45 protein-coding genes and 5 pseudogenes (1 of these 50 only partly in view) are annotated in these 57,671 nt (G+C 66.9%); 22 read left to right on the plus strand and 28 right to left on the minus strand.

What is annotated here, in order from left to right; all coding sequences use genetic code 11:
* Nucleotides 1-228, minus strand: a 228-nt coding sequence (locus tag AB0412_RS32050; RefSeq protein ID WP_366406109.1) for a hypothetical protein, incomplete at its 3' end; no start/stop codon positions are given.
* Nucleotides 229-938: 710 nt separating this feature from the next.
* Between AB0412_RS32050 and AB0412_RS32055 the strand changes: the two are divergent.
* Nucleotides 939-1,540, plus strand: a pseudogene (locus tag AB0412_RS32055) (IS21 family transposase); the annotation flags it as partial.
* Nucleotides 1,540-1,866 (plus strand): annotated as a pseudogene (locus tag AB0412_RS32060) (ATP-binding protein); the annotation flags it as partial. The pseudogenes AB0412_RS32055 and AB0412_RS32060, both read left to right, overlap by 1 nt.
* 10 nt (nt 1,867-1,876) lie before the next feature.
* Here the strand turns inward: AB0412_RS32060 and AB0412_RS32065 are convergent.
* The 8 genes from AB0412_RS32065 to AB0412_RS32100 all read right to left on the minus strand — a co-directional run bounded on the left by AB0412_RS32065 (nt 1,877) and on the right by AB0412_RS32100 (nt 9,764).
* Nucleotides 1,877-2,050, minus strand: coding sequence for a hypothetical protein (locus AB0412_RS32065; RefSeq protein WP_366406110.1), 174 nt, complete (start codon nt 2,048-2,050; stop codon nt 1,877-1,879).
* A 66-nt stretch (nt 2,051-2,116) separates the two neighbouring features.
* A complete protein-coding gene (locus AB0412_RS32070) occupies nt 2,117-2,278 on the minus strand; it encodes a hypothetical protein (RefSeq protein ID WP_366406111.1) in 162 nt (53 codons plus the stop codon).
* A gap of 391 nt (nt 2,279-2,669) precedes the next feature.
* Entirely contained in the window at nt 2,670-3,812 is a 1,143-nt protein-coding gene (locus AB0412_RS32075; protein ID WP_366406112.1) for a TniQ family protein, read from the minus strand.
* Nucleotides 3,813-4,014: 202 nt separating this feature from the next.
* Nucleotides 4,015-5,040: an ATP-binding protein gene (locus tag AB0412_RS32080; protein WP_366406113.1), complete on the minus strand. Its 1,026-nt coding sequence runs from the start codon at nt 5,038-5,040 to the stop codon at nt 4,015-4,017.
* Nucleotides 5,028-7,211, minus strand: coding sequence for a transposase (locus AB0412_RS32085; RefSeq protein WP_366406114.1), 2,184 nt, complete (start codon nt 7,209-7,211; stop codon nt 5,028-5,030). Before AB0412_RS32085 ends, AB0412_RS32080 begins: the two co-directional genes overlap by 13 nt.
* A complete protein-coding gene (locus AB0412_RS32090; RefSeq protein WP_366406115.1) occupies nt 7,208-7,927 on the minus strand; it encodes a TnsA-like heteromeric transposase endonuclease subunit in 720 nt (239 codons plus the stop codon). The genes AB0412_RS32085 and AB0412_RS32090 overlap by 4 nt, the downstream gene beginning before the upstream one ends.
* A 433-nt stretch (nt 7,928-8,360) precedes the next feature.
* Complete coding sequence (locus tag AB0412_RS32095; protein ID WP_366406116.1) at nt 8,361-8,918, minus strand: hypothetical protein; 558 nt, start codon at nt 8,916-8,918, stop codon at nt 8,361-8,363.
* A gap of 345 nt (nt 8,919-9,263) precedes the next feature.
* Complete coding sequence (locus AB0412_RS32100; RefSeq protein ID WP_366406117.1) at nt 9,264-9,764, minus strand: hypothetical protein; 501 nt, start codon at nt 9,762-9,764, stop codon at nt 9,264-9,266.
* A 671-nt stretch (nt 9,765-10,435) separates the two neighbouring features.
* Between AB0412_RS32100 and AB0412_RS32105 the strand changes: the two genes are divergently transcribed.
* Complete coding sequence (locus AB0412_RS32105; protein WP_366406118.1) at nt 10,436-11,215, plus strand: hypothetical protein; 780 nt, start codon at nt 10,436-10,438, stop codon at nt 11,213-11,215.
* A 561-nt stretch (nt 11,216-11,776) separates the two neighbouring features.
* Here AB0412_RS32105 and AB0412_RS32110 read toward each other — a convergent pair.
* Together AB0412_RS32110 and AB0412_RS32115 are read right to left on the minus strand one after the other, a co-directional pair.
* Nucleotides 11,777-12,178: a hypothetical protein gene (locus AB0412_RS32110; RefSeq protein ID WP_366406119.1), complete on the minus strand. Its 402-nt coding sequence runs from the start codon at nt 12,176-12,178 to the stop codon at nt 11,777-11,779.
* Between the two features lie 39 nt (nt 12,179-12,217).
* Nucleotides 12,218-12,506, minus strand: a pseudogene (locus tag AB0412_RS32115) (transposase); the annotation flags it as partial.
* A 234-nt stretch (nt 12,507-12,740) separates the two neighbouring features.
* Between AB0412_RS32115 and AB0412_RS32120 the strand changes: the two are divergent.
* Nucleotides 12,741-12,935 (plus strand): annotated as a pseudogene (locus tag AB0412_RS32120) (IS5/IS1182 family transposase); the annotation flags it as partial.
* Nucleotides 12,936-12,944: 9 nt separating this feature from the next.
* Here AB0412_RS32120 and AB0412_RS32125 read toward each other — a convergent pair.
* Nucleotides 12,945-15,056 carry a helix-turn-helix transcriptional regulator gene (locus AB0412_RS32125; protein ID WP_366406120.1) on the minus strand — a complete coding sequence of 704 codons (2,112 nt, stop codon included), beginning with the start codon at nt 15,054-15,056 and terminating at the stop codon, nt 12,945-12,947.
* Nucleotides 15,057-15,178: 122 nt separating this feature from the next.
* Here AB0412_RS32125 and AB0412_RS32130 point away from each other — a divergent pair, with 122 nt between their 5' ends.
* Nucleotides 15,179-15,379, plus strand: a complete 201-nt coding sequence (locus AB0412_RS32130; protein WP_366406121.1) for a hypothetical protein — start codon at nt 15,179-15,181, stop codon at nt 15,377-15,379.
* Nucleotides 15,380-15,469: 90 nt separating this feature from the next.
* Here the strand turns inward: AB0412_RS32130 and AB0412_RS32135 are convergent, their stop codons facing one another.
* A complete protein-coding gene (locus AB0412_RS32135) occupies nt 15,470-16,528 on the minus strand; it encodes a hypothetical protein (protein ID WP_366406122.1) in 1,059 nt (352 codons plus the stop codon).
* Between the two features lie 175 nt (nt 16,529-16,703).
* Here AB0412_RS32135 and AB0412_RS32140 point away from each other — a divergent pair, with 175 nt between their 5' ends.
* The 4 genes from AB0412_RS32140 (at nt 16,704) to AB0412_RS32155 (ending at nt 19,931) form a co-directional block, all read left to right on the plus strand.
* Complete coding sequence (locus AB0412_RS32140; RefSeq protein WP_366406123.1) at nt 16,704-16,967, plus strand: helix-turn-helix transcriptional regulator; 264 nt, start codon at nt 16,704-16,706, stop codon at nt 16,965-16,967.
* A 170-nt stretch (nt 16,968-17,137) separates the two neighbouring features.
* A complete protein-coding gene (locus AB0412_RS32145) occupies nt 17,138-17,992 on the plus strand; it encodes a DUF6083 domain-containing protein (protein WP_366406124.1) in 855 nt (284 codons plus the stop codon).
* A 2-nt stretch (nt 17,993-17,994) separates the two neighbouring features.
* Nucleotides 17,995-18,468: a hypothetical protein gene (locus AB0412_RS32150; RefSeq protein WP_366406125.1), complete on the plus strand. Its 474-nt coding sequence runs from the start codon at nt 17,995-17,997 to the stop codon at nt 18,466-18,468.
* Complete coding sequence (locus tag AB0412_RS32155) at nt 18,465-19,931, plus strand: UvrD-helicase domain-containing protein (RefSeq protein ID WP_366406126.1); 1,467 nt, start codon at nt 18,465-18,467, stop codon at nt 19,929-19,931. The genes AB0412_RS32150 and AB0412_RS32155 overlap by 4 nt, the downstream gene beginning before the upstream one ends.
* A gap of 271 nt (nt 19,932-20,202) precedes the next feature.
* Here AB0412_RS32155 and AB0412_RS32160 read toward each other — a convergent pair whose 3' ends face one another.
* Nucleotides 20,203-20,367, minus strand: a complete 165-nt coding sequence (locus AB0412_RS32160; RefSeq protein WP_366406127.1) for a DUF6207 family protein — start codon at nt 20,365-20,367, stop codon at nt 20,203-20,205.
* 236 nt (nt 20,368-20,603) lie between these two features.
* On the opposite strand from AB0412_RS32160, the gene AB0412_RS32165 reads away from it, so the two are divergent.
* Genes AB0412_RS32165 through AB0412_RS32175 form a run of 3 tightly spaced genes read left to right on the plus strand, consistent with a single transcriptional unit; the run spans nt 20,604 to nt 22,636 of the window.
* Nucleotides 20,604-21,152, plus strand: a complete 549-nt coding sequence (locus AB0412_RS32165; RefSeq protein WP_366406128.1) for a sigma-70 family RNA polymerase sigma factor — start codon at nt 20,604-20,606, stop codon at nt 21,150-21,152.
* A complete protein-coding gene (locus AB0412_RS32170) occupies nt 21,149-22,222 on the plus strand; it encodes a hypothetical protein (protein ID WP_366406129.1) in 1,074 nt (357 codons plus the stop codon). The genes AB0412_RS32165 and AB0412_RS32170 overlap by 4 nt, the downstream gene beginning before the upstream one ends.
* A gap of 3 nt (nt 22,223-22,225) precedes the next feature.
* Nucleotides 22,226-22,636 carry a hypothetical protein gene (locus AB0412_RS32175; protein WP_366406130.1) on the plus strand — a complete coding sequence of 137 codons (411 nt, stop codon included), beginning with the start codon at nt 22,226-22,228 and terminating at the stop codon, nt 22,634-22,636.
* A 57-nt stretch (nt 22,637-22,693) separates the two neighbouring features.
* On the opposite strand, the gene AB0412_RS32180 is transcribed toward AB0412_RS32175, so the two are convergent.
* Nucleotides 22,694-23,245, minus strand: a complete 552-nt coding sequence (locus AB0412_RS32180; RefSeq protein ID WP_366406131.1) for a hypothetical protein — start codon at nt 23,243-23,245, stop codon at nt 22,694-22,696.
* Nucleotides 23,246-24,007: 762 nt separating this feature from the next.
* Entirely contained in the window at nt 24,008-24,439 is a 432-nt protein-coding gene (locus AB0412_RS32185) for a DUF5958 family protein (protein WP_366406132.1), read from the minus strand.
* A gap of 222 nt (nt 24,440-24,661) precedes the next feature.
* Between AB0412_RS32185 and AB0412_RS32190 the strand changes: the two genes are divergently transcribed.
* The gene (locus AB0412_RS32190) at nt 24,662-25,228 is read left to right on the plus strand and encodes a DUF4240 domain-containing protein (protein ID WP_366406133.1); all 567 of its coding nucleotides are present in this window, start codon (nt 24,662-24,664) and stop codon (nt 25,226-25,228) included.
* A gap of 56 nt (nt 25,229-25,284) precedes the next feature.
* A complete protein-coding gene (locus AB0412_RS32195; protein ID WP_366406134.1) occupies nt 25,285-25,809 on the plus strand; it encodes an SMI1/KNR4 family protein in 525 nt (174 codons plus the stop codon).
* A 48-nt stretch (nt 25,810-25,857) separates the two neighbouring features.
* On the opposite strand, the gene AB0412_RS32200 is transcribed toward AB0412_RS32195, so the two are convergent.
* From AB0412_RS32200 to AB0412_RS32215, 4 genes and pseudogenes are all read right to left on the minus strand, one after another.
* The gene (locus AB0412_RS32200; RefSeq protein ID WP_366406135.1) at nt 25,858-26,388 is read right to left on the minus strand and encodes an HIT family protein; all 531 of its coding nucleotides are present in this window, start codon (nt 26,386-26,388) and stop codon (nt 25,858-25,860) included.
* Between the two features lie 122 nt (nt 26,389-26,510).
* Nucleotides 26,511-27,442 (minus strand): annotated as a pseudogene (locus AB0412_RS32205) (IS5 family transposase).
* Nucleotides 27,443-27,473: 31 nt separating this feature from the next.
* Nucleotides 27,474-28,055 (minus strand): S1 RNA-binding domain-containing protein, encoded by a 582-nt coding sequence (locus AB0412_RS32210; RefSeq protein ID WP_366406136.1) that lies wholly within the window; start codon nt 28,053-28,055, stop codon nt 27,474-27,476.
* A 100-nt stretch (nt 28,056-28,155) separates the two neighbouring features.
* The gene (locus AB0412_RS32215; protein WP_366406137.1) at nt 28,156-28,818 is read right to left on the minus strand and encodes an HNH endonuclease family protein; all 663 of its coding nucleotides are present in this window, start codon (nt 28,816-28,818) and stop codon (nt 28,156-28,158) included.
* 1,617 nt (nt 28,819-30,435) lie between these two features.
* On the opposite strand from AB0412_RS32215, the gene AB0412_RS32220 reads away from it, so the two are divergent.
* Nucleotides 30,436-32,184: a helix-turn-helix domain-containing protein gene (locus AB0412_RS32220; RefSeq protein ID WP_366406138.1), complete on the plus strand. Its 1,749-nt coding sequence runs from the start codon at nt 30,436-30,438 to the stop codon at nt 32,182-32,184.
* An 11-nt stretch (nt 32,185-32,195) separates the two neighbouring features.
* Here the strand turns inward: AB0412_RS32220 and AB0412_RS32225 are convergent, their stop codons facing one another.
* Both AB0412_RS32225 and AB0412_RS32230 read right to left on the minus strand, forming a co-directional pair.
* A complete protein-coding gene (locus tag AB0412_RS32225) occupies nt 32,196-34,286 on the minus strand; it encodes a tetratricopeptide repeat protein (RefSeq protein ID WP_366406139.1) in 2,091 nt (696 codons plus the stop codon).
* Nucleotides 34,287-34,402: 116 nt separating this feature from the next.
* Entirely contained in the window at nt 34,403-34,732 is a 330-nt protein-coding gene (locus tag AB0412_RS32230) for a hypothetical protein (RefSeq protein WP_366406140.1), read from the minus strand.
* Between the two features lie 452 nt (nt 34,733-35,184).
* On the opposite strand from AB0412_RS32230, the gene AB0412_RS32235 reads away from it, so the two are divergent.
* Both AB0412_RS32235 and AB0412_RS32240 read left to right on the plus strand, forming a co-directional pair.
* The gene (locus AB0412_RS32235) at nt 35,185-35,754 is read left to right on the plus strand and encodes a hypothetical protein (protein WP_366406141.1); all 570 of its coding nucleotides are present in this window, start codon (nt 35,185-35,187) and stop codon (nt 35,752-35,754) included.
* Nucleotides 35,735-36,166 (plus strand): hypothetical protein, encoded by a 432-nt coding sequence (locus AB0412_RS32240; protein ID WP_366406142.1) that lies wholly within the window; start codon nt 35,735-35,737, stop codon nt 36,164-36,166. Before AB0412_RS32235 ends, AB0412_RS32240 begins: the two co-directional genes overlap by 20 nt.
* 535 nt (nt 36,167-36,701) lie before the next feature.
* Here AB0412_RS32240 and AB0412_RS32245 read toward each other — a convergent pair.
* The 5 genes from AB0412_RS32245 to AB0412_RS32265 form a co-directional block, all read right to left on the minus strand.
* Nucleotides 36,702-37,370, minus strand: coding sequence for a hypothetical protein (locus AB0412_RS32245; protein WP_366406143.1), 669 nt, complete (start codon nt 37,368-37,370; stop codon nt 36,702-36,704).
* An 89-nt stretch (nt 37,371-37,459) separates the two neighbouring features.
* Nucleotides 37,460-39,472, minus strand: coding sequence for a hypothetical protein (locus AB0412_RS32250; protein WP_366406144.1), 2,013 nt, complete (start codon nt 39,470-39,472; stop codon nt 37,460-37,462).
* Nucleotides 39,469-40,290: a hypothetical protein gene (locus AB0412_RS32255; protein ID WP_366406145.1), complete on the minus strand. Its 822-nt coding sequence runs from the start codon at nt 40,288-40,290 to the stop codon at nt 39,469-39,471. The genes AB0412_RS32250 and AB0412_RS32255 overlap by 4 nt, the downstream gene beginning before the upstream one ends.
* 100 nt (nt 40,291-40,390) lie before the next feature.
* The gene (locus AB0412_RS32260; protein WP_366406146.1) at nt 40,391-41,077 is read right to left on the minus strand and encodes a Crp/Fnr family transcriptional regulator; all 687 of its coding nucleotides are present in this window, start codon (nt 41,075-41,077) and stop codon (nt 40,391-40,393) included.
* A gap of 12 nt (nt 41,078-41,089) precedes the next feature.
* Nucleotides 41,090-41,605 (minus strand): hypothetical protein, encoded by a 516-nt coding sequence (locus AB0412_RS32265; protein ID WP_366406147.1) that lies wholly within the window; start codon nt 41,603-41,605, stop codon nt 41,090-41,092.
* Nucleotides 41,606-41,868: 263 nt separating this feature from the next.
* On the opposite strand from AB0412_RS32265, the gene AB0412_RS32270 reads away from it, so the two are divergent.
* The 5 genes from AB0412_RS32270 to AB0412_RS32290 all read left to right on the plus strand — a co-directional run bounded on the left by AB0412_RS32270 (nt 41,869) and on the right by AB0412_RS32290 (nt 56,258).
* Nucleotides 41,869-43,980 carry a helix-turn-helix domain-containing protein gene (locus AB0412_RS32270; RefSeq protein WP_366406148.1) on the plus strand — a complete coding sequence of 704 codons (2,112 nt, stop codon included), beginning with the start codon at nt 41,869-41,871 and terminating at the stop codon, nt 43,978-43,980.
* Nucleotides 43,981-43,987: 7 nt separating this feature from the next.
* Nucleotides 43,988-44,545 carry an XRE family transcriptional regulator gene (locus AB0412_RS32275; protein ID WP_366406149.1) on the plus strand — a complete coding sequence of 186 codons (558 nt, stop codon included), beginning with the start codon at nt 43,988-43,990 and terminating at the stop codon, nt 44,543-44,545.
* 1,072 nt (nt 44,546-45,617) lie between these two features.
* Nucleotides 45,618-48,791, plus strand: a complete 3,174-nt coding sequence (locus AB0412_RS32280; RefSeq protein WP_366406150.1) for a LamG-like jellyroll fold domain-containing protein — start codon at nt 45,618-45,620, stop codon at nt 48,789-48,791.
* Nucleotides 48,792-48,975: 184 nt separating this feature from the next.
* Nucleotides 48,976-55,776 carry a polymorphic toxin-type HINT domain-containing protein gene (locus AB0412_RS32285; protein ID WP_366406151.1) on the plus strand — a complete coding sequence of 2,267 codons (6,801 nt, stop codon included), beginning with the start codon at nt 48,976-48,978 and terminating at the stop codon, nt 55,774-55,776.
* A gap of 41 nt (nt 55,777-55,817) precedes the next feature.
* Complete coding sequence (locus AB0412_RS32290; protein ID WP_366406152.1) at nt 55,818-56,258, plus strand: DUF4259 domain-containing protein; 441 nt, start codon at nt 55,818-55,820, stop codon at nt 56,256-56,258.
* An 842-nt stretch (nt 56,259-57,100) separates the two neighbouring features.
* Here the strand turns inward: AB0412_RS32290 and AB0412_RS32295 are convergent.
* Nucleotides 57,101-57,671 carry the 3' end of a helix-turn-helix transcriptional regulator gene (locus AB0412_RS32295; RefSeq protein WP_366406153.1) on the minus strand. Its footprint extends 908 nt past the window's final position, so the window shows 571 of its 1,479 coding nt (coding positions 909-1,479); its start codon lies beyond the right edge, outside the window; the stop codon is at nt 57,101-57,103.

Raw genomic sequence — 57,671 nt, forward strand, 5'->3', positions numbered from 1 at the left:
CAGCGTGCCGCTGGCGGCGTCGATGAGCTGGCCGGTGGCGCGGGCCGCTTGCGTTTGATGCTTCTTCGCCCACAGATGCCGGCGCAGCTGCGTGTGGCGGGTTTTGCTGGATGGATCGGGCAGGCTGTGCCAGATCGGGCCGTTGATCCGGTTGGCGCCAGCTGTGACGGACACGGTGTGAGGACGGCCGTCCTTTGCCGTCAGCGTGCAGAGGTTCGGGGCGGTCATGCCGTGTGCCGTTAGGCCTTAGCCGCCCCGCCAAGCAGGGTGACCCCGGTGGAGAGCCACCCTGATCCGCCCACCGTGGCGAGCTCGTCGACCAGGGCCACTACGGAGCGATTGGCGAGTATGGCAGGTTTGGCCGGCGTGGGGGAATGGCCCAAGTGATGAAAGTACCAGCCGTCGAGACGGTCGGTCTTGCTGGTCAGCACAGTTGCCTGCTCCGCCTTGCGGCGGTTGTTGCGGCTCTCTTGGAAGTTACTGATTGGTAGTTTTCTGGTGCTGTGCTGAGTGTGTGTCTGTGAGCTGGCTCGAACGCGGCTTCCTGACCGGGCAACCGGGCTACCGTGTCGCCAACCTGAAGGAAAGGCTCGGTACGTGCCGGATCGAGGTCGTCGCAGCCTCAGGGGCCACAAGCCCCGATACCCACGTTCATATCGCCGTGGCCGAGGCACGGTCCACAACCACGTGTGAGTTCTGCGGAGCTTCGGGGCGCCGCCGTCGGCGTTCCGACGCCCCGAGCGGCTGGATCAAGACGGTGACCACTGCCACACCGCCTGGTCCAACCGCACCATCATGATCACTAACGGTGCGGTTGTCGGCGTACACGTGAACGTGCAGGGTCGCGTACGGATGAACGTGCAGGGTTCCTGATGTGCTGAGGTTCAGGGTTCGGCACTCTGCTGCCTGTTGGTCGAGGTCGCAGAGATGGGGTGGCCGTGGTCCTGGATCCGCAGCGCTGGCTGGAACTACGGCGTTTTCGTGGCCTGGTCGAGTCCGGAGCGATGAGCCTGACCGAGGTTGCCAAGGAGACGGGCCTGAACTGGCGGACGGTCAGCAAGTACCTGGCAGCCGACGGACCCGCATCGCCTCCGCGCCGGTCACCGAACGGCAGGTCACGGGCGAGGGTGATCGACGAGTTCGCGCCGCTGGTCGACTCGATGCTGCGGGCGGAGATCCTGATGAAGGCCGCTGTGATCCACGAGCGGCTCGCCCAGGAGTACGGGTTCACCGGCAACTACCAGCGGACCAAGCTCTACGTTCAGGAAGCCCGGCCCCGGATCGCCGAGGAACTTGGCATCACGCCGAATGAGCTGGCGGGCATGCACCGCCGCTTTGAGGTGATCCCCGGCGCCCAGGCCCAGGTGGACTGGGGCGACGAGGGAAAGATCTCGCCCACATGGGCATCCCGAAGGTCTACTCCTTCCACATGACGCTGTCGTACTCGCGCGACCCGTTCTGCTGCTTCACCACCAGCCAGGACCTTCAGACGTTCTTCGACAGTCACCGCCGCGCGTTCGCGCACTTCGGCGGCGTCCCGAGACCGCCGGACGGCTGACGAACAAGCTCGGCACCTACCTGCGGCCCGGCGTTCTCGTGGTCGACGAGGTCGGCTGCCAGCCCCTCGAACGCGCGGAGGCGAACTTGGTCTTCCAGGTCATCTCCAAGCGCTACGAGAAGGGCTCGATCACCCTGACCTCGAAGAAGACCTTCAGCGAGTGGGGCCAGGTATTCGGCGACGAGGTCCTCGCCACGGCGATCCTCGACCGCCTCCTCCACCACTGCGAAGTGATCTCCATCAATGGCCCCAGCTACCGGCTCAAGAACCGCCTCAAGGCCATCGAGCGAGAGAACGACGTGGCCTGACCAGCTGCGATCAGGACACCGGATCCTCGCCCGGCGGGATGAAGGCGTCGGCACCATCAGCATCCTCGACATGCCCCTGAGCATCGACCGTGATGGCCGTCGCCCGCCCCTGCGACGTGATGAGCCAGGCCAGGACCTGTTCCGTCAGTGGCGTTCCCCCTGGGCCCTCGTCCTTCCAGTGCACCCGCCACCCTCCACCAGGCACGGCGGCCACCACCTGGTCGGCCCGCTCCAGGTGGGAGAAGTCCTCCTAGTCCGTCACCGCACGCAGAGCACCACGCTTGGGGTCGACAACCAGGGCCGTCCCAGTCGTCTGGTCCCAGCCCTCCACACGCACCATGCGGCCGATCTCGGTGTCGGTGCCATTGAAGATCGCGGTCCAGCCGGTCTGATTGAAATAGCGAAGAGACACCGCCCCATCATCTCGAACCACGACGCTCGCGCTTCACAGGTCACCTTGCTCTGCACGTTCATCCGTACGCAGCTCTGCACATAGACGAGCACGCCGACAGCGGTGCGCACCCGAACCACCGACCCGGGCTCCTGAACCCGAGAATGGTCCGCCAGGTGGTGCCGCTGAACCGCACGGATTCTGTACAGCGCTTCGAGTGCTGCCTGTTGCCCTCTGGGTGAGACGTAATCCCTGGTTGGTAACGGCCACAGCTGTTCTGCTGCTGATGGCCTGGCTGCCCGGCCGCGGATGCGCAAACCCGCGGGCGCCCCAGCGGGGACCGATTCACCTGAAGCGGAGGTATGGCGTCGCGGCTGCGCTGGCAACGTTGAGCAGCCGACGGTGGGTTCCGTCACACCGCCGACCTGCCGGATGGGCACGGCGCGGACGGGGGCTGCCAGCCACCGGTCAGCGCCCGTTGCCGGGCCTGCTCCGCGATGCTCCGGGCGGGGAAGGGGCACAGAAAACTGCTGCGGTCGGTGTAGTGCACCGGCCGCTGAACGCCTGGCGGCACTGCCCAAAGGCCCGGTCGCCGGCCGGGACCGGCGGCGGGATGCACCAGCGCCTGGAGCCAGCACTGCAGGGGATCGACGGCGTCCCGGCTCCGGCCAGGAGGGCCCATGCGGGTGCATGCAGCCAGCCAGTCCGCCAGCCACGGCCGTCCGGTGCATCGGGAGAGTTCGGCGTAGAGCGTATCGGCAGCGGCCTGAAGACCACGGGCGGCGGCTGTGGCGGCAAGCTGCCGCTGCCGGCGCGGGCAGCCGAGGAGACGCGCCACCGTGACGGTCTCGGGGTAGGTGATCAGTGGATGCGCGGCAACCACCGGCACCTCGCAGTCCAGGAGATCGGCCAGAATCCGAGTGCGCCGCGCCCAGACGGTCTCCTGCGCCCAACCTTGTATCTGCCATGACCACACGACGGCTGCAGCGTGGCCGACGACGGCATCCGCATCCGGGTAGCGCTGGACGACGGTGGTGTGCTGGTGATGGGCCTTGAGTACTTCGGGCAGCCGGGTGAGATCGACAGCGGGCGAGTGCCGCAGCCCTGCCAGCAGCCAGCGCTTGTGACGCGGGCAGATGTGCCCGATCCGCCCGGGATACACCAGGACCGGATGCCTGCCGGATCCGGAGCGCGCGGTGCAGGCCGAGCAGGCGGCGACCCAGCTGCGGCGGGGTGTGTACCAGGCTGCCCGGGCGGGGGCGGCTTCGGTGAGCCGTTCGTGAGCGAGGCTGAACTCGGGCAGCAGTCCGCCGAGTTGGTCTGGGGGGATACCGGTGAAGCGGGAAAAGCCCATACGTGCTGGGCTGTTGAGGAACAGTTCGGCACCTGTGCGAGGCACACCGGTGATCTGCGGGGGGACCGGTCCGGTCAGGATGCCGCGCAACAGGTCCTGGCCGGACAGTGCGTAGGCGTGGGCCAGCCGGGCGAGCCAGGAACTGGTCATCTCGCCACTGACGGGCCGGACACGCTGAACTCCCGTGGCAGCACCGGTCATGAGCGGGGCTTCCGTTTCTGAGTGATGCGAAAGACGACGGTGCCGGCCCAAGGAGCACGGCGTATCCCCGCCCACCCCGGGCACGGGGGCGCCGGACGAGGCCGAGGCCGGTCTGGCACGGTCCGGTGGCGGCTGCCCGCAAGGACGCCGAGCCGTGCCAGTGGCAGGCGGGGCGGCCCAGGCGGGCTAGGGCCGGGGAGGCTCACCTGACGTCAGGTTTTCGCGTCGGGCGCATCGCGCGTGTCGCCCGCACGTCGAGCCTGACCTCGGCCAGATGTTTCTTGGTGATGGCGTGGCTGCCGTCCTCCAGGCAGGCCAGGGCCGCCTCGCGTACCAGCTGGGACAGGCTGGCCATCACACCGCCGGTACGCCGCTGGAGATAGCCGGCCAGCCCCACCAGGGTGCCGGGCCGGTGGGCACGCAGCCGCAGCGCCGTTTCGAGATCACGGACGAGCTGCCTCCAGGCTTCCTGCTCGGCCGCAGTGCCGTAGGGCAGGGGAGTGGCTCGCACCAGCTTGAACCGGGCGGCGAGCTGTTCCCCGCGCACCCCGGCCAGCAGGGGCGAGGTCTCCACGTCGACACCGGCCAGCACGAAGGTCGAGGGGATGCGCTCGGCCAGGTGCTTGATCTGGTCGGACGTCTCCGCGCCGGTCCGGAAGCGGGTATTGAGCAGGTGCACGTCGTCGACGAAAACCAGTTGGGTGCGCCGCTGGCACAGCACATGGCAGACGGCGTCGGTGATCTGCGCCTGATTCATGCGCTTGTGAAGAGGAATGCCTAGGAAGCGGGCGAACTCGCATACCAGGTTTTTCGGGGTGTAGGACGGAGGCACCATCACGTAGGCGACCGGCAGCCGGTCACTCTGGCCGGGGTGGCGGCGCTGATCGGCGAGGTGGGCGACACGCGCCAGCTCCATCAGGATGGTCGACTTTCCCGCTCCGGGAGGGCCGGAGACGATCAGCCCGCGCCGAGCGGTTCCCTGCTGCTGCTTGTTGAGCAGCGTCAGACGGCGCAGCTGCAGAGAGACTTCCCGCATGGCGGGGGTCGTCACGACCACGAACCGCGAATGGTAGTCCTGCAGCGCCGGAAGGCTCCAGCACAGATCGTCGGCCGGGGGCGCCTCGGGCCGGGGCCTGCTGACGAAGGCGTGAAGCCCCTGCCACGTCGTGATCGGCTGGAAGAAGCCGTCGTCATCATCGGGGGTGCCGAGCACGGTCACTGCAGCCACGGGTCGTCCTCCACAGTGATGTCGTTGCGGATCGAGGAGCTGGCCTGCTCGATGGACAGGGCCAAGTCGCCGGCCGGCTCGTCGTCCGCGCCGATGAAGTCGTCGTCCTCGTCCGGGAGGGTCTCGTCATCCTCGTCGGAAGCCGCGAACGCACCGGTCAGCCCGAACGAGAGAGTGGGGGACTGGAGCACGTCAAGGGTGGCGGGCGGTGCAGCCAGCGTCTGGGACGTGTGCGCTCGGGCCACCACGCGCCGCTCCCGGCGAGTGGCGCTGCCATCTCGTCTCGAGACCCTGCGCAGCAGGTCATCAAGGGCCCGGGTCAGCTCTTTTTCGTGCTCTTCGTAGCTGCCGTTGCCGGTGCGTTCCACCACGCGGCGGATGTGCCGCCAGGTGTAGTGGGTGAAGGGCAGACTCACCTCGCCGGCGTGGATCCAGGGCACTTCCTTGAACCCGTCCGGTAGACGTACCCAGATCCGGGTCGGATCGTAGGGATTGTGGTGGACCTCCCAGAGCCCGTGCCGGACGACGACGCCGGAGTCCTCGCCGCGAAAGCCGTTGAGGACGGGGCCGTCGTAGGTGCGGAAGTCGAATCGGATCCCGCAGTCAGTGATCGGTTGCCAGCGCACGGGCAGCAGTTCCACGTAGTCGTCCGCGGTCAACGGCACCGGCACGTAGCCGGCCACTGCGACCAGGGCCGCCCACATCTCGTTCGGGGTTAGCGTCCTCTTCGGCATCAGCGGATGGCGCAGGCTGTCATGCTTGCGGTTGTGCCAGCCGACCATCAGGAACTCATCCAGTAGTTCCTGCAGTTCGGGCAGGCTGAGGCTGGCCTCCTGCTCGACGTCCTGCCCCCGTTCACCGACGTGGGAGCCGGTATAGCCCGGCAGGTACTGGCAGAACAGGGAATTGAGGGAGCCCAGCGTCCGCTCCACGTGCCCCTTGGCCGGGCCGTTGCCGGGCGGCGCGGGCTGCACGGAGATGCCCAGGCTTTCGCAGGCGGCCAGGAAGGCGTCCGAGACGAAGACCTTGCCCTGGTCGACGATCACCGTTTCCGGCATGATCACCGGCCGGGCCGCAGCCTCCGCGAACCGTTCGTCCACGCTGACCAGCCGCTCATAGGGGATCACCGAGTGCTGCAGACGCAACGCCTCGCTCCAGCCCGGCCGCATCTGTGGCGGCGTCACCGCCTGCGCCAGCAGCACAAGAGCGTCCACGGATGCGGTGCCCTCCACTCGCAGAACCGCCCCGCACACCGAGCGCGTAGCCACATCCAGCGCGATGGTCAGCTCCGGCCGCGCCAGGCTGCCGTCCTCCAGCACGATCAGCACATCCAGCGGTGTGCTGTCCATCATCACCATCTCACCAGGCCGCAACGCAATGGTCCGCCGGAACGGTGGTTTCGGGCGCGCCGACCACCAACGGCGCTGCGCCATGTTCTTGCCACGCAGCCGCTTGTCCTCCAGCGCCGTCACCAACTTGTTGAAGGTGGACGTGGGTGGCACGACGATGCGCGGCCCGCCGCGCTTCTCCTCCTCCTCGGCCCGCCACTGAACCTGCTTGCGCAGCCGGGTCTTCCACCCTCGAGAACGGGAGCGGAACTCCTCCTCCCGCAACACTGCCCGGATCACTTCCACCAGCGCGGCATCGGCCCGCCCAGTCGCAGACACCTGACGCTTCTTGGGAACCAGCCCCCACACGCCGCCGTCACGGTAACGGTCCCGCATCCGCCGCACCGTGGCCACGCTGGCCTTGAAACCCAGACTCTGCAACTGCTGTGCCTTGGCGTCGATGCGCTGGCCCAGCGTGGTCGTCGACGGATCGAAACACGCCCTGACCGGTCCGTGCGCACCAGGTGAAGGCAGGCCCCACTCCACTTCTCTCAGATGGCGCTCCCAGGCCAGGGCGTCCTGACGTTCCTGCTCAGGAACTGTCTGCAACAGGCCCAGCTGCGGCGCCCGCAGCCGACCGGGCCCGTGTGCCGCCTGGAAGTCCTCCGCCTTCAGCAGCTCCGTCACGCGGAACTGCAGGAGAGTACCGGCATCGTCGAGCAACCAGCACAGCAGCGTAGTGACCTCGGGCGCGAGTGATCCCAGGCCGGCGACCTTCCACTCACGCCCTTGAAAGGCGACCGTATCGCCCACACGCAGCTCCGGACGAAAGGTCCCGATCACCGCTCCTCCGCCCCGGCAGCCGCACGCCAGACAGCCACTGTCCGGTCACGCAAGGGTCGTTCCAGCGAGGCATGCAGTGCCGTAGTCCACAATGCGTGAAAGATCGGAGGCCAGGCCGCAATCGGATCCCCGACAAGCGCCACTCCCTCGGCCAGCGGTCGGGGAACGGCGAAGCACTCCGCGATCCGGTCCAGCCATCCCGCACCGCACCGCGGATGCCGGTAACCGGCCAGCCAGCGCACATTGGCCGCAACAACAGGCGGGGGAGGGCCCAACAGCCGGTAGTGCCAGCCGATGGCTTCCGCTGCCGACTCCATGTGCGCAGCTCGCCGGACCAGCCTCCGACTGGCGCCGCCAGCTGCGGCGCAGTCCACGAGGATGCCGCTGCCATCAGCCAGCCGTGCCATCAGGTGCGGTGCGTGCGCGACGACTGCACCGCTGCGGCCGCGCCACAGCAGTTCCACCGGACGGCAGGCCAGCGCTACCACCGACGGATCATGATCCAGCATCATCACCTGGGTGCGCATCGCCCCGAAGCCGTAATGCACGAACCGGCCGGACGTCGCCGACCACCACCAGCCCGGCGCGATGCGTCGGCCGCGCAGCACAGGGAAACGCCGCACCGGCACACACGTCTCCAGCGCAAACTCCCGGCCCGCCTCCAGCCACGGCATCTCGTGCCTAGTGCCGTCGGCACCCACGAATCGCGCCGTCATACGAGCAGGGTCGGCCCGCCGGCTACGCGGCCACTCCGCGAGCGCACCGGGGGAGCGCCGCGGACCCGCAGACATGGTGGACATGAGAGATCACTCCTGAAATAGGACTGGGACATAACGGGTGTAAGGCGAGTAGCGGAATCCGAGTGAGGGCGGGCGGCAGGGGGTGCAATTCGGCAGGGGGTGGCAGCCACCTGCCCGTGCAGGCCCGCGCGTGCCAGCAGCACACCATCGCCGAGCAGGAAGGAAAGCAGAGCACGGCACCACTCGAGCGGATCCGGCAGTTGACGGCCGCAACGAGAAGAGCGGACCCTGCCGCCGGCGGAAGGCGGGCAGGGCGCGAAGATCCCCTGGCCGGAACGGGACAGGCAGGCGAGTGCTGACCCACTCTGTGTGTGGCGGCGCGGTGGACGACCGCACAGACCTGTTCAGGTCAGGGAGAGCAGGCGGTGTGCTCCAGAAGCCGGGTCAGGCCGTCCAGCACCGCGCAGTACCGGGAGGGGGAAAGCGCCCGCAACTCCCGATTCGTCAGTCCCAGCAGGGCATTCGGCTCCTGCTGCGACGCCGCGACGGCATACCCGATACCGGTCGCGGCGGTGAGGGCCGGCGCGGGCGAGATCTTCATGTCCTCGTCCCGGTAGACGAGCAGTGCCATCATCAGCCACTCGACAAGATACTGCCCCCTCCGTGGCTTCCCCGGGAGGTTCTGGTGGAGGCGGCGCGCGAGGACCTCCTGCCCCACAGGACCATCACTCAGAATCTGCCGAGCTGCTGCTGCCGACCAGTGCGGGAGAAACTGCCCCTGCAGCAGGAGACGCGCCTGCGTCTGGTCCTCTTGCCACCGCCGGACGATGTCCCAGCCGATACCGGTCACCGCGTACTTGCCGCGAGCACCTTCGAACAACCCGACCGAGGCCAGAAAACGCAGCACCTCGGCGACGGTCTCGGCTCCCACCGGCACCTCGGCGGCCACATCCGCACTGGCGATCATTCTGTGCCCCGGACCGCTGAGGCGGGCCGCAGCCTGGCCGATACGCCACTGTTGCGGATGACTGGCGCGATCACTGGGAGCGGGGCAGTCACTCCACACAGGAAGGAAATCCGCCGAGCCCTCCCCTGGGCCGGGGACGCCTGGGAGAACTGGAGGAGACAAGAACGAGGGGAAAACAGCGTTCATTCGCGTGAGGCCTCTTCTCATACCTAGGAGTGACACAGAGCGCCCTCACCGCAACTATCTGTATAGTGACGGGGCGCGTGAGGCCCAACCATGCGCACCGCAACACCGTCGGCCTTCCCAAAGTCCCGGCGGTGTTCGCGCATGTCTGGGCTACATGCTTCAGAAACTGTCGGCCGCCCTTGAGTCACTGCTCAGCTGGTAGGAGCCGACCCGGGGGCGCACGAGTTCACCTCGCTTGACCATCCGACTCAGCTCAGGGCTGGTGTTCTTGATCTTCACATCAGGCCGCACCTGCTGGATGTACGCGGTGATCTCGCCGTACGTTGCCTCTCCGCGTTCCTGCAACAAGGCGCGGATGGCGCCGGCGACGGTGAGCTGGGCGGGACGCCCCCGAGTCGTTGCGGTGCTCTCCGCGACGGTGGCAGAAAGGTCCCGTGCCGGCTCGGTTGCCGTGTGCTGACGCTGGAGCTGTTCTTTGATGGTGGCCAGCAGAGTGCTCGAGCTGCGCACCATGCCGGAGGTGAGGTCCACCGTGTCCTGGGCAGCCGCCAGTTCGGCTTTCGCCGCCTCCAGGCGCCGCATGGCAGCGTCCAACTGCGCCTGGTCCGCGGCGGCCAGTTCCTCGGCCTGCGGAAGCATGTGCTCCAGAACCTGCTGCACGACGCTTCCCTCCTCTCGGGCATCGGCCTCGTGATCGTAGGGCGGGACTTTAGTAGGCAGGCTCGGGCAAGCAGCACCAGTTGACTGAGCGGGCGTAGGTGGCGGCCCTGGCCTTTCACCTTGCTAAACCCGCCCGTACCTGGGGTCTTCGCACCCACGTATCCGCGACGAGGACTTCACCCGATAGGAGTAGGGATTTCCCTGCCCGGCTTTCAAGGCCCCTGGTCCCACGGTTCTCGCCTCACGGCAGGGCATTGCAGGTGGCTGACCACGTCACCACGGGCGTCACAACGCCCCTGCCCGTCCCTCGAAGGTGTGGTGAGCGACGTTGTTCTCGCAGGCATTTGCACAGCTCACAACACCGTAGAACATGCAGAATCGTTCACTGCGCCGACATCGCAGCCAGCGAGAAGGTGACAGGCTGCGCAGCGGAGCGGCCTTCCGCGCCGATCAGCGCAGGTTCGTTACTGGCGGAGTCACCTACCTGCCGTTCGGGCTGCCTCGACGCCTGCCCAGGCATAGTCATACCGCGCGGTCGAGTTGCCTCGCCCGGCAGCGCATCTCGCGCGCTGCCGGAGCACCCCCCTTTTTTTCTTACTTCTTGCAGACACCACTGTCCACCAGGCACTGCCACTGCACAACCGTCCTTTACGCAACAGGGCACGTCACACATGGACCAGCGCTTTACCGCAATCGATGACCTTCTCAACCGAGGCCCTCGTCCCCCTCAGTTGCCGCATCCGGACGAACGGCGCCACCTGCGCGAGGCGTGGGGCGCCTCCATCGAAGAAGTCGCCAACGCCCTCGGCAAGGAGCCGGAGACCATGGCTGCCTGGGAAGCCGGCCGTATCACCGCCGACCTTGCTGACACCTACGCCTACCTCCGCCTGCTCAACGGCTTCCGCGAGCGAATGCCGGTCGCTTATGAACCCGACCGGGGTCCACGGCGCTCGCCTTCACCACCCGCCATCCCCGCAACCCGCCCCCCTTCCGAACCAGTACCGGAGGCCACGGCCCCTGCCGGTATCAAGGCCGCTGGCCCCGGCGACCTATGGACACAGGAAGCCCGGGACTACTTGCGCGAGCGCTTCCTTGCCGGGGACGACCCCGCCGAACTGGCCCAGAAGCTGGGGCGCAGCGAGAAGGCACTGCGATGGCAGCTCTGGGATTTGAAGCTCACACCCTTCCCCGCCGACGACGTTCCCGCTCCGTCGAAACTCCCCGCGCCCAAGGCCTACACCGTGGAGGAAAAGCGAAAGGTCCATCCCAACGCCTACAGGCGGTGGACGAGTGAGGACGACGAGCACCTGGCTGACCGCTGCGCCGAGGGCGCCTCGCTGGCCGAGCTGTCTACCGAGTTCGGCCGCAATCTCGGGGCAATCGCCTCACGCCTCATCAAGATCGGCGCCGCAGGCCCGGCTCTTGAGGAAGCCGAGGAAAACGGTGGCTGAACCATCCGGCCCGGTACGTCCTCGCATGGGCGAAGGATGCTGGTACACAACTTCGTCGCCTGCCGGAACGCTCGATCAGTGGCCGCGGCAAATGCAGCATGCCCTGTCTCAGCACCGTCAACACTGGGGCTCGTCTTCAAATCAGCGACCACGAGTGGGATTTAGTGGCTCCGCTCGCGTCATGGCGTTGGCCGGGAACTGGTGGCGATGCCGCGGAATCAGTCGCCGTGCGAGGCGTGCTGCTGGCAGGACCATGGGTTGCGGGGTGCAGAGCCCGCGGCGCAGCAGCCGGCGCGGCGGGCCGGGCACCTGGTCCAGGACCGCGGCATCAAACAGCCGCAACTGCATGGGCGACGTGGGGCGCGGCGCAGTGCCTCGCGAAACGAGACGGATCAGGAGGTTCCTCAGTTCAGCTCCTCGCGCGGCTGAAGGAGGCTATCCAGGGCTTCACCCGCGCCCGCCCGCGTCAACCTCAACAGCCACTAGCAAGCGGCCCCATGCCTGCCAGGTAGCGGGCCACTCGGCGGCTAGACGGTGTCTTGATTGGTGATCGGGGCGGGGTCACAGCTCGCGCCACTCACCCAGCTCGCCAGACGCCCTGGTCTGGAGGAAGTTGCGAACGAGGGCCCACGCGAGATCGACAGCGACGACGCAGTCGCCACTGAACACGGCCAGGTCGTCCATGATCGGCACTTGCACGACCGCATCCGCTGGGGCGGTGCCATCGCCGGCGAGCAGGGACGCCTTCTCAGCAGCGTCGAACAGATGGATGACTGCTTGATCGTCTAGGAAGCCCAAGGTCAGCAGGGGAAACTCGCCTCCCGGCAGGCGGACTTCCAGATACCCCTGACCACGCGAGCGCAGTGTGGTGAAGTGATCCGTCAGATCCGTAATGTCGGAGCTTCGCTCAGTCGCGGAGAACTGTCGCGATTCGGGGTCCGTTGCTGTCCACGAGACGAGCATCCCTGCAACCTCCTGTTGCCTAGCATCCTGCTGGGAACTCTACGAATGTCCCGATCGGCGAAGGCGCCGGTAGCAGATCAGGACACTGGCGATGCCAACGAAGGCGAGGAAGTGGCTGGCCTTGCGCTCGTAGCGATTGGTGCAGTTGACGGCACCCGTTCAGCCAGGACATCGTCCGCTCGACCACCCAGCGGTGCGGGCCCAGCCGGTTGGCGTTTTCCACCCCGCGGCGGGCGATGCGCGGCACGATCTGCCGACGGCGCAGCCAACCTCGCAGGTGATCGAAGTCGTAGCCCTTGTCCGCATGCAGCCTGGCTGGGCGTGGGCGCCGGGGGCCAAAGCGGGAGCGGACCGGCACGATGCCGCAACGGACTGTCCCTTCTCGTCGGCGTCTCGGCCGTCAACACCCACGACAGCGAGCGCTGAAGCCCATGGTCGAGGGTCACCAAACGAGACACGACCCCCACCGCGGCCGCCACTTCAAGCCTCAGCGCCTGCAACCGATAAGGCGTATGACACCCCTCACCTGCGGAAATGGTTACGCCGCAAACGCATCGGCGTACGCATCGCCTGTAAAGGCATCGAGTCCAGCGAACGCCTGGGCCGCCGTCGTCGGGTGATCGAGCGGACGATCTCCTGGCTGTCCGGTTACCGCCGACTCAGCCCCCGCTACGAACGCGATCCCCGCAACTACCTGCCTCTCGGCCTCGCCGCAGCCATCTGCTGCTACAAGCGACTCCTCCGCCTCACCACATAGGACACCGTCTTACTGCCATGGCCGTGTGGGGGTGCCATCGGGGTTCAGTCCATACGGCCACCACACTTCGATCCGATACCCGTCCGCAGCCCCTTCCCTCACCCACATCCGGGCTAGGTCTTTCAGGGCGGTGGTGTGGCCGGCGTCGGCGAGCTTTCGGGCCAGGGCTTCGGCCCTCTCCCGATCTCTCGCTAGTTCCCGCAGCCAGGTTAGGTCCAGTCGGGCGCCCGGGGCGTCAGCGTCGACGGCCCGGCTGTGGAGAACTTCGGTGCCCTCCTGCTCCTTCACTAAGTTCAGCAAGCTGGCCCAGCGCAGCAGGTCGCCCAGACCGCCGGTGTCGAAGGTCGGGCGGTAGAGAGATTCGACGAAGCTACGATCCTCCATCCACTTGCGAGTCGTGGCCCAGCTCAACAGGGCGGTGGTGTGGCCGGCGTCGGCGAGCTGCCGCGCTAGAGCCTCGGCCCCCTCTCGATTCCCTGCGCTCTCCCGCATCTTGGCCAAGCTCAGCAGGGCATCTGGGTTGCCGGCTTCGGCTGCTTGCTGGGCCAACGCCTCGGCGCCTTTTGGATCACCCGCTGCCTCTCGCATTTCGGCCAAGGAGGCCAGGGCTCTCGTGCTGCCAGCCTCTGCGGCGCGGTGGTGGAGGTGGTGGGCCCACTGGAGGCGATAGCGATCATGGGCCGCTTTGGCGAGTTCGTCGAGGTAGTTGGGATTGATGAGGTGTAGGTGGGCGGCGTTCCAGAAGGAAGCGGGCGGGCATAACCATCGGCGGGTGGTGCGGCCGTGCTGTTCGAGGTAGTCGGCGAGCTGAAAAACCGGCCCTGCTTCCGAGCTGGGCGGCGTGGCTGGTGGGGCTCCTGGCGGGTCGTGCGCGGGGCGGGCGGGGGCATGGCGCAGGGGTGCCAGTTTTCCGTGGACGGGCTGGGCGAGTTCGGCGATCACGGCTTCGGTCCAGTCGTCGGTCAGTTCTGCGTAGTCCGTGTCAGCGAGGTAGCCGATGGCTGCGTCGGTGAGGAAGGTCTGCGGCAGGTACAGCCCGACGCCGAGGCGGCGGGCGTCCATCGCCGCTTCCAGTAGTGCTCGGGCTGCTGGCGTGCCGTGGTGGTAGCGGCGCATCAATTCGGGGGCACCGGCCAGGTCCTGTGTCACCCGTCCATGAGCGCTGGCTCTTGTGAGTGCGTCCCCCAGCAGCTGGTCGCCATCCTTGGCAAGGGCCGATGCGGCACGCAGCGCCGCCGCGTCGAAAGTGTCCGGAACGAGGAGCGTGCGTCCGGCCAGGAGTTCCCGCGCACGGCTGTGGGCGTCCGGCTGGCCGGGCTTGGGCAGAACTGTGTACTGGCGTTCGTACTCCGGCCAGAGGGTCCCCAGGACCAAGATAGGTGCTTGGTCTGGGTTGGTAAGCAGCGCGTGGAGGGCCGCGGCGATCCGCTCGCCTGTCTCGGCGTCACCAAGATAGTGCTGGGCTTCGTTCAGCCACAGCACCGTCCGCGGGCGGACACGTTCGAGGTCTTCGAGTGCGGCCTCGGCACGAGTCGGGTCGAAGGGATGCCATAGCCGCCACTCTTCATCCGCGAGCGGCTGGACGGCTTCCCAGCAGGCTCGGGTCTTGCCCGTCGATGAGGTGCCGACCAGGAGAAGCATCCGGCTGCTGCCCGCCTTGGCGTCCTGCACTGCTTGCGCCAGGACTCGGTCATGAGCCCGCTGCACGTAGCCCGGCAGCAGCCGCTGTGGTGACTCACCCAAGCCGCACCCGTCCTCGGCGGCTCCGGCAGGATGGACCTCCAGGTCGTGAGGCTCCCACTGAGTAATCGGCCTGCCCAGTCGTGACTCGTCCTCGACGGCCGGGTTGCCCTCCTGGGCCACCGCAGTCCGTCGAAGCTCGAGCAACTTCTCCAACGGCAGCCCCAGATGACGAGCGAGCACTGCCACCGTCCTGGCAGACGGCACAGGGCCGCCGGGCTGGAACGCCTCTGACACAGTCGTGCGCCCCAACTTCGCACGACGGGCGAGCTGCGCTTTGTCCAGACCCGAGGCGGCCAAACCATCGCTCAGCCGCATGCGCAGCTCGGTCAGAGCCGCGTTGGGCTTGCTCGGCTTGCGGTTGCTCTGATCGCTGTGCAACGTGCCCACCCCCAACTGTCATGCGTGCGCCACCGTTCATCTTCATCCGGGCGGACCCCGGCGAACACCGCTGGCGCGACCTTCGACTACGTCAACGTCCCACCGTGTACAGGGGGCCTACCGTGTCCGAAGTCGCCGCCGTTCTGCTCATCGCCATGCTCGTGCTGGTCCTCGCGGTGCTGGGCGCCGCCGGCGCAGGCAAGCTGGCCCGCTTGGACGGCGCCAGCTATCCCACCGCCCTCAGGCAGGCAGCCGCCGCTTTCGCCGCCGTAATCATGCTCGCGGCCGCAGTAGCTGCCGCCGCTGGCGAAGTGTGCTGCTGAACCCTCGCCGAATATGGTCGATTCAACGGAGTCCGCAGGGATCGATGTGATGCGGAGTGATCCCCGAACCGGGGTAGTTGCCCGGGAGTGCTACAGCACGGTCGACCGCTGTCGCCTTTCTGAAGGCGGCACCCTCGTGCGATGCGGGGACGGTTGCCAGAACACCTCGTCCGTGTGTTGGCTGTGATGCCAGGCCGCCAGTACGCGCATGGCGACCAGCCGGTCGAGCAGTTCTGCGGTCTGCTGGGCTGAGTGGCCGCACAGACGGGTGAGGATGTCCATGTCGGCGCTATTTTCGGCTTGGCCCGAGGTGTGTGCGGCCAGTACCAGGGCAGTCAGCCGCAGGGCGGCCGTTGCGGCCGGCAGCGCCAACGGAGTTGGGTGCAGCGCCCAGTGAGCCGCGCGGCAGCGGGCACGCCGCCCAGGCACCTGGTCCAGCACCGTGGCATCGAGCAGTCGCAGCCGCAACGGCGCCGACCGGAGGTCCGGCAGTTCCAGCCAGCCGGCCTGGGCCAGTTCCTGCCACAGCTCGCGGTGCCCGCGCAGACGCATACCGCGCAACAGCCCTGTACGCAGCCGGACATGACCCCGGGTATCAGCGCGCAGGGCGCACTGCAGGGCCAGCAGCCGGGCGGCAGGAGAGGTGAACCGGGGCAGCGCGGTGCCGAGGTAGGTGAGCATTTCCCGCACCCGCACCCGCTCCTTGAGCCCGTGGCGGAGCGTGCCGTGCGCAGCCGGCGGGGGGCAGGTGGCGGGATGCGGGCGGGACGGGCCGAGCAGTGTGTCCGGTACGACGGCGGTACTGCTGGTCGCCGATGCGCAGGCTGAGCAGGTGTCGGCCAGCCGCCAGGAGCGGCCGCAGCGGTCGCGGGTGAGAGCGAGCAGCACCGGCCCGGCGCAGCCGCGGTGACGCGGATGCCACACGCAGCCCTGCGTTCGGCACTGGCAGCTGCGCAGATAGGCCGGCAATGCGTCGGCGCGGGCGTGGCAGGCCAGATGCGCCAGGGCGGCTGACCGCGCGGAGGAGGCCTTGATGGCAGAGGTATGGGCGGTGCAGGAGGGGCAGACGAGCGTGAGGCCGCCTGTTTGCGGACGCAGCTCCACGGTCCAGATACGCCGCACTGCGGCATGCGCGCCGGCAAGCCTCATCGGCTGGTCGTCCTCCCAACTGTCCGCGCCGCGATGGTCGGTGCCCCGGCGGCAGGAGGCCAGGGACGGACGCACCGTAGTGCAGATTCCTGCACCGTGAACGCCGCTCCCATCCCGGCAAATAGTGCAGAAGTCTGCACTGACAGGGCAGGTCTCTGCACCGTCGGATGGTGGAGTGACGATCTTGCCGCCCGACCCCGACCTCTCCGCGCTGCGCCTGACGCTGACGCGCCTGCGGGGCCAGCGCGGCTGGACCTTCGACGAGCTCGCCGAACGCAGCGGCCTGGCCCGGCGCACCCTCATCGACCTCGAGCACGGCCGCACCACCGGCAGCGTCACCACCTGGCACGCCCTCGCCCACGCCTTCAACGTGCCGATCGAGCACCTGCTCGGCACCCTCTGCGACAACCACACCCCGCCCGGCACGCCCGACGCCTGACCCTTCACCCCGCCCCGGTGCGCACCCGGTAGCAAATCACCCGAACCGACGAGCAGACACCGAACCTCCGACCCCACCCTGTCCATGCGTTCGAACCCACTGGGCCAACAGCGGGACACACCACCCGACACGCTGCCCACCGCCGCGTGTCACCTGGCACGGTCCCGGCCATGCGCCCCACCCCCTCCACCGCGGGCTGCCCCTGGGACGGCAGCCCCCGCACCACCCCGTACGCCCGCCCCCTGCGCGTGGCCCCCACCAGCCCCAGCCGCCTGCTACGCACCGGCCACAGCAGCCGCTGCCGCCACTGCGGACACCGCATCGACCTCTACCAGCGCACCGACCAGCGGCCCGTCGCCCTGCACCCCGCCGAGCTGACCGCCGCCCACATCCCCGCATCCTGTCGCTGGCACCTGAGCGGCGGCATCGCCCACCCCCACGGCGACGGCAGCTCCTGGTGCCACGTCTCGCACGCCATCCTGTGTCCCGCCCGCACCCCCACCTGCCCGCTCAGCCCGTACCTTCACGCTGCACGCCGCCAACTCGCCGTCCGCACCCGTCGCCTGATCGACACCGGCGCCTTCACCCCCACCTCACCGACCACCAGCAGTCTTCCAGCCGCCGACGCCGCCCACCCGATCGTGCAGATCCTGCTGGTCTACTACCTCGCCGCGGGCCCCCTCGACGCCATTCGCTGTGTGGCCCAGACCCGGCACCGCCACCGCTGCCTCGAGTCCGTCCAGACACCCGAACGGCCAGCCGGACGCTGGAGGCTCCTGCCCACCGGCCCCCACCACGGCCAACCCGCCCTGCCCCGCACGCTGATGGCCGTCTACGACCTTAGCCACTTGCCCCACACCGAGCAGCTGCGCTGGCGTGCCCAGCGCTGCCCGACGCACGCCGCCTCTGACAGCGCCTCCGATCTCACCCTGGCCAGCTGGCAGGTCTTCGACCCCCTCCTGCACGCCGCCCATGTCCGCGCCAGCCTCCCGCACCCGTCGGCATCCCACAGAAGCAGAGGCTGACCATGCCGCATTACGCCCTGGAGATCACGCTCACCCGCCCCCTCTCCCCGGCAGCCCTGCACCGCGTCGCGCGCAAACTGCCACTCGCCGTCAACCACGACGCCACTCGCCTCATGGCCCTCGTACCCGCCAAGACTCCCCACCGGGCTGCACGCCGACTGCGCCACCGACTCGAGAACCAACTGCCTATCGACGTGATCACGACGCACTACCCAGACGCCGACCACAAGGTTCTGCTCAACCTCGCCTTCCCGCCCACCGTGCACGCCGCCCTCACAGCCCAAGCCCGCCACAAGGGGCAGAGCCCGGAACGACTCATCGAACTGGCCGTGCACCGGGCCGTGGCCGAACACACCGGCCAGGAAATCGACCGCCTCGACCGGGCGATGCGCGGACTGCTGGCCCACACCACCCCTACCAATTTCATCTCTGCCGTCGGTCACGTGCTCACCCGACTCCCCGAAAGCGCGCGATGAAGCCCACCGACGAACAGACGGCTGCAGTCGACGCCTTCACGGCCGGCGACCATCTAGCCCTGCAAGCCGGCGCCGGCACCGGCAAGACCACCACTCTGGCCCTGCTCGCCCACGCCACCAAACGCCGCGGCCGCTACCTCGCCTACAACCGGGCCATCGCACAGGACGCCACCACCCGCTTCCCGCGCACCGTCCTGTGCAAGACCGCCCACGCACTCGCCTACGCAGCCATCGGCCACCGCTACACCCACCGCCTCCACGCACCCCGCCGCCCCGCCTGGCAAACCGGACAAGCCCTCGGCATCACCAAAGCCGTCCGCATCGGCGACCGCGAGGTCTCTCAACGTGCCCTGTCCAACGCCGTCCTGCGCACCGTGACCCGCTTCTGCCACACCGCCGACGAAGCCATCACCCGCCGCCACGTGCCGCGCCTGCGCGGCCTGGAAGACAGCGACCACCACGCCGAACTCGCAGCCCACGTCGTCCCGTTCGCCCGCAAGGCCTGGACCGACCTGCAGTACCCGAGCGACGGCACGGTCCGCTTCGACCACGACCACTACCTCAAGATCTGGGCCCTCACCCAGCCGCGCATCGACGCCGACTACCTGTTGCTGGACGAAGCCCAGGACACCAACCCCGTCGTCGAACAGATCTTCCTCGCCCAGCGTGACCACGCCCAACTGGTCATGGTCGGCGACTCCGCACAAGCCATCTACCACTGGCGCGGCGCCAAAGACGTCATGACCGGCTTCGACGGCACCCAACTCGCCCTGTCGCAGTCCTTCCGCTTCGGCCCCGACCTCGCCGAAGAAGCCAACCGCTGGCTGCACCTGGCCGACGCCCCGATCCGCCTCACCGGCACCCCCGCCATCCCCACCGAACTCGGCCCGGTCACTCAGCCGGACGCCGTGCTGTGCCGTACCAATGCCGGCGCCATGGCCCAGGTCATGAGCCTCATGGCCGCCGGACACCACGTCGCCATGGCCGGAGGAGGAAACAGCCTGCACGCCCTGGCCCTCGCCGCCCGCGACTTGAAAGAGGGCCGCCGCACCCACCACCCGGAACTGATCCTCTTCCCCTGCTGGGGAGATCTGCAGGACTACGCCGCTCACGACCCGGCTGGACGAGACCTGCAGCCGCTGGTCAGCCTCGTCGACACCCACGGCACAGACGCCATCCTCACCGCCGTCACCCAACTGGCTCCCGAAGCGTACGCCCAGGTCACCGTATCCACCGCCCACAAAGCGAAAGGACGCGAATGGCCTCGCGTGCTCATCGCAGACGACTTCGCCCCTGCCAAAGACAACAACGACGACCAAACAGACACCACCACGCCCCCCGACCCCGTCGACGACGCCGAAGCCCGCTTGGCCTACGTGGCCGTCACCCGCACCCGCCAGCGCCTCGACCTGGGCGGCCTGTCCTGGATCCGCGACCACCTCGAGGGCTCACCGCTCTGGTGACAGCCGAGCGGCACCAGCATCGCGGGGTGTTCACGCGCTCGGTCGTGGTCTGCGCCTCGACTCAGGCGGGCGGCCGGCGGCCGGCTTCTGCCCCCCGGTCGCTGTGCGTCGTTGGCCGGAGCGTGAGGCTTCGGTCCAGAGACCGGTCTCCCGCTCGAAGGAAGTCGCGCTCTGGCGCGGCGACTTCATACGCAGACCGAGGTGCGCACCGGTGACGGGGTGTGTCACCGTGGACGCAGGCGGGGTCCGTCACTTCCCCCGTGGTGGCGGATCACGGCTGCCCGATGGCAGGCTCCGGTAAGGAGGCTTCCTCTGGAACCGGCCGCAGGTCGGTGTACATCCGTAGCCGTACTCCGGGTTGGCCAGCGTCCCTGGTCTCCCCTCGACGGTCGAAGCCGCCCCACCTGCGCGATGCCTGCAAGCGGCGAGCGGCCACTGCTGCGAGTCAAGGCCGAGAAATACGGCCAGGACTACGACTACCAGACGGTGCCCAAGCAGAAGGTGGGCGGGCGTGTCTCACCCTCGCGGACTTGAGCGTCGCGTGCCCCACGACAGCCGGGAGCCGTCCGGCTGTCGTGGGCCGGGGGGGGAGAGAGATCTTGTGGTCGGCTGTAATCGCGGCGGGGTGCTGGACACAGACAGTCTGCGAGCATCATCGGAAGGGGAGGCCGTGTGGGGGAGATCGCAGATGAGTGGTCTCGGTTCGAGGCGGTGTACCGCGACTCGTATCACGCTGTAAGCAGGTACTTGAGGCGCAGGCTGCCACCGGACTTGGTCGACGATGCGGCTTCGGAGGTCTTCACGATCGCCTGGGAGCGCTGGTCGACGCGGCAGGGCGCCGCTTTGCCGTGGCTGTACGGCATTGCCCGGCGGGTCGCCGCAAACGCGCGGCGGTCGAAGGGCCGGGCTGACCGGCTGGCAGATCGATTGCGCGATGAGGAGGACGCCCGTGGCGGCGAACCCGGCGTGGACACCGAGGTTCTGGAGCGCATGGGCGCTGCCCGAGTACTCGAGCGGTTGCCTGAGAGGGACCGTGAGGTGCTGATGCTGGTGTCCTGGGACGGCCTGGACCCGCGTGAGGCCGCCCAGGCGCTCGGGTGCAGCAGGGCCGCCTTCACCGTGCGTCTGCACAGGGCTCGGCGGAGGTTGGACCGCGAGCTCGCCAGCGAGATGCCGGCAGCTGCCGGCCATGGCTCTGTAGCGGAGAGGACAGCGACGTGAACCGAGACGTGGAGCGGGTGCGGGCACTGCTCACCCCAGCCAACGATCCGGCGGCCCGCCCGATGGAAGACACCGGTACTCTCCTGACGTCGCATGCGGAGCACACCCTGCAGACGTTGCGCCAGACCCGGCGCCCGCAGGGGGTTCGTCTGGGACGGCGGCGGCTTCTGGCGGGGGCGGGCCTCGTGGCCGTCGGCTCGGTGGTGGCCGTGGGAGGCAGGAACCTCGTCCCGGACGCCGGGGCACCGGCACCGGTCGCCTACACGCCGCCGGTGTTGTCCTTGCATCCGGTTGAAGGGCAGTCGGCCCGCGCGTTCCTCCTGGCGTTCGCGCGACGCGTCGAGACGCTTGAACCCGAGGCAGCGCAGGGCGACTACCAGTACTCGAAGACGTGGGGATGGTGGCTCGACACAGCCGGGGACGTTCCAGGGGGCGTGGCGAACGCTGCCGTTCCGACGGTGACCGAGTCATGGGTGGCCGAGGACGGTTCCGGACGGCAGCGCAGCGCCTACGGCGAACCGCTCTACCCCAACCCGCAGCAGCGCAAGGACGCCGAGGCGGCCGGGCTGGCCGCCGGCACAGGGGTCGAGGACCGCACCTTCGGGCCTGGAAAATTCCCTGCCCCAGAGGGCGGTGACTGGGGCGCGGTGGCGCCCTTCTCGACCGATCCCCGAGTGCTCGTACGGCAGTTGACCAAGGTCAACTGGGAGGGCGGGATGATCATCCACGGGGTGCGGGACATGCTCACCTACGCGAACAGGACCGGCCCGGTCGACCCGCGTCTGCGTGCCGCCGCCCTGCAGGTGCTCGCCGACAACACCAGCGTGACCGTGGCGACCACCACGACATGGAACGGACGGCGCGCGGTCGCGGTGTCCCAGAGCGAGACGCTGGACGGCAGCACACAGCGGGAGACCGTGCTGTTCGATCCGGAGACGGGCTACCCGGTGGGCACGGAGTCGGCCCTGTTCGGAAACGCGCGGCACCTCAACGTCTCCGTCCCCGCCACCCTCGCCGTGAGCGAGACACTCGAGCGGGGCAGTGTCTCCACGACCCGCGGAAGGCTGTGAGCGATGCCGGAGAGGAAATACGACAGGCCCTCCGACCTGAAAGCGATCCGGCTGCCCGGACCGACGACGAGGGACGTCGCCGGGGCACGCGACGAGCTCATCCGGCACATCCGCGACGGCCTGGCCGCAGGCCGCTACGTCTTCGGCGACGTCCTGCCCACCACTGCCGAGGTGCGGCACCAGTACGGACTGCCGGAAGAGGACGTTCACCGCGCGATCCGCGAACTGCGCAGGACAGAGCACCTGCAGCTGCACGACACCTACCGGAACACCTACGTCCTCGATCCCGGCCCCGACCATCCGAGAGGCGCACCACAAGAGGACCTCGCCGAACGTGTGACCAGACTGGAAGCGATGTACCGCGACCTGGCCGCACGCGTCGAGGCGATCGAGACACCGCCCCCTCGACCCTGATAGGGCAAAAGCACAGCGGGGCGCCCCGGCCCAAACCCGGAGCGCCCCGCCGGCCGGTCAGATCCGGCAGGCCCTGAAGCTACTGGCCTTGTTGTCGTGGAACGAGTCCACCCGGCTCACCTTGGTCCACGGCTGTTCCCGCCACAGCGTGTCGACGAACCACCCGTCGAAGACGGTCACCCTCATCCCCACGTTGTCCCGGTTCCTGGTCGTGTTCACCCACCCCGTGGTCTTGTTGTCGAAACCGTAGTCGGAGAACCTCACTCCCGTTTGGCAGTGCGCCCAGTTCCACTGAAGCCGGCGCCCCTCGAAGCCCCCGTACTGGTAGAAGCAGTACCAGCGGTTGTCGTCGGCACCTGCCGGGCAGCCCTCCCAGTCGACCTGCGGTTCCACATCGCTCGTCGAGCCGAGCCCCTCGGCATCCCGCGCTGCGGCGCTGGAGGGCGGAGCCTTGGTCTCCCCGGGAAGGGGGAAGACCAGAATGGGCTCGCCGCCGTTCCAGGCGATCTCGTTGGCGCTGATCTGTACGCCGCCGTTGCCGGTCTCGGCAAGCGTCGCGTCGATCTCCGCCTGCAGCTCCTGCCGCTCGTCAGCCGACAGGGCACGCACCTCGGAACGGTTGTCGGCAGCTGCGACCGCCGGAAGGACTGGGCCTGGTTGTGCCTGGGCCGTCGTACCACCCATGATGGCCGTGGCGAGGAGACCCACTGCCCCAGCGAGCGTTGATGCAGTACGGATCGAACGTCTCGTGCGCATCTTTCCCCTTGGTGATTGGCGTGCGTTGGTCAGTCACACAGGCGTCACAGTAGGCACAGAAATGCGAACAGACGTGTGAAGTGTGGAGGGTGGCGGGAAGTGGCGGCACCGCTGCGGGCCTCGGAATAACGCCGTCCGTTCTGATCCGGCAACGGATGTTGTGGGATAACCTGCGACGATCATTGAGTGCTTGGGCGGAATCCTCGCTTCTATGGCTTGCTACTTTGGGTCTTCTCCGCTTTCGCATCGACCGAAATCAGGCCTTGGCCGGTGTGCTCCGAGCGCTGCCACAGCTCCTCCGGGCGCTGTAGCGGTGCTGAATGGACGGGCTCCTTCACGTTCGCCTGCCGCAGTGCCGCCAAGTCCAGGGGGCCGTCGTAATGCCACCAGCCGCCGTCCACCCTGGTGTGTCCTGGTGAAGTGCTGCTGGCCCCCCGGCTCTGCGCGGCCATCGCCGACCGGCTGACCATGAACGCCGCCATCATCCAGGCCGGACCGCGCCCTACCGCTTGCTCATACCAAAGCTCGAGCTGAATGAGCCCAGGTCAGTTGACTGGGCGCTACGGGGGAGGGCCGTCGGATCGCCAGTCCCACCGTGAGCCGCAGTGGCTGATGCTATGGCTGCTCGGTTGCAGCTGGCAGGTTGTGCCATGCATGTCCGCAGGCGCCTTGGCAGTAGGTCTCTCGGCGGCGGGTGTCAGCAATGGCGAACACGGAAACGAGGACACGGAATGCCTTGAGGTGTTCGGCCGTGGGGAGGCCCGCGAACCCGTAGCGGGGCGGGTCCATGCAGATCATGACCGCGGGAGTGGCCGTGGGCTTCACCCCGGACCGCGCGACCCCCGCACGGCCGTCCGCGGCTGTGATGTGCGCCTGGAGCGCGTAGCCGGCGACTTCCTGCAGGACCTGCTGCTGGCGCGTCGGGGCGAGGCGGGAGAACCAGCCCGCACCAGCGTCCAACGTGCGCAGCCCCTGGGCGATCTCGTTGACGACCTGCTCGGTCTCGCGTCGGAAGGCGGGGCCGTTGTCGCTGTTCAGTTCCGCCATCGCGTGATGATTTCACAATGCCCGTTCCGGGGGAACGCCGGTGTCCGCACCTGAGAGCCGCAGGCGGGAACCGGGAACAGTCCGCTCCGGAGGTGGCAGTGCCGCAGCACTTTGAGACACACATCAGAAGTCGCCGACAACGATGACGCATGTCACCGTCGAAGGACTCCAGAAGAAGTTGGCACGGCCGGGCTGTCGTAGTGGCCTGGCACACTGCCCGCCATGGACACCGAATCGTTCTGGCGCGTGGTCGATGCCGCGCAGGACAGTGACAAGCCGCTCGACGTCGCCGTCGCCGATCATCTATCGGCCCTGCCCGCCGAAGCGATCCTCGCGTTCGAGCATTGCTTTTCCCGTCTGCGTGACGCGGTCTACCGCTGGGACGTATGGGCAGCCGCCTTCCTCATCGGTGGTGGCTGCTCCGACGACCGGTTCGACGATTTCACGGCGGGTCTGGTGGCGCTCGGACGTGAGTGGTATGAACGGGCAGCTGCCTGCCCAGACTCCCTTGCCGAGCATCCTGCTATACGTACCGCGGCAACTGCTGGGGACCAGGACGTCATCTTCGACGAAGCCTTCAACTTCGTAGCGCCCAGGGCATATGAGCGACTGACCGGTGACCCGGATGCCTTCTGGGAGGCATGGGAGGGCTACGCCGGCGCTTGTACCTCGACCGACGAGGAGGACCATGAGGGCATGGGCGAGCCGTTCGACTTCAACGATGATCAGCAGATGCGTCGGCGTCTGCCGCGGCTGACGGCGCTCCATCTCGGTCCTGTACCTGGCTGACTTGAAACGAGAAGCCGTTTGCGCCGGACATCCCGGAGCTGGCAGTGGGGGAGGACATGACCGAGGACGAACTGATCACGGTGATAAGGAAGCAGACGCCCGCCAACAATCTGGCACCGGTCGCCACAACCACCGTGATTGCCGCCGTCGAGGCGGAGGTCGGTCATCCGATGCCCCGTTTCCTGCGCAGGCTCTACGCCGAGGTCTCCAACGGCGGGTTCGGCATCGACGGCTGGGAGTGCGCCTCACTGAGTCCGCTTCCTGACCAGTACTTCTGCGACAGCGAGGACATCCTCGAGCTCTACCGCAGTTTCACCACTCCCACCGAAGACCCGGACGACGAGACCGTGCCGCCAGGCATCGTTCCGATCATGGATCGAGGCTGCACGATGTGGACTCTTGTCGACTTCCGCACGCCCGGCGGCCGCATCTGGGTCTGGGACGGGAACGAGTGCTGCCGCAGGCTCCTTCCCACCACCATCATGTCTGTTCGCGCCTACTTCGCAGAGGGCATCGCGGGCCGACTGGACGGCCCCAGCCCGCTGAACAGCCAGTTGGTACGGGAGTTGTGCGAGCACTGAGGATGGCGGCCGGTGTCTCGAACACGAGGCAGGGGCGCCATCTCCTGATCACAGGCCGCGGGATGGCCTCGTGTGAAGGACGCCCCGGGCGGTCACGGCAGCGCGGATGCGTGAGGCCAGTTCGGCTGCCTCCTTCGGCGGCACGGACAGGACTCCGTTCTCGGTCATCAGGGCGTGGAACTGCTGCTGCTCGTAGGGGACGCCGGCGGGCAGGGCGGCGATGTGCCAGTGAAGATGCGCATTGCCCTGCTGACTGCCGAGGGAGTACAGGTACGTCCGCTCGGATCCGCAGACGCTTTCGACGGCCAGGGCTACCTCGCGGACGACCTGCATGAGCCGGAGGTAGGCAACTTCGTCCAGGTCGCGGACCACGTGCTCGATGTGCGTCTTCGGCGCGACGAGCACCTTCCCCCACACGGTGGGCCATCGATCGAGGAACGCGACGTGGTCCTCGTCTTCAAAGACCGTCTCGTGCAGGTAGTTCGGATGTCCGGCCAGGAAGGCGCATACGAAGCACGGTCCGTTTCGTGCACGGGCCGTATATGCCTCGAGGTCCATAGGCTGCCGGTCAGCTGACACGTGCACTCCTCTCATCGGGGTGCCTCTCAGTCTGCGACAGTCACCCGACGCGAAGCTCGCATGCAGGGCCTGCGAGCAGGAATCACGAGTTACGGCTGGAGCACTAGGACTTGTCCGGCCGATCATGTGCGGAGCCAGATCGCGACGGCCGCCGCGGTGGCGGTGCCGAGGAAGACGTAACCGCGCTTGTCGTAACGAGTGGCGACCGCCCGGGACTGCTTCATGCGGTTGATCGCCCGCTCGACGGTGTTGCGCTTCTTGTAGCGGTCCTCGTCGAAGCCAGGCGGCCGTCCACCGCGTGCGCCTTTGCGCAGGCGGGCGGCCTGGCTGTCACTCTTCTCCGGAATCGTGTGGCGGATACCCCGCCGTCGCAGGTACTCGCGGACGGGGCCGTTGCTGTAGGCCCTGTCGGCCGCAAGGCTGTCGGGCTTCTTGCGTGGTCGCCCCAGGCCCGGTCTGGGGACTCGGATCTTCTCCAGCACCGCGATGAACTGGGTGCAGTCAGCTCGCTGACCTGGCGTGACGATCAGGGACAGCGGACGGCAGCGGCCGTCCGCGCTCAGGTGGAGCTTGGTGGTGAACCCGCCGCGCGAGCGGCCCAGGCCCTCGCCTCCAGCACCACCTCCACCAGGCGGGCGTGCAGATTCTGCCACGGTGCTTCGTCCTGATGTTCTGGCTCTTCGACCCCCTTTGAGCCGGGCGCCGACGGTGGGTCGGTGCGAGCGCCCGCCGCATGCTGATGCGCCCGCACGATGGTGGAGTCGACCGAGATGTCCCAGTCGATCTCGCCTGCGGCGTCGGCCGCGGCCTGGACCTGCTGGAGGAGACGTTCCCAGGTACCGTCCGCCGACCACAGGCGGTGGCGTTCATAGACGGTCTTCCACGGACCGAACCGTTCAGGCAGGTCACGCCACTGAACCCCGGTCCGCACCCGGTGCAGGATCCCGTCGATCACCTGCCGGTGATCCCGCCACCTGCCACAACGCCCGTTGCTGACCGGCAGGAATGGCCGCAGCCGTTCCCCCTCGGCATCACTCAGATCACCCCGCCCCATGCTCCATTCAACGGCTGGAACACGCTGGCCGTCACGTGGCCGGCACGACACCTTCGTGCTGCGCGTTCTTCGGCCTGGAAAGAAAGATTCGGCGGGTCGGGAGGTCGATTTCCGTGACGATGACGGTGATCTCCTCTCCGGCCTCGAAGTCTTCCACCGGACTCACCGCGGGCCGACCGTCGATCTCTCTGGAGGGGATGAGCCCGACGAACCCGTCTCCGAGCTCGACGAAGACGCCGATGGGAACTGTCTTCTCCACTGTCCCGCGGATTTCCTGACCCACCGTGCGGTCGGCGAAAGCCCCCAGGGGGTCGGGCTCCAGCGCCTTCAAGGAGAGTCTGGCCTCCAGGTTGTAGGTGTCGAACTGGAGGAACTCGCACGAGACCCTCTGGCCTACGTGAACGACATCGGTGGGGGCATCGATGTGCCGCCAGGACAGTTCGGGGATCACGATGAACCCGACACCGGGGAAGAGGGGATGGGCAGGTCCGTCGTCCAGGGCCACGAAGACCCCGAACCGCTCGATCGCCGCAACCGTGCCAGACAAGATGTCGCCACGGTGCAAGGTCTCCAAAAATGCCCAGAGTTCCGGGCTTTCCGACTGCCAGTCCATACCGTCACCCTGGCACACGACATCGCAGGCCGTTTGACCTCGACAGACTGAAGCCCCGCCGTGCCCCCAGCAACCGGACCCATGATCGGCCGGACAAGTCCTAGAGGGCTGGCTCGTAGGTCACAGCCTGGTCGGGGCATGCGGCTGCCAGATCATTGAGGGCGCTCTGCTCGGCGCCGTCGATGGTGAGGGTCCAGCGGAGTTTGGTGGCGACCCATTCGGCGGCGTAGCGGCAGTGAGCGTCGGCGGCTGGCGGCAGCCACTGGGCGGGATCTTGGTCAGCCTTGCTTCGGTTGGATCGGGCAGTGACCGCGACCAGCGATGGAGATGCACCCTGGTCGTTGGCGTAGGCCTCACGGCGCTCAGCACTCCATGTTGACGCGCCTGAATCCCAAGCCTCGGCGAGCGGAACCATGTGATCAATGTCCAAGCCCGAAGCTGATGTCACCCAGATTGCGTCGTAATACGAGAACCAGCGCCCGCCCGTCAAACGGCAGCCAGCCCCCACGGTGGGAGCCTCGACGGCCTCGGCAATGAGAACCTCGGCGCGTGTGTTGCAGCCGTCCGCCGGATCGGCGCCAGCATTCCAGTGACGGAAGCTGCCGCGGCTATAGCCGTCACGGGATTCGGCGCCCAGAGGCAAGCGGGCGACGGCTTCGGCCAGTGGCATGGTTTCCGCGGCGTGCGCAGAGAAGGGAACGACGGCGAGGGACAGGACCGCGAGCACGGCAGCAGTGAGGCCGCGCAGCACATTGGTGACCATGAGCTGTTAATAGCGGCCCGGGGGACCCGAAACGGGTCACGGCCGGAGGTATCACTCGTGTGAGGGCAATGGTCGTACCGCACTGGGTTCGTCCGCCCGCTACAGGCTGCTGCGCCCGTGACCGCGGGAGGAGCCGGTCCGTTGCCAAGGAGATGGACGACGGTGAAGACCTCGACCTGCGATGAGACCGAGTTCGCCCCGGTGGATCACACGGTAGAGCGAAGCGACTGGCGCTGCTAGCGCCGGATGAGGCGCACGATCTACTTGAATCTGGCCGCTGCTTGACGATCACGCGGGAGGGACAGGAACCACTGCCGTGTGAGGCAACCGACTGGCGAAGGAGATCGCCACGCGTATCCCTTCCGAGAACTGAACCGCCATCATCGTCGGCCCAGGCGGTACCCGCGTCGCACAGATCACGAACATCCGTCGACCAAGCCAACATCATCCCCGCACCGAAGCGTTGCCGGCTACGACCCCATCACGCTGAGCGACGTGGCCGAGCTGCAGTCTCGACCGAGGAACGCTCGCCAACGATTCGTTTGCTTTCGTGACGGTAGGGGGTCCCTGGTGCGGCGGGAGGCGTTCGACCACGCAGATGCGAGTCAGCGGTCCGTCGAGCTGGGGGCCCGGCGCCTCGGTCGGGCTGGTCGAGGGCGCGAGGTGCGGGGGCAGCCGCTCACGCGAGAAGCGTGAGGCTGCGCGCACGCATCGGGCGGCTGTTGAGACCGCGGCGAGTCCAGGAGACCTTGCCGGTGACGTGGTCAGGGCGCTGATGGGCCGCTCCTGGACCGCGAACGCGGGCAGTTCACTTGAACGTGGGGCCGCTCGAGGCGCCTGGCGCGCATCGAGGGGCGAGCACCCGTTCCTGGAGCGTCTGTTTGGTGGTGCGGCATCTCGAAAGAGGTGCGCGATCGTTCCGTGCGCCCCTTCTCACTACCCTTGCGCCGCTTCACCCCGCTCGAGCCGTCCCCGCGTGAGATCGCCCGCCATTCCAGGCCTCCTGGCCGGTGCCGGGAATCACGGCTCCGGCCTGAGGGAGAGCGGACGGTGCGCAACCCGCGGACGGCGGCATCACGAGGGGGAGCGGCCGTAAACGCGTGCGGGAGACGGGGGGGTAATGTCCTAGCCATCTCCCTCGGCGTCGGGTGCCGGGAGGCGAGAGCAGGTGGCCCCACGGGCCAGCTGACCTCGACCCTCCGTAGCCGCCGCAGAGGAAAGGAGGTGGCTGTGCGCTCCGCCCCAGATCCGCCGGATCCTCGGGACGGAGACCAGCGTCGCGTGTGACCCGGCTCTGATAGCCGGAGAGCCTCCCCGGGCCAACGGAGAGGCTCTGCGTGACGGTGGTCGCCGGCCAGGGTCCCGCGGATTAGCGAAAGCAACTGCGACCGCGGGGCCCGCCCCTTCGTGGCGGCCTTGAATCGTCACCCGTTCGGACTCCACTGTCGTCCTCCGGAGTGGCTCCCCGGGAGGGGGCAGTGTCCCTTGATGGAACGCTCACCCTGCTTGCGGGCTTGCAGGCAAAGCGATTGACCCCCTGATCCCTGGGTGCAACGCACGTAAAATGTACCGCGCCGAAGCGAGAGGGGCCTGTTGATGGCGAGAGGTTTGGCTGTCATGTTTTCCGGCGCCCGTCTGCGCCAAGCCCGTTCGAAGGCTCCACAGGGCCCCCTGAGTGCCGAGGAGCTGGCTGCGAAAGTCGGTGCCAGCAAGGCGCAGATCCTCGCCTACGAAAACGGCCGGCGCGTCCCCGACCCACCACGCATCCGCCGGCTTGCTGACGCTCTGGGAGTCCACCCGCTGGAGCTGGCAAACCAATCTGGCATGAAGCATTGGCAGTTGGCTGACCTGCGACGCGCTAACGGCTTGCGGGCCAGCGACCTGTGCAGCGAACTAGAACTGAGCCCGCACAGCTACCGCAGACTGGAGACGATGGGCTTAACGGCCGAAGGCCGATATGGCCTGAGCTCACGTCTGGCAGCCGTCCTGGGCGTGTCGATGCGTACGCTGGAACGGCACATAGCCAATGCGCCCGCAGTCCGCCAGCGCCTGGACAGCGTCCGGGGAACTCTCACTGCTCTCATCGAGACACACCTGCAGCCTGGCCGGACAGACGTGCCGGAGACTGAAGACCGAGCGGTCAAAGAGATTGCCGCCTGCTATGCGCGCGCCGCGCCGACAGTCGTCCGCGTTCTGCGTCAGGAAACACTGGCTCTCCGGGAGATGCGTCGCCGCCAGGCCACCGAAGCAGCCACCGCCTTCTACGGCCCCACCGCCCAAGAACAGCGGCGAGCGCGCCGCCGCATGGAAAGCGAGGAAGCCAGAATCAATCAGCTGATCGCCAGCCTGCCCCGGCGCCTGGACGTCTTTTTCCGCGCCCAGCTTGCACCCGGCAGCTGGGAGACGCTGAGCCAGCTCCACCTTGCTCGCTCCGGGGAACGAGCACTGGCCATGATCTCTCCCGCACTCATCCAGGACGCCACCCTTGCCCGACTGATACGGCCTCTCCCGGGGCAGACCGACGAGACCGGCTCCGGTCTGTATGACATCTCCAGGGAAGGCCAACACCACTACCTCAGCTTCAAGCACTGGTACGACGCCCTATATCCCTGGGTGGACGACAGTCTGCGGCACTTTGAGCAGCAGACTGCTGCGTGTGATCCGCCGGAACTGACCTGGCTGCGGCAGTGCTTCGCTCGGTCTCAGACCGTCCTGTTCAGCTTCGACGGCATCCTGTGCCGCCTGTTCGCCGACAATGTGCGTTCGGTATCCGGCCACTTGGCACAAGCGGTCAGCGGCCTGCACCTGGATACCGACCTCAACGGAGCCGCTGACCCTGTCGCCCTACTTCGCTCGGCGGTCGACCAGGGGTCTCCGGAGCAAGTCCGCCAACTCGACGGCATCCTGACTACCTATGAGACGGCGGCGGCACGCCGTGCGGAACCATTGCCCGGTGCTGCCCAACTCCTGGGTGCACTGAGCCGAGGACCCTGGCGCTTAGCGGTGGTGACCGATCACGCGACCGCCGCCGTTCAAACGTTCCTCACACACCTGCATCCCGAAACCGGCAGTGCACCGCAACTGGGAGTCTTCGGCCGCCCGTCCGACCCACGGCTGATGAAGCCTCACCCACATGCCATCTTTCTGGCCACCAGCCATCTGGGAGGCGACCGCTCACGCACCGTCCTCATCGGAGAGTCGTTGGCCGACGCGCTGGCCGCGCGAGCCGCGGGCGTCCAGTTCATCGGTGTCGCAACACGGCGAAGCCATGCGCGCAAGCTGAGGGAAGCCGGGGCAGCCAACGTCGTGGAGACGCTGAGCACCCTCCTGGCAGCGGTCAGCAGGATCAAAGACGCCCGCATATGAGCATGGGGCGGCTACCCACGAGCCGTGGGAAGACTGTGCAGCGCCCGCTCCGCTCTTCGTGCGTGGGCATGCCTATCTCCCAGCGACGACGACAGCTCCGCGTAGACGTGCTGGAGGAGGGCCTGAGCCTGAGAGGTGTCTCCCACGTCCCGCAGAGCGCATCCAAGCCGGTAAGCCGTCGACAGTGTCTGCGGGTGCGCTGTCCCGAGAACCTGTGACCGGGCGGCATACACGCTGCGGAACTGCCGCAGCGCGCTTTCCAGCCGCCCCTCGTCCAGCGCCAGGCAGGCGAGGTTGTGCAGCACGGTCAGCGTCCGGGGATGGTTGTCTCCCAGGCTACGACGCCGCGCTCGCAAAACCTGCCCGTACTCTTGGCGCGCCTCCTCCCACCGGCCCAGATCATGCAGGACCCGCGCCAGCTCGTGCCGGGCGGACAGCGTGTGACCGTGCTCGTCTCCCTGAATTCGTCGCTGGCTTGCCAAAACAGCGGACAGGTGTTCCTCGGCTTCCGCCAGGCGCCCCATGTCGTGCAGCACGCGACCCAGCTCATGCCGGGCGGTGAGCGCATGTGGGAAGGTCTCACCCCGGACGGCACAGTGGCCCTGCCATACCGTCCTGTAGAGGGCCTCGGCCTGGGCAAGATCACCGATGTCGTGCAGGGCACCAGCAAGATTGTGCTGCGCCGTGAGGGTCTCCGAGTCCATCGGGCCCAAAAGGCGCGTGCGCCATTCCGTGACTTTCTCGAAGACAGCACCTGCCTGCCGGGACAGCCCACGGGCCTGTAGATAGCGGGCGGCCATCTCCGCGGCCCCGATGCCGGCAACCTGCAGCTCGAGCGGCGCTCCTTCCAGGGCGGCTTCCTGCTCCACCAGCCGCAACGCATGCGGAGCCAACAATGACCACGCAGCCCACGTATCGGGCTCCTCGGGCTTGCCCGCCTGCTCGCAAGCCTGCCCCAACAAAGTGATGACGAGGGGGAAGTAGCGCAGAGTGAAACTGAGATCCCTGATCAGTGGATGTACACGCACGCTCTCAGGAGCACCCACGGGTGGCCCAGCAGAAGGATCACCACGCTCCGCAGAGCAGAAATCGATCAAACTCAGTGCTCCCAGAGCACGCAAGGTCCTCCACACAGTACTGCCGTCGATGCCCTCGAAACCGGGCTGCCCGTTCAAAAGGGGAGCACGCAGGACAAGGGTGTATGGAACAGGAGCGTCAGCGAATCCCGACAGCAACTCCAAAACAGCGGAAGCGTACTGGTAACCCCGCCGCTCAAGCATGTCGAGTGCGAGACGCCAGGTGTCCGCGATCACCGGCGCCGGATTCAGGTCCTGGCCGACCGGCTCCTCCAGCGCCCGCACGAACGCATCGAACTCCGCAGGCATGTCAGCGTCACGAAAAGCATCCGGCATCCCATTCACCTCAGCTAAGTAAGCTCCCGCCATCCGCAAAGCTAAAGGCAAGCCGCCTAATCGGCGCGCCAGGCGAACAGCGCCGCCTACTGATCCAGCATTCGGCCCAGCATGATCGAACAGCACACGGACAGCATCCCCTTCATCCAACGGCAACACCGGATGCAACACCGCTCCCTGGCCCCAGATCTCCGCTGTCCCGTCGTACGTGGTGACCACGACCAGCCCACACGGACACGAGTGCGGCCTGACCCAACCGGTACCAGCCGCCAACCGACCAGGCCCGTCAAGCAGCGAAGGATCACCTACTCCGTCAACCACCAGCAGCCACGGCCATTCCGCCTGGCTCAGCCGATGCCACAGCACATCAACCATCTCCCCGGCATCGACCACATCACCGGGAAGACCCAGTCTCCTGGCCACCGACCGCAGCCCGCCCTCAAACAGCGCAGCCTGCTGGGCATCGATCCACCACGCACAACGACCGAAAACCATCCCGAACTGAGCCTGCAGCCTATGAACAAGCTCCAGCGCCAAGGCCGTCTTCCCGCTGCCACTCAGCCCGTGCAGAACATGCAGTCGGCCATCACCCCGCCCGTTGCACTGTTTCTGAAGGTCATTCAGCAGTGCCGCCCGGCCTCGAAGTGGGCGCTCAGGATGACGCAAGCCCATCGGAGACGCCAGCGTCATGACCTGCGGGCTACCTGGCGACGGCGCCGTCACCACCAGCTGACCCACTTCAAGGCGCCCCGCGGCTACCGCACCATTGTGCGCAACCACCTGCCCCGTGGACTCCGGGGCTGAAGTCAGCCCTGGCCCCGCCCCTCGGAAGGGAAAGGGCCCGCCAGATGCACACCGCCTTCCACCTGCACCACTGCGCCGGCCACCGAGCCGTTCTCCGCTGCGACACGTACATCTCCGCCCGCAGCCACACCACCCGGCGAAGCCTGCACCGCGCCACCGACAGACCGCGCAGCGGCGACTACCTCGGCCAGTTGAGCGGCGGCAGCAGCACGACCTCGAGCATCAAGCGCCTCGAGCAACATCTCCAGCCGGGTCTGCCACACCGCCTCCCACCGCCTCCTCTGATCAGCGGCGTCCTCCTCCGCCGTCAGGTCAACCTCCATCTGGTCCAACCGGGTCAGCTCAGCAGCTTCTCGCTCTGTGCTTCCCCGCCCCAACAGTCGGGCGACTGCCTGCCGAACCCGCACCCACGCATCCGTCCCCGCAGCCTGTACCACGGCCATCCCGCCAGCCGCAGCTAACGCCGTCATCGCTTCCGCAGACACTTCCACCCCCGAGTCCGACAACAGGCGACCAGTTGAGCGACCGCCGCCACGGAGAACATTCCGCAACGGTGCCTACATCACTCCTTCCTGACCGCCTGCCGAATCTGATTGATCAAAACAAGCCGCTGGCGCGTATCCATGTGGACACCCCGAGACTGAAAAAGATCATGATGCCATGCGAGACCCTCCGATAAACGCCCACCGGAACCCCTCCCGCTACAGTCGGCGAGAAGAATCCGCAGGGACGGCCTCTCCAGCGCCGACTGCTGCTGGCGCGTTCTTCGGGAGGAGCAGCCGCCTTGATCATCCGTCCGCGTCGCGACAAGCGGAATCGGGAAGCCCGACTGGCGGAACTCCGTAACCAGTACAAGAAACAGGTGGGCCCGCTGAGGCTGTTCCTGCTCCTTGAGTGCGCCCCCCTCGTCATCGACCCGCTCGAGGTCGCAGACGAAGCGTTCACCCGCGCATTTGCCGAACCTGATCGTGTCTTCACCTACTGCGACATCCGGAAGATCGCAGAAGAGATCGTCCGTGAGAGACGAGCGGAACCAAGCCTGCAGAAATATGCCGACTACAGACTGGAGGAAGTGTTCGACGAATACCTCTCCGACGACCTGCAGCCTGTCCGCGAGGTGCTACGCGCGATCGACGCCCTCAGCCTTGGAGAGCGCCGTGCAGTGGAAGCTCAGCTGATCCATCTGCTGACCTGTGAAGGGCTGACTGAAGCGGTCGGAGGTGCGGCAGCGACCCGAAGAGTTCAAAAAGCAAAAGGTCTCGCCAAGCTGGCCCAGGCGGATGTCAACCTAGACCTCCTGGAACCCTTTTTCTCGACCATGAGAGGAGCATGCAATGGTCAGCAAGACGGATAACGACCTCGCCCCCATGATCTACCGATACTACTGTGTCCTTCAAAACCGGGTGGCCGGTAGCGAAGAAGACCTTGACCGTCGGTTCGACGACATCATCAATAGAGTCGAACGGCGGAAAAGGAAAAATTCTCGGAGCAAGTACGCCAAGAAGTTCTGCGCTTCCCGCATGCGCGGCGTTGTGCAGAATGTGCGCAGGTCCGCCCTCGGCCAGGTCAGCGCAAGCGGTGCCTGTGCTGCTCTAGTCGCCAAACTCACCCAGTACGCCCAGGGCTGGGCCAACCTCGCTGCCACAGTGGCCACTGGAACCCTGACAGCGATCGCCGTCGTGGCAGTGATGGACACCCGCAGCCTCAAACGATCCGGGCGAACACGTCGCCGGAGGGAAGACGCCACGCCTCCTCCTCACCCCTGACCTCGCCCGAGTGGTCCTTCAATCGTCAGCGGCGGTGTTCCCGCACCCGGATCAAGCGGATTCTCAGCACATCCGCTACTCGCAGGGAGGTCCGGCATGTCAGGAGCACGGCAAAGCAATCAGGTGGTTCAATGCCGCTTCGTGCCGCGCAGCCCAGGGGGCCGTGAAGTTCTGCTCGCTCCGGAAGGGGCCGGCGGGCGGCCCCAGTCGAGGACATGGACACCTGCGCTCTGGATGAGGGCCGCGTCCAGGCACAGGAGCTGAATGGGGGAGCGGCCGTGACGCCGCAGCCATCTGAGCCGGCGCCGCTGCTCCGCTTCGCTCTGCTCGTGCCACCAGTCGTAATGGATACCTGGTGGACCGCTGGGATTTTCGTGGGCCCACGCCCGTACGAGAGCTGCCTCGTCTGGCGCGCAGGAGAGGGCGATCAGGATCCATGCGGTGTCGTACGGCAGTGTCGGCCCGTGCCGGGCCATCAGCCGGTGGGTGCGCAGCTGACGCAGAGGAGCCAAGAGCCATCGTGTGCTGTGTAGGTTCATTCCGGTGGGCTCCCGGGATCGTATGAGGCCTGCCAGCGAGCAGCAGCGGTCTTTAGGTCGTGATAGCCCAGAGCGCTTAAGGTCTGGACGAGGGCGTGGAGGAAGACTTCGCGCTGCTGGGGGGTGTGCAAGGTGGTGACAAGTCGGTCGGTGAAGCGCCGGATGTCACCACGGACGTCGTCGCCTTCGGGTGCGTATTGCACAGGGAGCCCCTGCAGCGCATCCGTGAGCTCCTCGAGGTTGGTGAAACGGTCCGGGAACCGGGCGGTCCACCACACCCGACGCAGGTCCGGATCGGCCAGCACACGCTGCAGACGGATCAGGCGGTGCATCTCTTCCTCATGCTCGAGATCCGCCGCCTGTTGTCGGCGGGCGTGTTCCTCAGCCAGATCACGGTCGCGGGCCGGGACGTCCAACTGCACCACACCGGCGGCCTCCAGCCCGTGTGCAAGGGGGCTCCAACGCATCAAGACCGCGTTGGCTGCGTCCTGGGCCGCCTCGAGTTCCAGCACAGAGTGCTGGCGTAGGATGCGCCCGGCCTGGCGACGCAGGTGATCACGCGCCAGGACGGCCGGGGCCTGGTGACCCGCCAAGCTGGGATCCGTCCAGCGCCAGCCTCCGCTGAGGCGGACCGTGAAGGACACACTGGCGATGCGGCTGGCCATCCGCTCGTCCCTCAGGACAAGAGGAGACGCCGAGTCGGTACCAGCCGCACCCGCAGGCCGAGCAGTTCTGCGGCGCCAAGGCAGGAAGCTCACGCCGTCACAGGGGGGCCAGCGGGCCCCGGTTCGCGGTGAGAGCGCACCTGCTCGAGGATCAGCTGGTCGAGCAGTCTCCTGCGCCTCACCCGTCCCAGGTCGGAGCTTGCAGGCGAGCCCACCAGCAGCTCAGCAGTGCCGGCCTGACCAATGCACCCGCGTAGTACCGCTGTTGCCAGTGGCAGCACCTGGTCGTCCGACAATCGGGAGGAGTCCAGCCAGGCCGCCAGATGACTGTGCGCGGTTTTCGCTGCACTGGGTTCCAGCAGGGCCGCGCGCCAGCCGCGGACGAACAGCTCTGCGGCCGATGCGTCGGCGGCGGCATCGTCGTCTTCCTGCGCCGCGGGCAGCGGCAGAAGAGCCTCGCTGGTGATGTCGGTCAGGGCCAGGAACGTGTTCGCTCCGGCCTTGCGGGTCGTGCGGTCAGCGGACTCGGCCCAGGCGACGATCTCCGACAGCACCAAGGGGCGCTGTTCAGGAGCACAGGCCAGAGCCTGCACCGCGTCGGCTACCGCCTCGCGGGCCGCTTCGTCGTCCCGCGAGGCCAGCAGACGCAGCCGGGTCAGAGCAATCCGTGGATATTCCCGGCCGAGCCGGCCCGCGCAGATTTCGGCGACTGCCTTGATCAGCTCCTTGCTGGTGGTCCTCTGATGAGCCCAGTCGTACAACTGCTTGCGGACAGCGGCACCCCTGACTGGGTGGAGTGCCATGGTCTCCAGGACTTCGACTGCTAGCTGCCGATGCGCCATGCGGCCGGTGTCGATCCAGGCGCTCGCCACGGACAGCACTGTCGAGCCGCCGGGCAGCAGGGACAGCTGCACCAGACAGTCGGCGATGCGCCGCAGCTGGCGCACGGCGATCCCGTTGGGAGCGCTGATCTGCGAGGCCCAGTCCAGCAGCACGGGCCTGAGCTGCGGCCTCTGTTGCCACACGTACTTCAGGACCGCTTCGGGCAGTCCGTGCTGCGCGGCGTCCAGGGAAATGCCTTCTCCGTCCACCCTTGAGGCGCGGATGGTGTTGAGTCGTTCGTCCAGGTCACGGCCGGCCAGCCCACCGCCGGGCGGTAGCTCACCACCGACCTGTGTGAAGAACTGGTCTGCTGCTTTCAGTACGACGCTGGCTGGTGCTTTCTCCAGCAGAGCGGCGGCCACCAGGAGCGCCCGCTCGGGCAGGTCTTCCGGTGCGGAGTGCTTCTCGAACCAGCGCCCCAAGTGCTCGCGCCAGTCGGTGAACTCCTGTTTCACCGCGTCCCTGTCGTTCTCTTTGGCGTGCGCCACGAGGCGGGCCAGGCGAGCGGCGTCGGATACAGGGGTTGCAGGGGTGAGCAGTGCGTCCAAAGGATCACTCGTTAGCCAGTCCAGCCTGCTGGCCGCGAAATGCCGCAAGTGGGCCTCGGCGACCTGCGGCGCCGGCGGACGGACCATATGCACCGTGGGCACAGTAGCGAGTGCCCCGGGCCTCCAGGTGTTCGGGTCGGCCAGGATGATCAGGAACGCGGCGTCGGTTTCGGCCTTCTTCTGGTAGTCGGCCAGTCCGGTGTAAAAGTCCTCCGGCAGTATCCGGCGGTCGGTCGTTAGGTCCAGGACGAAGCCGTGTCCCTTGAAGTGGGGGAGCTGTTCGGTACGTGGTTGGTCCCAGTCCAGCACCAGCCAGAGGATGTGCTCCCGAGGCACCCCCGCGTCGCGTAGCACGCGCAGCGCGGCGGTGCGGCGTCCTGTGCCCGTCTCGCCGCACAGCACCAGCGTGTGGCTGCGACCGTAAGGACGAGTGAGCATGCTGACCGCGTGCTTCACCTGGCCGGTACCGGTTGAGCCGGGACAATCGACGAAGGCTTGCTCCACCAGGTCCATCTCGGCGTCGTCCACGCCAACTCCGCGCAGGTACTCCCAGCCCCGCACGTATCGGTGGTGGTGCTCCTCGTAGTCGCCGGCGACCTGTGTCACGTGTGCGTGACCGGATGCCTCGACCTGCTGGACCGGCACCATTGCGATGTCCTCAACGCCTGTCATGACTGCTCCGCCCCGGTGATGTAATCGCGGCCGACCTGCACCAGCCGCGCCTTGCCGCTGGCCTTGCCCCTCTGCCGCACCCCGTCCTGGCGCCCGTCGCTCCTGGCATTCGTCGCCCCGCGCTGCGCGGTGTGGTCCGGCGGCCCGGGCGGCTTCGCACCGTCACCATCGGTGAGATAGGGGCTGACCACTGCCGGGACCAGACCGGGAACGAAGAGCCAGCATGTCTCCTCGAAACAGGGCTTGTTGTCGACGCGAGCGGTACTCCGCTGGAAGTGCTGCTCCCTGAGAGCGGGAGTGCGGCCGGCACGCACGGTGCGGCGGAACACCGTGTCCGAGACCGCAGCAGACAAAGGAACACCGTGATCCACGGCGGCGGCCAAGGCCTGGCGGGCTGCGTCACTGTCGACCAGGCGGCAGGCGTCGTTCGCCGCGTCACCGCGATGGTCCGGCGGCTCCAGAGGACCGACGTGCACGCTTGCACGCAACCGAATCGGTGGCGCGCTGGCCAGGCGGTTCTGTTCGTGACGGTCCAGCGCCTGGCTGAGGTGCACCAAGAAGGGGTCGACCAGCCTTGCTGCGTGCCGGGCGGGCAGTACGAAGATGGCGCCGTCGCCGCGGTCCTTGACGGCACTCTCGAGAGTGGTGACCTCACCGATCCCGCTCTGCGCGAACACAGTGGCGAGAATGTCGTCCAGATCGGCCCGGGTGGGTGCCATCTTCGCCTCAGGGATCTGGCTGTACTCCTTCATATCGACGACCAGGAGGGCAAGCTCCGGCGGTACATCGACAGCGTCAGGCGGGACAAGAGCTGCCATAGCGCGGCCTTTCGTCGCATGCGGCGGTGTGGGTGCCCCATGCTGGCCGCGCCCCGGACGAGGCGGTGCCCAGCAGTGGGCACCGCGTAGGTGTGCTCGGTCACCTGTGGGCGTTCGCGTGTGACTGGATCGATGCGATGTCGCGGATGACGAGTCCGCCGGCGGCCTCTGTGACAAGCCAGCCCTGTTCGCGCCACGGTCTGATTGCCGCACCCACGGCGTTGCGGGACGCGCCGATCATCTGTGACAGCTCCGCTTGCGTCAGACGCACGATGTACTCGGCGCAGTCCACAGAGGCGGCTCGCAGCAGACGGCCGAGGGCTGAAGCCAGGCGCACCGGCACCGGCGCCGTTGCCATCTCCAGGCGTACCGTCTCCGCTTCACGGACCCGGGTGATGGCGTGACGCAGCAGCGGAGCCAGCAGGCCGTGACGATCAACGAAAGAGAGAAAGTCTGGGGCCGGAATGATGTGTACCCGGCAGTCCTCGGCGGCGATGACCGACGCAGTACGCGGCTGATTGTCCAAAACGGCCAGCTCACCCAGCAGTTCACCGGCGCCGCGTACGGCCAGCAGCGTCCGCTCCCCGTGAGATCCGGACAGCGTGACCAGAGTGGACCCAGAGGCCAGCAGGATGACATGGGTGCCGGGATCTCCTTGCCGCAGCAACACACTTCTGGCCGGCCGTATACGGACAGGAGCCAGGTCGCACAGTTGGGACCACAGGTGCTGACCGATGACAGAGACATGCGGCTGATACATACGCCCCCCGAATGCGGTAGCCGTCACGCCGCGATGTTCTCAAGCAGTGATGTACAGGATCAATAACCCAAATCCGGCCACCGCTAGGGCGGTTGTTGTGAGATCAACCGCCCACTTGACGGCCCGGAACTTCCTCTGCGCCAACACCTTGAACAGCGCGAGCCGTTCAGCTTCCGCACGTAGACACTCCCTGACACTCATCACGGGGAACCCGGGCACACCTTCTTCCGGTCGACTGCAGCAGGGAGCAGACCACGCGAAGACCTTGAGCTCACCGCCCCGCGGCAGGACAGGCCGGAGCGCAAACATCGCCGCGACGAGCGCCATACCGAGAAAGACAGCAGCACACGCCAAAGCAGTCAGCGGCACCCAACTGGACCTCGGCATGCTCGGCAACACCGCCGCATCCACAGCCAGCAGACCACCCGCCACACCGCACAGCGCTGTCGCCTTCGTATCGGCCCGCTGCACTTCCATGAACATCCCCGCTGCCTCAGCCCCCAGCCGACGCACAGCATCAGCCGGACTGGCGCCCCCACCGGTGCCATCTGACATGGCACTCCTCTCTCAGTCTGTGCCGCTGCGTCCGTACCCGTTCACCGTGCAGGAACTGTGTCAACGCCCGTGCCCACCGCAGGGCACCACGCATGCGGACCTCGTCACAGACAGTCGCGTGATGGCCAATCCGACGGCCGCGCAACGGCCGGCACGCCCCGACAGCGCCTTACACCCTCACCACAAAAATACTTCGAAAGAGTTAAATAGATGGTTAAATTCAAGGATAAGCGCTGCTAGTCTCCGGGCGGAGGTAGACGAGTATGGCAACCCAAGAAGAGCTGTTCGCGTCCGTTGACTCGCTGCTGGAGGAGGAACCACAGCTTCCACCCCCTGCGGAGCGCGCCCGGCTCCGTGAGGCCGCCGGCATCACCCAGGCCCGCCTGGCCACCGCGCTGAAGACGTCGACGCAGTCGGTGAAGAACTGGGAGAACGGCCGCTCCGAGCCGAAAGAGCCGCGCCTGTCGGCCTATCAGCGCCTCCTGCAGGGCTGGGCGACAAAGTACCCAGCGCACAGCACGCCCGCCGCTGCGCCCATCTCGACCACCGCCTCCCAGCCAGAGCCGGTTGCACAGACCGTCACCAGTTCGACTGCCACGCTCAGGGCGGGAAACGCTACCTCGACGAAGAACGCAGCAGCCGCAGCCCTCCAGCACCCGGCGAGGTCACCGCGTCGCCCGACTCCGCAGAAAGCCGTCAAACCCGCAACTGACCCACGCTTCCCCCACGGTCCACTCGCTGTACTGGACGGTGACGGTTGCGCATACGGCATCGGCGGCACCGTACTGGACTGCCCCGCTCGCACCATCCCGGAACTCGTGGAGTGGACACTCCGTGAGTCCGGTCTCGGGACAGCGAAGCTGCACCGGCACGGCAAGGACTCCGACCCACTGATCGTGCTCACCGCCGCAGCCGCCGTGAAACTCGGCCTGCCAGAACGCCTGGAGGGTCACGAGCAGCGCCGCTCCCTGCGCCTGCCCGCAGACCATCCAGTCATCAAACAGATCACCAAGGCAAAGTGGCAGCTCACGCAGCGCGGGTTCGGTCCCTGGGCAAGGATCTACCGCAAGGCAGAGGGCAACCAGCGGCAGTGCGTGCAGCTCGCGATGTTGTCTTGGGACGCCCTTGATCAGCGATCCTGGCCTGGCGTCTCCGAGATGGAGCCGGCCGACATCGCCCGCGTCCTCGGCGTCTACGCCCAGCGGGTCATCACCCCGTGCGGTTCCACCGCCGTGTCAGGCCTGGAGCTGATGACCGCGCTACGCCCGCCGACGAAAGCCGTGCGGGACCCGGAGACCGGAAACTGGGTGCCCGGACACAACCCGGGCAGCCTTGGCACGAAGCCCATGGACCCTGCACCCCCGGAAGCTACTCCGGAGCACCCGGTCGTCGTCCAATCCGGTTGGACGGGCGGATTCCTCAACGAGGAGGCATATCAGTGGGTACGCGACGTCAACCTGCTCACCGACGAGGAATGCACGCTGCCGTTCGTCGTCGGCCTGGACCTCAACACGGCGTTCCTCGCGGCTGCGGCGCGCCTGGTCGTCGGCCTGTCCGCCCCAGACCACTTCCATGCCCCGAAGTTCAACCCCAAGATCCCCGGCTCCTGGTTCGTGGACCTGTCGCCCATTGAGCTGGATCCGCGCCTGCCCAGCCCGTTCACGCCAGACGGCGCCCGCCCGACGGGACCTGCCTGGTACCAGACGCACACCGTCGCCTACGCCCAGGAGCTCGGCTACGACGTCCATCCGATCGAGGCGTACCTGCGCCGCGAGACCGGCGCGTACCTCGACCCGTGGCACGACCGCCTCAAGAACGCCTACGTCGACACCCTCGCCGACCTCGGCGTCACCCGGGAGCTGGACGACCGGGCCTTCCTTGACGCGATGGAACGCCACAAGCAGATCGACCCGGCCTTGGCGGCAGTCCTGGCGGCCATCAAGGCGACCGTGAAGGGCGGCGTTGGCAAGCTGCGCGAACGCCCGCAGGGCAAGAACTACAAGGCGGGGGAGCGGTGGCCGGCCCTGGAGCGCCCGACCTGGCGCCCCGACATCCGCGCCGCCGTCATCTCCAAAGCACGGGTGAACATGCACCGCAAGCTGCGCAACATGGCGGCGATGACGGGCCTGTACCCGCTTGCCGTGCTGTCCGACTGTGTCGTCTACCCGAGCCCTGGAGGCAGCCCTCTGGACTTCCTGCCCTACGCCACTAGCGGCAAGCCCCAGCCCGGCGGCTTCCGCCTCGGACCGACGCCTGGCCTGGCGAAGCTGGAAGGCGTCCAGTCAATGCTGTGGGCGGTCGACCTGATGGAGAAGGGCCTCAACCCAGCCCGCCACATCAAGGGCGGAGATGCCGTCCTGGACGAAGGGGAATGACCAACCGATGGGAGAAATCGAGGACGCCATCGAGCGGGCCGACCGGGAGGCCTTTACCCGCGAGCCGCCGAAAACGCTCAAGGGCCAGATCCGCTACCTGCTCAAGCAGATGGGCAGCACCAAGGCCGTCGCTGAGGAGATCGGTGTCACCGCCGACTCCGTGAACCGCTACCGGCGCGGCGCCCGCAAGCATGCCCGCGCCGACATTGCCGCGAAGATCGACGACGCGGTACGGCAGCGGTGGCAGCCGCAGGTACGCAAGCGCCGGCAGCGCCAGGCCGCCACAACCGGCGGGATCACGGTCGAGACGCGGGCCCGCTTCGGATACACCGCACCGATCGGCACGACCGACGACGGAAGGTTCCGACGACTCACAGTGCACCTTCCCCCGGCCTACGCACAGCGCTTGTTCGACGCCCGCGACGCCGGGGCCAGCGAGCAGCAGATGCGGCAGGTCATCGCCGACGGATTCAAAGAGGTCTATTTCCAGGACAGCGGAGCCCGCGCAACGGGGCTTTCAGACGTCGCTATCAACGACATCGACTACCTAGAGCTGGATTTCTAGGAGATCATTCCCCGCAGCTGCGGGTGGACGGGGTGAGCCGCAGCATGTTAGGTGTCACAAAGGCAGGATTGTTGTCACAGGGTGCCTGGCCTGTCGCTCGGGCTGAGGTCTGCGAGGACTGCGACGCGCGGGAGCTGTTCCTGTTCCACGAGTTCGGTGGAGTATCGGTAGTTCTTCGACTGCTACGCCACGGAGTGGTCGCGGGTGGGAACTAGCTTGCCGTCCGCGTTACGCACGGTGCCCCTTGACGAACCGCTTGTGGGGCTGGAGCGAGCATCGGCACAAGGTGGTCGATGATGCGGTCCGCCGCTCACCGAGCTGCTGACCCCCGTTGTCGCCGTGATTGCCAACGATCATCAAGCCGTGGGGTGTAGTGTGCCCGACCTCTCGGGCTGAAAGGAGGGAGTTGGGCAGCGGGGCCGTGAACTATGCGTTTGCTTTGTGAAACTCTGGTAATGGTTGTACGAATCCTCTGTGAGAAATAGCACGAGTGAGTGTGCGTCAGTGTTCGTTGTGACTAGCGCCTGCATGGGTGGATTTCCCAGTCTTGATCGCCTCCTCAGTTGATCTCTAACCTGCCGCGACTTGTACGTTTCTGCAGGCAGTAGGGGTTGCGGATATGGGAGTTGGGCAGCATCGGCGCCGGTGGCGTCGGCCCGTCTCAGGTGCGATCGGGGCTGCACTGTCAGCGGCCGTGCTCGGGGGCTTGCTGGGTGGGCCTCCGGCGGGTGCGGCTGAGGGCGATGGCGGTGTCGAGGCGAGCGCCGGTGCGGCCTCTGCGCATCCGGCGGATGAGGCAGGGAAGGGCAAGGCGTTCTGGGAGGATGACGCCCTTCCACAGGCGTCTGCGGAGCTGAAGGCTTCACGCAGGGCGGCCGAGACCGGTCAGCGGGTCGAGGTGAAGAGCCTGACGTCTGAGACGAATCAGGTTTTTGCCAATCCGGACGGGACGTTCACGGCGGAGTCGTCCGCGGTGGTGGAGCGGGTTCGGAAGGGCGATGCGTGGACGCCGGTGGACACCACGCTGGTACAACAGCTTGACGGCAGTCTGGTGCCCAGAGCTGCGCATGACATGACCCTGTCCGGCGGTGGCCGGGATGAGCCGCTGGTGCGGTTCGAACGTGATGGCAACGTCTATGAGGTGTTCGCGCCGTGGTCGTTGCCGGAGCCGGTGCTGGATGGGTCGCACGCGGTGTACAAGGCCGTGCGTCCCGATGTGGACCTGGTGGTGCAGGTGCTGCCGGACGGCTTCACGCAGAACCTGGTGGTGCACACGCCTGAGGCCGCGGCCGCACTGGGCAGGATCGACTATCCCGTCAGGACCGAGGGGCTGCGGACCCGTACCGAGGGCGGCGTGACGGCGCTGGTCGACGAGGGCGGGCGGCCTACGTTCATCAGCGGATCCCCGCTGATGTGGGACTCCGGCCCGTCAGGAACGGCAACAGTGCGCATGGCGGCGGCGAGCGCAGCCGACTCCGCGGATGAGGATGCCGTCGATCCGGTCGATGCGGTGACCCCCCACGCGCAGTCCCGCACCGCGGTGGCGGAAGCCTCCCTGGCTGCCGACAAACTGACCGTTGTGCCGGACCAGGAGTTCCTCACCGACCCGGACACCTCGTACCCGGTCGTGATCGACCCGCCGACCGTGTCTGCCAAGCTGGTCGGCTGGACATCGCTGTGGTCGAACTTGTCCGGTACCTCGTTCTGGGGCACCAGTCATGCGCTGGGTGTGGGCTACGACGCGTACGTGGACAACAAGAAGGTGCGCTCGCTGTTCCAGTTCGACACCCGGGCGGTGGCCGGCAAGAAGATCCTCCATGCCGACTTCTCGGCGTACGAGATCTGGTCGGCCAACTGCACGAAGAAGGACGTTGAGCTGTGGCGCACGTCCTCCATCAGTTCTGCGCGGACGTGGTCGAGCCCGCCGTCGTGGAAGTCCAAGGTGGACACCGTTTCTGCAGCCAAGGGGCACTCCTCCAGCTGCCCGGACGGCTCCGTGGAGTTCGATGCCACCTCTGCTGTGGCCTACACGGCCAAGGCGAAGGACACCACCACCACGCTGGGACTCCGTGCGGACGAGAGCGACCCGATCGCGTGGAAGCAGTTCATGTCGCCCAAGGACGACCGCATCACGGCGGAGCGCAGGCCGAAGCTGTCGATCGCGTATGTCAGCGTTCCGAACGCTGCGCCGTCCTACGTGAAGATCGCCGATCCGAGCACGTCCTGCTCCTCCTCGAGCTCACCGCCATACATTCGGGACGAGACGCCCCGGTTCACGGCCACCCCCACTTCGGCGGACGGCTCCCAGGCTGTGGTACGACCGCACTTCGAGCTCTACACCGGCAGCAGCACGACACCCACCAGCTATCGGCCGTCAGCGTGGACGAGCAGCGGCACCGCCGGCACCTGGACGCCGACCTTGGACAGCGGCCAGACGTATCACTTCCGGGCCCGGACCCAGTACAAGGTCACCTACGACGGAGTCACCGAGTATCTGTACGGACCCTGGTCGGCCTCCTGCTACTTCAAGATCGACTCTGACGGTCCGCCCCAGCCGACGGTGACCTCCGTCAACAATGTCTACCCGGAATGCGCGGGGGAGACCTGTGTCGGTTCGCCGGAGACCGGCAGCGTCGGGATGACCGGCCAGTTCAAGATCACGGCGGGGGCCACCGACGTACGCCGCTACGTCAGCTGGCTGAACGGACTCAAAGTCGAGGACAAGGCCTACACCGCGAACACGGCCAGCCACACGGTCTCGATCACGCCGAACAAGCGCCTGACCAACACACTGCGCGTGCAGACGTATGACGCTGCCGGAAACCCGGGCACGAGCAAGGACTACCTGTTCAACGTGGCCAAACCCTCGGCCCCGGTCGCGGTGTGGAAGCTGGACGAGAACACCGGTACCACCGCCGCCAACGCCCAAGGCACCAACCATCCGCTCACGTTGAACACCGCTTCCTGGGCGTCCAAGGGCCGCAATCAGGCCGCCTGGAAGGGCACAGGCAGCAACTCTGCCGCCACCACCAGCAAGGTCGTGGACACCACAGGCAGCTTCTCCGTCTCCGCATGGGCCAAACTGGCACGCACCGATGTCATCGGCACTGTCGCCAACCAGAACGGCACCAACATCGGCGCCTTCCAGCTGTACTACTCCGACTCCTACGGCAAGTGGGTGTTCAACCGCTACGACCAGGACACCTCCACCGGAGCCACGGTCGTGCGGGCCATCTCCACAACCCCACCCGTGACAAACGCCTGGACGCACCTGCTGGCCGTGTACGACCGGCAGGAACAGCAACTGCGCCTGTACGTCAACGGCCGCCTCGAGGCAACCACCCCCTACACCGCGCCGTGGGCGGCGAACGGGCCCTTCGAGATCGGCAGGATGAAGGGATCCGCCGGCCCGTCGTCGTACTTCAACGGCGAACTCGACCACATCCAGGCCTACAACCGGGTGGTCTTCCCCGACGAACTCGCTGCGCTGGTGAACCTGGAGGACCCCGCCACCGGACACCCGAGGGCCGAACTCCTCGCCCACTGGCAGATGGACGAGACCTCCGGCACCACCGCTGCCGACGCCACAGGCCGCGGCAACACCCTCACCCTGCAGCCCGGCGCGACGTTCACCCCGACGGACGACTACGGGCACGGCAACGTCGTCGAACTCGACGAACCGGCCGGTGGTCACCTCACCGCGCCGGTCCGGGTGGACGAATCCGGCAGCTTCACCGTCGCCGGCTGGGTCAACCTCGCCACCCAGAGCCGCCTGGAAGACACCACCCGCGCCCACTCGCCGACCGTGTTCGCTCACCCAGGTGACCAGCGCAACTCCTTCCGCCTGTGGTACCGGCAGGAGATCGGCGAGGCCATCGGCGACTGGAACTTCGGCACCTACGAGACCGATGTGCTCAACGGCCCCGCCGCAGCCGTCGCCTCCGACGAGGTCAACCCGCCCGGCAGCTGGATTCACGTCGTCGGCGTCTTCGACTCGGCGAACCAGTCGGCCAAGCTCTACATCACCGGTGAGCGCCAGGGCGCCGAGGAAGGCGTCCTGGTCGACAGGATCTTCCAGCCCACCGGTCCGCTGATGATGGGCCGCTCACGGCGCCATGACAACGGAGCTTGGGGTAATCCGCTCCCCGGCCTGCTCGACGATCTGCGCGTGTACGCCGGCGTGCTGTCCGAGCAAGAGATCAGCGAACTGTCGAAGGTCGACGAACCGCCCGTCGACATCGGCTGACCCGCTTCGCTGCGTGCCCTTGGAACGCAGCGCCCGATTCCAGCGGTGTGCCGGGCCGACCGGCCCGGCACACCGCTTCATTTCGAGATCGAAGGAACCCACTGTGACAAGGCGCAGATTCGTGCTGCCCTCATGGTCGTGGCACCGAGCGGGACGGCGCAGGCTGACGGCAGTCAGCCTGCCCGTGGCCGCAGCTGTGACGGCCACCCTGCTCGGGGCGGCCCCACCCGAGGATTCGAGCCGCAGCCACACCAAGCTGCCCAAGCCGGAGTACGGCAAGGCCGTGGCCTTCCAGGCCAAGAAACGAAAGATCAAAGATCCGACGGATTCGGCCGCCGCCAAGACACGAAAGGCAGCCGCAGCCAAACCTGTCTGGCCGGCGCCCGGCTCCGCAACCGTCGAGCTTCCCGCCAGCGTCGGCAAGACGGCCAAAGCCGACAGGCTGCCGGTGACCCTGGCCGCACCGGCCAAGGCGAAAGCCAAGGCGAGGGGCGCCAAGGTCACGCAGGCCCCCGACCGGGCCAAGGTCACCGTCCTGGACCGCAAAATAGCCAAGAAGCTGGGCATCGAGGGCCTGGTGCTGTCCGTGCAGCGCACCGACGGCGACACCAGCGCCTCGAAGATGTCCCTCAGTGTCGACTACAGCGGCTTCGCCAACGCCTACGGCGGCGCCTGGTCAAGCCGGCTGAGAGCCGTTCAGTTGCCTGCATGCGCGCTGACCACACCGAGCAAGCGGCAGTGCCGCACCACCACGGTGCTGCCGACCAGGAACGACACCAAGGGCAGCACGCTCACCGCGCAGGTGGCTACCCGCCAGGCCAGCAATGCGGCCGGGACGACCATGGTGGTGGCCCTGGCCGCAGCAGCCTCTTCCGACCAGGGCAGCTACCAGGCCACCCCGCTGTCGCTTTCCTCCACGTGGGCAGGCGGCGGCTCCAACGGCGACTTCACCTGGTCCTACCCCATGGACGTCGTACCCGCCCCGGCCGGCACGGCACCGACTGTGGCGCTGGGCTACTCCGCGCAGAGCGTCGACGGCCGCACCTCCTCCACCTCCGCCCAGCCGTCCTGGGTGGGTGAAGGCTTCGACCTGCCGACGTCCTACATCGAGCGCTCCTACGGCTCCTGCGACGACGACGGCCAGGACGGCAAGGCCGACCTGTGCTGGAAAGAGGACAACGCCTCCGTCGTCCTCAACGGCAAGTCCAGCCCGCTGATCAAGGACGCCAACGGCTGGCATCTGAAGAACGACGACGGGGAGAAGGTCACCCGCGGCACCGGCGCCGTCAACGGCGACGACGGCGACGCCGGTGACCAAGGCGAGTACTGGACCATCACCGCCACCGACGGCACCCAGTACGTCTTCGGCAAGAACCGCCTGCCCGGCTGGTCCGACAACGGCACAGCCGCCGACGATCCGGTCACCAACTCCACCTGGTGGGTACCCGTCTTCGGCGACGACGCCGGCGAGCCCGGCTACTCCAGCGGCACGACCTTTGCCGACCGCGCCAAGCGCCAGGCCTGGCGATGGAACCTGGACTACGTCGTCGACCCGCACGGCAACGTCACCAGCTACTGGTACACCAAAGAGGGCAACTACTACGCCAAGAACGCCTCCACCGGCAATGGCACCTACTACGACCGCAGCGGCTACCTCAAGCGCATCGACTACGGCCAACGCTCCGACACCATCTTCAGCCAGCCTGCCGCGGCCCGTGTGAAGTTCAGCGTCGCCGAGCGGTGCATCCCCGTCTCCGGCGGAGAGACCTGCAGCTCCCTCACCGCGACGAACAAGGCAGCCTGGCCGGATGTGCCGTTCGACCAGATCTGTGCCGCCAGCACCACCTGCACCGACCGCAATGCGCCGTCATTCTTCACTCGCAAACGGCTGACCGACGTCACCACGCAGGTCTACAAAGGCACCGGTACTGGCGCGGACACCGACTACCGCGATGTCAACACCTGGCACATGGAGCACTCCTTCCCCGACCCGGGCGACGGCTCCGCACCAGGCCTGTGGCTGAAGAGCATCCGGCACACCGGCAAGTCCGGCACCACCCCGGTCACCCTCCCGGCGGTGACCTTCGACGGCATCCAGCTCCACAATCGCGTCGACAAGACCGGCGACGACGTCGTGCCCTACATCAAATGGCGGGTCCGCAGGGTCACATCCGAAACCGGGTCGGTGACGACCGTCAACTACTCCGACCCCGAATGCCTGGCGGACACCAACCTGCCCACGGCACTCGACAAGAACACCAAGCGCTGCTACCCAGTCAAGTGGATCCCGCCGACCAACCCCACCGGCGGTGAGAACCCGCAGCCGCGCACCGATTTCTTCCACAAGTACGTCGTCACCCAGGTCACCGAATCCGACCCCACCGGCGGCGCTCCCTTGAAGGAGACCAACTACAGCTACACCGGAGGCGGCGCCTGGGCCTACGACGACGAATCTCCCATCTCCCAGGCGAAGTACCGGACCTGGAATATCTGGCGGGGCTACAACACGGTCACCACCACCGTCGGTGAAGCCTCCGGCACCCGCTCCAAGACCACCGCGCTGTACTACCGCGGCATGCACGGCGACAAGCAGACGAGCGGCACACGCAGCGAGACGATCACTGACTCCCAGGGCGTGTCCAAGACCGACTCGGAGGAGTTCGCCGGCCAGCTCCGCGAGCAGATCACCTACAACGGCACCTCCGGTCAGGAAGTCTCCGCCAAGGTCATAACTCCCTGGTCGCAACAGACCTCCAGCGACAGCCACTCCTACGGCACCGTCCGCGGGTACATGGTCCGTACCGGGACCGAGGTCACGCGCACCCGCCTGAACAGTGGCACCACGATTTCGGCCACGTCGACCACCACCTACGACGCGAAGAGCGGCCTGCCGCTGACCGTGGAGAAGGACGCCGGCGGCGCCAAGGACTGCACCCGCACCTGGTACGCCACCGACGAAACCACATGGATGCTGTCCTATCCCAGACGTGTGGAGAAGGTGTCCGCCGGCTGCTCGGTGACCCCCAACCGCACCGACGATCCCAAGACCACCGACCTGATCTCCGACACGCGTACCTCCTACGACGACCAGGCCTACGGCGCCGCCCCGACCAAGGGCGACGCCACCCGCACCGAGCGCCTGGTCGGCTACAACGCCGACGGATCCGGCCGCTACCAGACCGTCACCACCGCCGCATACGACGCGCTCGGCCGGCCGACGGACACCTGGAACGCCAAGGGCACCCGAACCAAGCACATCGCCTACACGCCCGCCACCGGCGGTCCTATCACCCAGACAGAGACCACCAACGCCGCCGGCCACACCGCTACTGCCGAGCACGCCCCGGACTGGGGAGTGGACATCGCCCGGACGGACGCCAACGGCAACCGCACCGAGCTCGCCTACGATGCCCTCGGCCGCCTCACCGATGTCTGGCTGGCCGACCGTAGCCGTGCGAGCGGGCAGAGCCCGAGCCAGAAGTACGAGTACAAAGTCCAGGCCGGTGCCGCATCGTGGGTGGCCTCCAAGTCATTGAACAACGATGGCACCACCTACCTCACCCAGTACGCCATCTACGACGCACTGCTGAGGCCCCGGCAGGTGCAGGTACCCGCTGCCACAGGCACCGGCCGGGTGATTTCCGAAACCAAGTACGACTCCCGCGGTCTTGCAGTCGAAACCGCCGCACAGTACATCGACACGACCGCCCCCAGCGGCATCCTGGCCACGCTGATCACTCCGGGGCCCGCCGGCACCGAGACCACCTTCGACGGCGCGGGACGCCCCACAGTGCAGAAGAACCTCGTCAACGGACAGGAGCACTCACGCACCACCACCACCTATGACGGCAACGCCACTACTGTTCTCCCGCCTGCTGGCGCTCCCGCCGTCCGCGAGGAGTACGACGCCCGCGGCCGCCTGACGGAGAAGCGTGAGTACAACGGCAATACCGTCACCGCCGACTACGTCGGGTTCACCTACACCTACGACCATGCGGACCGCCTGCAGACGGTCAAGGACAACGACGGCAACACCTGGGACTACGGCTACGACCTCCTCGGCCGACAGACCAGCGCAACCGATCCCGACGCCGGTAAATCAACCACCGAGTACAACGAACTCGATCAAGTCGTTGCCGCAACCGACGCCCGCAACAAGACACTCGGCCACACCTACGATGTTCTCGGCCGGCAAACCGCTCTGGTCGACGGAAAGGTGCCCGTTGTAGACGGGGTGCCCACCCCGGACGACACCAAAATCCTCTCCCGGTGGTCCTACGACACGATCGCCAAGGGACAGCTCACCTCCTCCATCCGCTACGTCGGCGGCAAGAGCGGCGACGTGTACGCCAAAACCAACGCCGCATACGACAAGCTCAACCGCGTACTGAAGGAGCAGTACACGATCAGCACCAAAGAGGGAGCCCTGGCCGGCACCGGCGTCTACGTCATCAACAACGCCTACAACCTCGACGGCACGCTGCAAAAGCGCACCATCCCCGCCATGGGCGGCCTCGGAACCGAGACCCTCACCTACGGCTACACCGCCACCAGATTGCCGGACACCCTGCAGGGCCTGACCGGCATCGTGCAGAACACTGACTACCTCCCGGCCGGCGAGCAGACCCGCACCACCCTGGGCGTATCCTCGACCGCCGACTGGACCGAGATCAACTATTCCTACGAAGACGGCACCAAGCGCCTGGCCCGCCAGACCGTCGTCTCCGAAACCCACACCGGCACCGACGCAGACATCCACTACCGCTACGACAAGGCCGGAAACCCGACCGAGATCGACGACCGCTCCACCAGCCCCGGCGACAAGCAGTGCTTCGCCTACGACGGCCACCGCCGCCTGAAGACCGCTTGGACCGCCGCCACCGACTGCGCCACCGCCCCCACCGCCACTGCGGTCGGCGGCCGCGCACCGTACTGGCAGAGCTTCACCTACGACTCCGCGGGCAACCGCAAAACCGCCACCGACCACCTCGCCACCGGAGGCCCCTCCACCACCACATACACCTACAAGACCACCGACCAGTCCCGCCCTCACGCCCTGACCAGCACCGTCACGAGCCGGGCCTCGGGCACGCAGACCGCTGACAGCTACACATACTGGGAGAACGGGGCCACCAAGACCCGCAACCTCAACGGGACCACACAGACGCTGGACTGGAACGTAGAAGGCAAACTGGAGAAAGTCACCGAGGCCAGCGGCGCCACCACCACGTTCCTTAACGACGGCGACGGCAACAGGCTCATCCGCAGGGACACCACCGGCACCACCCTGTACCTGGGCGAGACCGAGCTCCGCCTCGACAAACTGAGCGGCCAGGTCACCGCCACCCGCTACTACACCCACGCGGGCAAAACCGTAGCTATGCGCACTCCCGGTAACCTGACCTGGCTGTCCACCGATCACCATGGCACCGCCAGCCTCCAGATCGATGCCACCACCCAGGCCCTCACCCGCCGCCCCACCGAACCGTTCGGCGAAGACCGGGGCACCGCCAAGCCCGCTGCGTGGCGCGGCGAAAAGGGCTTCGTCGGAGGCACCGAAGACCCCACCGGCCTCACTCACATCGGATCCCGCGAGTACGACACAACTACGGGGCGGTTCGTGAGCGTCGACCCTGTCGGTGACCTGAAGGACCCCCAACAGATCAACGGCTACGCTTACAGCAACAACAATCCCGTCGCCTTCTCCGACCCGACCGGTGAATTCTTCACTCAGCTGATTGGCATCATTGTCGCCGTCGTGGTCGCGGTTCAGATCGTTAAAGCTGTTACAGGCGGCAGCGGCAGCGTCGCCACATCATCTGGCGGGACATCCAGCACCGGCAGCGCTAATTACGGCAAGGGTGGCAGTGCCGGTAATACGTGCTACAACTTTTCAGGCGGATACTCCATCCCCGTCTCCTGCTACAGCAACGAACCGCGGAATCCAGAAAAACAGGGAGGTTGGAAAGAAGCATTCGCAGCAGTCGGGCACTGGGTAACAGAGGCTGCCGAAGGTATGTCCAAGGCGAGCCCTTGGTGCTGGATCGAAGACTGCTCTGGAGCCACAGACGCATACCAAGAATTTGTTGACAGCAAAGGCATAGACACCGACTCGAAGATCTACAAGGACACGCAGACCCGACTGGACGTCTACAGCCTCTTCAGCGGCGGTGGAGCTGTCCGAACGCTAGGCAAGAAGCTCCTGAGTTCTGTCCGCAAAAAGAGTGACGTTCCCTGCGAATGCTTCCTCGCTGGTACGGACGTCCTTATGGCGGACGGGACCACAAAAAACATCGAAGATATCGAGCTGGGTGAAAAGGTGTTGGCCGCCGACCCAGCGACAGGAGAACAAGGTTCGCGTGAGGTGACGAGCGTCATCGTCACTGAAAATGACAAGCACTTCAATGAACTCTCTATCGGCACCGAAAACGGCATCGAGAAGATCACGGCGACTCATGAACATCCATTCTGGTCGCCCTCTGAACTTGACTGGGTGCCGGCGAGCGGCCTGAAACCTGGAATGACCCTGCGGACCGACGAGGGCGACACGGTCATTGTCACTGCTAACAGGCCACACACAAGGAAATCCCCTACGACCTACAACCTCACCGTCGACGGCTGGCACACGTATTATGCGCTGGCGGGTCATACCCCGGTTCTCGTGCACAACTGCAATAAGAATCAGGGTGTGTATATCTTTGACGATATTTCCAAGCCCGGGCATGTATACGTTGGTAAGACAAACAACTTCGACGTGCGGTTGAGGTACCACGCTAATGTCGGTAGGCGTGAAAAGGATGGTCCTGTCATCTGTATGCACGTCTGCGGTAATGACGATGCCCTCAGAATTCGGGAACATATCATCAAGGTTCAGCTTCAGAAGATGGGCATCAAGCTCAGCAGTGACATCGAAGGACGGGGTCGCAATCTCTACAATGATCGCCAGGAGAGGGCGAATCAGCTCGAACTACCCTTCGAAGAGTAGAGTCGGCGAGACGTCAGACGGTTGTGACAAAGGAGATGATTGTGGGTACATGGGGATATAGACCGTTCGAGAACGATACCGCTGCTGACTTCGTTGGCGATCTAGACGGTGTGCCGCAGTCTGAACGGATTGAGATGCTGCGTGCGGCACTCGTGTCGGTGGCGCACGATGACAGTACCCATGTCGACGGAGGCAGGGCTGAGGTTTCGATCGCCGCTGCCGCTTTGGCTGTTCGAAAAGCGGAGGGTGGTGATGAGTTCCAGCCGGAGGTGTGCGGTATGCCCTTTGGTGAACTCCCGGAAATGCCGAAAGATCTGGTCTCCTTGGCATTCAGTGCGGTATCTCGCCTGCTCGTCAAGGATAACGATCTGTGGGACGACTGGAGTCGAAGAGAGGACGGAGCGAAATGGATTGAGATGCTCCATCGGCTGAGGTCGGTACTGGATAGGGAGAGTGGCGCCCCCCAGGATTCTCTCTGGTAGGAAAGGAATTCAGGGGGAGGCTGTTGATCGCGAAACGAAGCGATTTTCCCTCTCGCGCGTGTACTATCTCTAGTGAATTTGGCGCTTGAGGCTCGGCGAGAGCCGTTGAGCGTTCGGAGATGGTCTCACTCTCCTAAGAGTGTCGTCGACAGTCCATTAAGTGCAGCAGAGGCAGAAGCCCCGCCGGGCACGTCCTGGCGGGGTTCTCTGCGGTGGGGCGACTGCCCCTGCGGCGAGTGGCGCGGCCAGGTCTCGCGTGCCGAGCGGGCGCGCGCAAATGGATCCCCGTGGTGAGGCGGTGCGCGCTCTCCTCGAGTGGGTTTCGCCGTTGACCCCGTCGCAGAGCCGCCCCAGCGCTGTAGCTCGATAGGCCTCCGTGAGAAGTTCGACCTGACCTTGGTCGGCCGGGACAACCTCAGCCGCGTCGTGCTCCGTGAGCGCCCTGGTTCGGGTGCGGTTGGCAAACCGCTCGCTCCGCTATGGAGAGTCCGCCTGCTCGTCTGACTGTGCCGGTGGCTCAGCCTCCCTCGCGATCCGTATCAGGAGTCGAAGGCACTGGCGGCGGCGAGCGACGCCGGCTCAGTCGGCGAGGGCGAGACCCACCGCGGCGAGAGTCGACCGCAACCGTTTCGTCCACCTGCTGTGTTGCCGGGCCCTGACCGTGAACGCACCGCCGAGGGTTGGCGATCACGAGCCCGACCACGATGATCAAGATCGGGCGTGGCTTACCCGGTTACGGCCCCTCTGACCATGTCCCCGCCTGGCCGCGTGCCGCGTTCCCGGAACGGGAGCCTTGGAACGGTGGAGGGCAGGTTCTCGTTGCGGGCGCCGTTGTGGCTGTGTCATGTGCCTCCGAGTGGGGTGATGGTGGCGGGAGGTGCGGGGGTGCGCTGGCGCAGGGCGTCGGTGAGTGTGGTCAGTGGCCGGCGGCGCTGGGAGTCCGTGGGGTGGGGGTCTTCGGCGCGCTTGTGGAGGAGGCGGGCGCGGCCGTCTTCGACGGTGTGGTCTTCGGTGAGGATCTTGCTGAAGGTGTTCAGCACGGTGTCGGGTCCGCTGGTGTAGCTGCGGGCAGGCGGTGCCGGGGTGCGCTCGAGGCTGAGGGTGTGGTCGCGCCGGGCAGGCGGCTGCAGGTGTGCCGGGTCCTGGGCGGCTTCGTGGTGGGCGTTGTCGAGGAGCTGGTCGAAGTGGCGGATGTCGCCGCCCAGGAGCCGCACGAAGGTGTGCAGGACACCGCGCGGCGGCAGGACGGTGGCCTCGAGGAGGGAGGCGACGGCGCCGGCGGTCAGTGCCCAGCGGCTGGCGACCGCTATGTCGCCGGCGGTGGGGCGGCCCGCGCGCAGGTGCAGCGTGCGGATGGCAGCGCGGAGGTGTTCGGCGGCGGTCTGGCCGTCGGTGTCAGGGACGATGGCACGG

This window comes from Streptomyces sp. NPDC052012, assembly GCF_040689265.1.
GTDB lineage: Bacteria > Actinomycetota > Actinomycetes > Streptomycetales > Streptomycetaceae > Streptomyces.

Excerpts from the sequence above, each read along its gene's own strand:
- AB0412_RS32255 (WP_366406145.1), bottom strand. The coding sequence starts at position 40,290 with ATGGCAGCTCTTGTCCCGCCTGACGCTGTCGATGTACCGCCGGAGCTT.
- AB0412_RS32210 (WP_366406136.1), bottom strand. The coding sequence starts at position 28,055 with ATGGACTGGCAGTCGGAAAGCCCGGAACTCTGGGCATTTTTGGAGACC.
- AB0412_RS32075 (WP_366406112.1), bottom strand. The coding sequence starts at position 3,812 with ATGACCGGTGCTGCCACGGGAGTTCAGCGTGTCCGGCCCGTCAGTGGC.
- AB0412_RS32190 (WP_366406133.1), top strand. The coding sequence starts at position 24,662 with ATGGACACCGAATCGTTCTGGCGCGTGGTCGATGCCGCGCAGGACAGT.
- AB0412_RS32145 (WP_366406124.1), top strand. The coding sequence starts at position 17,138 with ATGCGCCCCACCCCCTCCACCGCGGGCTGCCCCTGGGACGGCAGCCCC.
- AB0412_RS32265 (WP_366406147.1), bottom strand. The coding sequence starts at position 41,605 with ATGTCAGATGGCACCGGTGGGGGCGCCAGTCCGGCTGATGCTGTGCGT.
- AB0412_RS32175 (WP_366406130.1), top strand. The coding sequence starts at position 22,226 with ATGCCGGAGAGGAAATACGACAGGCCCTCCGACCTGAAAGCGATCCGG.
- AB0412_RS32155 (WP_366406126.1), top strand. The coding sequence starts at position 18,465 with ATGAAGCCCACCGACGAACAGACGGCTGCAGTCGACGCCTTCACGGCC.
- AB0412_RS32095 (WP_366406116.1), bottom strand. The coding sequence starts at position 8,918 with ATGATCGCCAGTGCGGATGTGGCCGCCGAGGTGCCGGTGGGAGCCGAG.
- AB0412_RS32185 (WP_366406132.1), bottom strand. The coding sequence starts at position 24,439 with ATGGCGGAACTGAACAGCGACAACGGCCCCGCCTTCCGACGCGAGACC.
- AB0412_RS32110 (WP_366406119.1), bottom strand. The coding sequence starts at position 12,178 with ATGCTCGTCTCGTGGACAGCAACGGACCCCGAATCGCGACAGTTCTCC.
- AB0412_RS32245 (WP_366406143.1), bottom strand. The coding sequence starts at position 37,370 with ATGGCCAGCCGCATCGCCAGTGTGTCCTTCACGGTCCGCCTCAGCGGA.
- AB0412_RS32270 (WP_366406148.1), top strand. The coding sequence starts at position 41,869 with ATGGCAACCCAAGAAGAGCTGTTCGCGTCCGTTGACTCGCTGCTGGAG.
- AB0412_RS32090 (WP_366406115.1), bottom strand. The coding sequence starts at position 7,927 with ATGACGGCGCGATTCGTGGGTGCCGACGGCACTAGGCACGAGATGCCG.
- AB0412_RS32105 (WP_366406118.1), top strand. The coding sequence starts at position 10,436 with ATGGACCAGCGCTTTACCGCAATCGATGACCTTCTCAACCGAGGCCCT.
- AB0412_RS32280 (WP_366406150.1), top strand. The coding sequence starts at position 45,618 with ATGACCCTGTCCGGCGGTGGCCGGGATGAGCCGCTGGTGCGGTTCGAA.
- AB0412_RS32225 (WP_366406139.1), bottom strand. The coding sequence starts at position 34,286 with ATGACGCTGGCGTCTCCGATGGGCTTGCGTCATCCTGAGCGCCCACTT.
- AB0412_RS32150 (WP_366406125.1), top strand. The coding sequence starts at position 17,995 with ATGCCGCATTACGCCCTGGAGATCACGCTCACCCGCCCCCTCTCCCCG.
- AB0412_RS32195 (WP_366406134.1), top strand. The coding sequence starts at position 25,285 with ATGACCGAGGACGAACTGATCACGGTGATAAGGAAGCAGACGCCCGCC.
- AB0412_RS32135 (WP_366406122.1), bottom strand. The coding sequence starts at position 16,528 with ATGAGGCTTGCCGGCGCGCATGCCGCAGTGCGGCGTATCTGGACCGTG.
- AB0412_RS32240 (WP_366406142.1), top strand. The coding sequence starts at position 35,735 with ATGGTCAGCAAGACGGATAACGACCTCGCCCCCATGATCTACCGATAC.
- AB0412_RS32220 (WP_366406138.1), top strand. The coding sequence starts at position 30,436 with ATGTTTTCCGGCGCCCGTCTGCGCCAAGCCCGTTCGAAGGCTCCACAG.
- AB0412_RS32250 (WP_366406144.1), bottom strand. The coding sequence starts at position 39,472 with ATGACAGGCGTTGAGGACATCGCAATGGTGCCGGTCCAGCAGGTCGAG.
- AB0412_RS32215 (WP_366406137.1), bottom strand. The coding sequence starts at position 28,818 with ATGGTCACCAATGTGCTGCGCGGCCTCACTGCTGCCGTGCTCGCGGTC.
- AB0412_RS32275 (WP_366406149.1), top strand. The coding sequence starts at position 43,988 with ATGGGAGAAATCGAGGACGCCATCGAGCGGGCCGACCGGGAGGCCTTT.